Annotated in this window: 34 protein-coding genes, 1 rRNA gene and 1 other RNA gene; 26 read left to right on the plus strand and 10 right to left on the minus strand. The window is 38.8% G+C overall.

Features of this window, described 5'->3' with window-relative positions:
• Nucleotides 1-44: 44 nt before the first annotated feature.
• From AC0KSB_RS08585 to AC0KSB_RS08600, 4 genes are all read right to left on the minus strand, one after another.
• Nucleotides 45-1,493 (minus strand): phospholipase D-like domain-containing protein, encoded by a 1,449-nt coding sequence (locus AC0KSB_RS08585; protein ID WP_472308279.1) that lies wholly within the window; start codon nucleotides 1,491-1,493, stop codon nucleotides 45-47.
• Between the two features lie 5 nt (nucleotides 1,494-1,498).
• Nucleotides 1,499-2,653: an ROK family transcriptional regulator gene (locus tag AC0KSB_RS08590; RefSeq protein ID WP_472308281.1), complete on the minus strand. Its 1,155-nt coding sequence runs from the start codon at nucleotides 2,651-2,653 to the stop codon at nucleotides 1,499-1,501.
• A 118-nt stretch (nucleotides 2,654-2,771) separates the two neighbouring features.
• Nucleotides 2,772-3,812, minus strand: a complete 1,041-nt coding sequence (locus AC0KSB_RS08595) for a lipoate--protein ligase (protein ID WP_472308283.1) — start codon at nucleotides 3,810-3,812, stop codon at nucleotides 2,772-2,774.
• Nucleotides 3,813-3,837: 25 nt separating this feature from the next.
• Entirely contained in the window at nucleotides 3,838-4,596 is a 759-nt protein-coding gene (locus AC0KSB_RS08600; RefSeq protein WP_472308285.1) for a DeoR/GlpR family DNA-binding transcription regulator, read from the minus strand.
• Between the two features lie 450 nt (nucleotides 4,597-5,046).
• On the opposite strand from AC0KSB_RS08600, the gene AC0KSB_RS08605 reads away from it, so the two are divergent.
• The 12 genes from AC0KSB_RS08605 (at nucleotide 5,047) to AC0KSB_RS08660 (ending at nucleotide 18,964) form a co-directional block, all read left to right on the plus strand.
• Nucleotides 5,047-6,312 (plus strand): zinc-binding dehydrogenase, encoded by a 1,266-nt coding sequence (locus AC0KSB_RS08605; RefSeq protein ID WP_472308287.1) that lies wholly within the window; start codon nucleotides 5,047-5,049, stop codon nucleotides 6,310-6,312.
• 95 nt (nucleotides 6,313-6,407) lie between these two features.
• The gene (locus AC0KSB_RS08610) at nucleotides 6,408-7,520 is read left to right on the plus strand and encodes an SDR family NAD(P)-dependent oxidoreductase (RefSeq protein ID WP_472308289.1); all 1,113 of its coding nucleotides are present in this window, start codon (nucleotides 6,408-6,410) and stop codon (nucleotides 7,518-7,520) included.
• A gap of 19 nt (nucleotides 7,521-7,539) precedes the next feature.
• Nucleotides 7,540-8,916 (plus strand): dihydrolipoamide acetyltransferase family protein, encoded by a 1,377-nt coding sequence (locus AC0KSB_RS08615; RefSeq protein WP_472308291.1) that lies wholly within the window; start codon nucleotides 7,540-7,542, stop codon nucleotides 8,914-8,916.
• Nucleotides 8,917-8,931: 15 nt separating this feature from the next.
• Complete coding sequence (lpdA, locus tag AC0KSB_RS08620) at nucleotides 8,932-10,299, plus strand: dihydrolipoyl dehydrogenase (protein ID WP_472308293.1); 1,368 nt, start codon at nucleotides 8,932-8,934, stop codon at nucleotides 10,297-10,299.
• 20 nt (nucleotides 10,300-10,319) lie between these two features.
• Nucleotides 10,320-12,797 (plus strand): alpha-ketoacid dehydrogenase subunit alpha/beta, encoded by a 2,478-nt coding sequence (locus tag AC0KSB_RS08625; protein ID WP_472308295.1) that lies wholly within the window; start codon nucleotides 10,320-10,322, stop codon nucleotides 12,795-12,797.
• A 20-nt stretch (nucleotides 12,798-12,817) separates the two neighbouring features.
• Nucleotides 12,818-14,134: a PHP domain-containing protein gene (locus AC0KSB_RS08630; protein ID WP_472308297.1), complete on the plus strand. Its 1,317-nt coding sequence runs from the start codon at nucleotides 12,818-12,820 to the stop codon at nucleotides 14,132-14,134.
• 2 nt (nucleotides 14,135-14,136) lie between these two features.
• Nucleotides 14,137-15,249 carry a class II aldolase/adducin family protein gene (locus AC0KSB_RS08635; RefSeq protein WP_472308299.1) on the plus strand — a complete coding sequence of 371 codons (1,113 nt, stop codon included), beginning with the start codon at nucleotides 14,137-14,139 and terminating at the stop codon, nucleotides 15,247-15,249.
• A gap of 28 nt (nucleotides 15,250-15,277) precedes the next feature.
• On the plus strand, nucleotides 15,278-16,750 hold the full coding sequence (locus AC0KSB_RS08640; protein ID WP_472308301.1) for a rhamnulokinase: 1,473 nt from the start codon (nucleotides 15,278-15,280) through the stop codon (nucleotides 16,748-16,750).
• Between the two features lie 303 nt (nucleotides 16,751-17,053).
• On the plus strand, nucleotides 17,054-17,323 hold the full coding sequence (locus AC0KSB_RS08645) for a hypothetical protein (protein ID WP_472308303.1): 270 nt from the start codon (nucleotides 17,054-17,056) through the stop codon (nucleotides 17,321-17,323).
• A gap of 10 nt (nucleotides 17,324-17,333) precedes the next feature.
• The gene (gene mazG / locus AC0KSB_RS08650; protein ID WP_472308305.1) at nucleotides 17,334-18,230 is read left to right on the plus strand and encodes a nucleoside triphosphate pyrophosphohydrolase; all 897 of its coding nucleotides are present in this window, start codon (nucleotides 17,334-17,336) and stop codon (nucleotides 18,228-18,230) included.
• Nucleotides 18,217-18,459 carry an RNA-binding S4 domain-containing protein gene (locus tag AC0KSB_RS08655; RefSeq protein WP_472308307.1) on the plus strand — a complete coding sequence of 81 codons (243 nt, stop codon included), beginning with the start codon at nucleotides 18,217-18,219 and terminating at the stop codon, nucleotides 18,457-18,459. Before mazG ends, AC0KSB_RS08655 begins: the two co-directional genes overlap by 14 nt.
• Nucleotides 18,460-18,643: 184 nt before the next feature.
• Nucleotides 18,644-18,964, plus strand: a complete 321-nt coding sequence (locus tag AC0KSB_RS08660) for an FtsB family cell division protein (protein ID WP_472308309.1) — start codon at nucleotides 18,644-18,646, stop codon at nucleotides 18,962-18,964.
• A gap of 45 nt (nucleotides 18,965-19,009) precedes the next feature.
• Here the strand turns inward: AC0KSB_RS08660 and recR are convergent, their stop codons facing one another.
• The 5 genes from recR to AC0KSB_RS08685 form a co-directional block, all read right to left on the minus strand.
• Entirely contained in the window at nucleotides 19,010-19,612 is a 603-nt protein-coding gene (gene recR / locus AC0KSB_RS08665) for a recombination mediator RecR (protein ID WP_472308311.1), read from the minus strand.
• A gap of 5 nt (nucleotides 19,613-19,617) precedes the next feature.
• Nucleotides 19,618-19,980, minus strand: coding sequence for a YbaB/EbfC family nucleoid-associated protein (locus AC0KSB_RS08670; protein ID WP_472308313.1), 363 nt, complete (start codon nucleotides 19,978-19,980; stop codon nucleotides 19,618-19,620).
• A 4-nt stretch (nucleotides 19,981-19,984) separates the two neighbouring features.
• Nucleotides 19,985-21,664, minus strand: coding sequence for a DNA polymerase III subunit gamma/tau (gene dnaX / locus AC0KSB_RS08675; RefSeq protein WP_472308315.1), 1,680 nt, complete (start codon nucleotides 21,662-21,664; stop codon nucleotides 19,985-19,987).
• A 30-nt stretch (nucleotides 21,665-21,694) separates the two neighbouring features.
• Nucleotides 21,695-21,869: signal recognition particle sRNA large type (gene ffs, locus AC0KSB_RS08680), an RNA gene on the minus strand.
• A gap of 38 nt (nucleotides 21,870-21,907) precedes the next feature.
• Nucleotides 21,908-23,575, minus strand: coding sequence for a formate--tetrahydrofolate ligase (locus AC0KSB_RS08685; protein WP_472308317.1), 1,668 nt, complete (start codon nucleotides 23,573-23,575; stop codon nucleotides 21,908-21,910).
• A gap of 306 nt (nucleotides 23,576-23,881) precedes the next feature.
• On the opposite strand from AC0KSB_RS08685, the gene AC0KSB_RS08690 reads away from it, so the two are divergent.
• The 12 genes from AC0KSB_RS08690 (at nucleotide 23,882) to gyrA (ending at nucleotide 36,600) form a co-directional block, all read left to right on the plus strand.
• A complete protein-coding gene (locus AC0KSB_RS08690) occupies nucleotides 23,882-24,157 on the plus strand; it encodes a Veg family protein (protein WP_472308319.1) in 276 nt (91 codons plus the stop codon).
• Nucleotides 24,158-24,339: 182 nt separating this feature from the next.
• Nucleotides 24,340-25,263: a 4-(cytidine 5'-diphospho)-2-C-methyl-D-erythritol kinase gene (locus AC0KSB_RS08695; protein ID WP_472308321.1), complete on the plus strand. Its 924-nt coding sequence runs from the start codon at nucleotides 24,340-24,342 to the stop codon at nucleotides 25,261-25,263.
• Entirely contained in the window at nucleotides 25,254-26,708 is a 1,455-nt protein-coding gene (locus tag AC0KSB_RS08700; RefSeq protein ID WP_472308323.1) for a CapA family protein, read from the plus strand. Before AC0KSB_RS08695 ends, AC0KSB_RS08700 begins: the two co-directional genes overlap by 10 nt.
• A 163-nt stretch (nucleotides 26,709-26,871) precedes the next feature.
• The gene (rpmH, locus tag AC0KSB_RS08705; RefSeq protein ID WP_472308325.1) at nucleotides 26,872-27,006 is read left to right on the plus strand and encodes a 50S ribosomal protein L34; all 135 of its coding nucleotides are present in this window, start codon (nucleotides 26,872-26,874) and stop codon (nucleotides 27,004-27,006) included.
• 86 nt (nucleotides 27,007-27,092) lie between these two features.
• Nucleotides 27,093-27,446: a ribonuclease P protein component gene (rnpA, locus tag AC0KSB_RS08710; protein ID WP_472308327.1), complete on the plus strand. Its 354-nt coding sequence runs from the start codon at nucleotides 27,093-27,095 to the stop codon at nucleotides 27,444-27,446.
• Nucleotides 27,443-27,679 (plus strand): membrane protein insertion efficiency factor YidD, encoded by a 237-nt coding sequence (gene yidD, locus AC0KSB_RS08715; RefSeq protein ID WP_472308329.1) that lies wholly within the window; start codon nucleotides 27,443-27,445, stop codon nucleotides 27,677-27,679. The genes rnpA and yidD overlap by 4 nt, the downstream gene beginning before the upstream one ends.
• A 14-nt stretch (nucleotides 27,680-27,693) precedes the next feature.
• On the plus strand, nucleotides 27,694-28,746 hold the full coding sequence (locus AC0KSB_RS08720) for a YidC/Oxa1 family membrane protein insertase (RefSeq protein WP_472308331.1): 1,053 nt from the start codon (nucleotides 27,694-27,696) through the stop codon (nucleotides 28,744-28,746).
• Between the two features lie 44 nt (nucleotides 28,747-28,790).
• Nucleotides 28,791-29,558, plus strand: a complete 768-nt coding sequence (jag, locus tag AC0KSB_RS08725) for an RNA-binding cell elongation regulator Jag/EloR (RefSeq protein WP_472308333.1) — start codon at nucleotides 28,791-28,793, stop codon at nucleotides 29,556-29,558.
• 104 nt (nucleotides 29,559-29,662) lie between these two features.
• Nucleotides 29,663-31,114 (plus strand): tRNA uridine-5-carboxymethylaminomethyl(34) synthesis GTPase MnmE, encoded by a 1,452-nt coding sequence (mnmE, locus tag AC0KSB_RS08730; RefSeq protein WP_472308335.1) that lies wholly within the window; start codon nucleotides 29,663-29,665, stop codon nucleotides 31,112-31,114.
• A gap of 36 nt (nucleotides 31,115-31,150) precedes the next feature.
• Entirely contained in the window at nucleotides 31,151-33,085 is a 1,935-nt protein-coding gene (gene mnmG / locus AC0KSB_RS08735) for a tRNA uridine-5-carboxymethylaminomethyl(34) synthesis enzyme MnmG (protein ID WP_472308337.1), read from the plus strand.
• 27 nt (nucleotides 33,086-33,112) lie between these two features.
• Complete coding sequence (rsmG, locus tag AC0KSB_RS08740; RefSeq protein ID WP_472308339.1) at nucleotides 33,113-33,889, plus strand: 16S rRNA (guanine(527)-N(7))-methyltransferase RsmG; 777 nt, start codon at nucleotides 33,113-33,115, stop codon at nucleotides 33,887-33,889.
• A 74-nt stretch (nucleotides 33,890-33,963) separates the two neighbouring features.
• Nucleotides 33,964-36,600, plus strand: a complete 2,637-nt coding sequence (gene gyrA / locus AC0KSB_RS08745) for a DNA gyrase subunit A (RefSeq protein ID WP_472308341.1) — start codon at nucleotides 33,964-33,966, stop codon at nucleotides 36,598-36,600.
• A gap of 83 nt (nucleotides 36,601-36,683) precedes the next feature.
• Here gyrA and AC0KSB_RS08750 read toward each other — a convergent pair whose 3' ends face one another.
• The gene (locus AC0KSB_RS08750; protein WP_472308343.1) at nucleotides 36,684-37,646 is read right to left on the minus strand and encodes an L-lactate dehydrogenase; all 963 of its coding nucleotides are present in this window, start codon (nucleotides 37,644-37,646) and stop codon (nucleotides 36,684-36,686) included.
• A gap of 224 nt (nucleotides 37,647-37,870) precedes the next feature.
• Here AC0KSB_RS08750 and AC0KSB_RS08755 point away from each other — a divergent pair, with 224 nt between their 5' ends.
• Both AC0KSB_RS08755 and AC0KSB_RS08760 read left to right on the plus strand, forming a co-directional pair.
• Complete coding sequence (locus tag AC0KSB_RS08755; protein ID WP_472308345.1) at nucleotides 37,871-39,043, plus strand: iron-containing alcohol dehydrogenase; 1,173 nt, start codon at nucleotides 37,871-37,873, stop codon at nucleotides 39,041-39,043.
• A 324-nt stretch (nucleotides 39,044-39,367) separates the two neighbouring features.
• Nucleotides 39,368-40,815, plus strand: a 16S ribosomal RNA gene (locus tag AC0KSB_RS08760); the annotation flags it as partial.

The raw sequence follows: 40,815 nt of genomic DNA on the forward strand, positions 1-40,815 counted from the left end.
TACAAAATGTAACTATTATTTAATACAGAAATATATTATGTTTTCTAAATTAAAAATCTAAATGGTTGTAGTATCCACGACAAGATCACCATAAGAATTCTTTTATACCATTTGGGGTTAACTGGTTTAACATCTGAATTTTTTTCGTATTCATCTGCAGAGATAGCCCTTAAGGATTGTTCTTTGAAATAATTAAAATTATAATTTAATTCTTCATTTAACTCTTTGCTTTTAATAATAAGCATTGTTTCTGTATCTATGTACTTGCTTCTGCGGTCAAAATTAAATGATCCTATTATTGATATTTCAGAGTCAATGCTTATAGATTTGGCATGGACTGAATTTTCGCCTTTGAACTCGTATAAGTCTACTCCTGTATTCAAAATATTTTTCTTGTTCAGACGATAATCTGACAATGCGACTAGATTATCGCCTACAGCTTTTGAATTTAATAATAGTTCTACCTGATCTGTTGTCTGACATATTTCTGTTATATCATCATACATAGCTTTATTGAAAACAGCATAAGGTGACTGAATAACGACCTTTGATTCTGCCGATTTCATTAATTCTATCATCTGAAACCAGACCAGAGGTTCTTTTCCTTTAGTGTGAATTGGATTATTAATCAAATGTATTTGGTCAACAGGGACAAGTATATCTGAATACTCTATTTCAATATTTAAAGGTGATTCTGGATTGGATTGCATACTTTTATAATGGTCTGAAAGATCAAATTTCTTTGTTTCAACACGATTGTTTTTTAATCGTGGTTCGCTTCCATACATTGTTCTGTTTACATCTAAAGACCACAAGGAATCGAAATATTCTATGATTTCATATATGGAAGAAGGCAAATCGGCTTTTTCTAATTTGTTGTTGTATACCAAAACTTCTCTATCATAACTCATTTTATCAGGCTCATAGTCACCGAGAAAATAATCATAATTGTTTCTTCCGCCGATTAAATATGCGTTGTCATCTACAATTAATATTTTGTCATGCATTCTCCCGTGCAGACGCCAAGGTCTTGATATAGATGGTAGTTGATAAAACTTGAATTCTATATTGGGGTGATTTCCGGCGGCATAGAACAAAGATTTTCTTGACATATGCATGCTTCCGGCCAAACCGTCAACTAAAATTTCTACCTGAACTCCTCGATCGGCAGCTGCTATAAGGCATGCAATTACATCTTGACTGCTGTTATCGTTTCTCATATCAAAAGTTGATAAACGAATCTGGTTTTCTGCTTGTTCAATCATCTGCAGTCTTATACTCAGAGCATCCATTCCGTCTTCTATGATAGCAGCATAATCTGATACTGTAAGTTCTGAATTGAGAATGTCTGGCAGAACAAATTCCTGCTTAAAATCAGCACTGACTTGCTGTTCAATTATAAAAGGTGCTGAAGAACCGATAATAAAATATATTATAATTAAAAGAGAAATATTACGGATTTTAAATTTTCGGTTTTTTCTTTGACTTTCCATAACCACTAATTGATTCTATTAATAAAATTGCCTATCTGCTGATATGCGGCGCCTAAAGCTGACGCTTCATAGTGATGATTACATGTTTTAATATAATTACCGTCAGGCTCAAAAGTGTTCAACTCTGCAGCTTTAGATCTTAGATCATCTATATATGGTTCCATAAAACCGCCTACATATCCACCAATTATAATATTGCTGTCGAATATCATTCTCAGACTATTTACCTGAATTGCAAGATAATATAAGTACTCGTCCCATATTTTTTGCAGGTTGTTGTCACCTTTGCTTAATTTCAGAAAAAATATATCCAGTTTACCATCAGTATGTTCGGAGAGAATAGTTGCATTGCAATATGCGTCAAAACAGCCTTTTTTACCGCAGTAGCAAAGTTTTCCTTCAGGAACAATAGTATTGTGACCAAACTCTGCACTTCTCCAGTTATCACCGATGAAAAGTTGCTTAAGAACATAATCTTCTTTGCCATAAAACTGCTCGTTTCCCAATATAGCTCCACCGACACCATTACTTAAAGAAAGATAAATTCTGCCCTTTACAGGATTTTTGCCACTTATTTCGGCAACCATAGCTGCATTTGCATCGTTTAGGAAAAAACAGTCATATGGGATTTCCTTTGTAATAAAATTAAAAGGTACATCAAATATTCTTAATACGTGAGAATGAGATATTTTACGATTTCTATAATCCATAATACCTGGAATTGATATTCCTACACCAAGTACTTTTTCCTTTTCTACGGAGCTTCTTTTTATTGCCTGCTCAATAAATTCGAAAATCTGTCTGTAGTATACTGTCTTGTTTTGAAAATCTATCTTAAACTTCTCACTTGATACCATTTCTCCTTTGAGGTTTGCAATGACAATACTGATATTACGCTTTCCTATTTCCAAACCTATACCAAAATAAGCATTTGCCACAACATCTAGTGACCTTGCTTTTCTGCCTCCTTTGGAAGCTATTGTGCCTGTTTCTGTAATCAACCCGGAAGCTATCAGCTCTTTAACGTTTTGCAGCACGGTGGGGCCGCTTATGCGCAAAGCATTAGCAATTTCAGGCATAGAAACGTTATCATGATTTTTAATGTAATTAAAAGTATTAATTTTATTTATTCTTTTTACCTGAATATTGCTTGTTATCATAATATTTACACCTGCAGAAATTTATTTGTATACTCATACTCTTGGTAGTTTAACATAACTGCAGTAAAGTGTGAATATTCTGTCTAAATAGTATTTTATAGCTTTCGTTGTGTATTTTTTACCAGCCTTGTTTTTTTATCCAGTCTGAAATATCTTGAATTATTCGTTCTTTTTCTGTTACGAAACTTTGGCTGAAATCGTCTGATTTTAATAACCTGGCTATTATATCTGAAGAGTGAAATTTACAACCTTCCAGAAGGATCGCTATATCTTTTAAAAGATCGCTTTCCAAAGCATCTGAATAAATTCGAGATTTCTTTATGAAACCATCGCTAATAACAAATCCTAGACGTATCATGCCCCAGTCAAATCTTGTTTCAATTTCAATATCGAAATTTATAGTTTCACCATATCTCCAATCCCATGAGGAAAAAGTTTTTTCTATCGTAGAGAAACTTTGATCAACATTGAACTCGTGATCTGTTAAATATTTATAACTATATTCATTTTCCCGATTTTCATTCAACTGTTCAACATAAAGATGAAAAGAATCAATCATTGATTCCTCAAGATCCTTTACAGTTATGTCCGGCGCAATAGATTTTAGATTAGTTATTCTTGATCTAACAGATTTTACTCCTTTGGCCGCTAGTTTAGCTGGCGATACAGTTAAATATCTGCCGACTCTTTCATATTCTGAATGAACCAGTAATGTTCCATGATGCAGTCCGAAACCTTTATCAATTCTGAATGCGTTGCCGGAAAATTTTAAGCCATTAGTTAGCAGGTCATTTCTTCCAGAGCGTTCTGCCTGAATTCCTGTTTTCTGAACTGCTTTTAAAACGAGGTGGAAAGTGTTGTCGAGATTAAAAAGTTTTTCGGGTAGGATGATAGAAAAATTCAAATTACCAAGATCGTGGAAAACTGCGCCGCCTCCGGTGGTTCTGCGGGCAAGTCGTCCGCCTTCCTCTTCCAGTAATGCAGTTTTGCATTCTGCCCAGGCGTTTTGATTGCGTCCTATTACTACAGTATTTTGATTTTGCCAGAGATATAATGCTACCGAATCATTATCGGGCATATTATGCATCAAATACTCTTCCAGAGCCAGATTATGCCAGGGGTTATGACTGGAAGATTTAATAATCAGTGCCTGGGACATTAAAATTACCTCGTATATTTTATTCTCATAGAAGGACAACGCGTGCTTGCCTGATTGCCTTTAAATAATCTTCCGGTAGCTGATCATCCGTAATCAAGGTCTGAATTTGATTTAATCTTGCAAAAGTATAAGGCATTCCGGTATTTACCTTACTTGAATCCATCATCAATATTACTTGCTGTGCTTTGCGAATAATAAGCCTTTTCAGCTCGGCTTCGTAATAATCGCCACAAGTGAACCCGTTTTGCAAGGAGAAGGCGCTTGCTGCCATAAAAGCTATATCTATATTTATAGATTTGACATATTCTGTAGCGTTGAAACCCGATAAGGTCAAGGTATCTCTATTCAACTGCCCGCCGGTAAGGTTCACTTTTACATTAGAATTTTTAATTAACTCGAGTGCGATATTAGGTGCCGGTGTCAGCACAAATAGATTCTGATCACTGATTTTCTGCGCAAGAGACATGCAGGTCGTTCCGGAGTCTATATAAATAGATCTTCCGGAAGAAATAAGTTGAGCTGCCTTCTCGGCGATTCTCATTTTGGCGGGGGTATTGGATGCTTGCCTTTGAGTATATACTGCCTCTTTTAACATAGACAGATGCGCAATAGACTTAGCTCCACCACGTATTCTGATAATGCGACCCTGTCTTTCAAGTGCTTCCAGATCACGCCTCAAAGTCATGCTCGAAACATCAGAATACTCTTTTTCCAGTTCAGATAGTTTTACTTCGCCTCGCATTTGAATGATCTCATTAATGGCTTCGCGTCGCTCTTTTGGCATTTGAAACCTCCAAAAATTACATGAAAATCTAGTGTGTTATGTTTAGTTAAACAAATCATAACACAGGCTGTTAATTATTACAATAATCAAGATTTCAAGCTGGGGAAAATATTTATAAAAAACAAGAATTAAAATATGTTTCTCTTAAAATCCCTTTGTTTCAGTGTTTTCAAGCTTTCTGGTTTTGGATAAAAAATTTAAATCGCTTTTTTGTTTTGATGTTAATAAATGTTAAAAGATGATAAAAGTGTGAAAAATATTAACTGTTAGGTGTTAACATTTAACAAATATGTGTTATAATCTAACATAGACATTTAAGCTATGTGAAATTAAACTGCTTTTTTAGATAACGAGCTAATTGTAGTATCTATCTAAGAGGTTTAGTAACTTGGTCAATAATAACTGAAAAGAACAAAATACATTGGTTTCTGTAAAAGGAGGATTTACTTAATGAAAACTAAAGCTGTAAGACTTTATGGGAAAAGCGATCTTAGACTGGAGGAATTTGAACTTCCGCAAATAGGTGAAGGAGAGATTCTGGCCAAAATTGTTTCTGACAGCATATGCATGTCTTCTTATAAAGCTGCAATACAAGGTTCTGATCATAAACGTGTCCCAGAAGATATTAATGAAAATCCAATAATTATAGGACATGAATTTTGTGGAGAAATAGTTGAAGTTGGGAGTAAGTGGGCAGGGCAGTTTAAGGCTGGTGATAGATTTGCGATACAGCCGGCAATCAATGATCCTAAAAATGTTTATGCCGCTCCCGGCTATACTTTCCGCCATATTGGCGGTGCTTCTCAGTACATCGTCATTCCTGAGATCGTAATGGAAAGAAACTGTCTTTTGCATTATGAAGGAGATGCTTTCTACTTTGGTTCTTTGGGTGAACCTGTATCTTGTATTGTAGGTGGTTTCCATGTTAATTATCACACTACAGCTGGTAGTTATGAGCATAAAATGGGTATAGTAGAAGGCGGCAAAATGGCTTTGCTGGCAGGTGTTGGACCAATGGGTCTTGGTGCAATTGACTATGCTATTCATGGACCGCGCCGTCCTGGTCTTCTTGTTGTCACAGATATAGATGAGGCTCGTCTGGCAAGAGCTGCTTCCATATATACTGTTGAAGAAGCCAAGAAAAATGGTGTTGAACTAATTTACGTTAATACATCCAAGATGCAGGATGTTCCTGCAGAATTATTAAAATTATCAGAAGGGGATGGATATAATGATGTTTATGTTTATGCCCCTGTTGCAGCAGTTGTAGAGCAGGCTGATAAAATACTGGCATACGATGGTTGTCTGAATTTCTTTGCCGGACCTACAAATACAGAATTTGCTGCTAGTTTTAATTTTTATAATGTTCATTATAATGCTACACATGTTGCCGGAAATAGCGGTGGTAATACCGATGACCTGATAGAATCTTTGGATCTGATGGCCAAAGGAAAACTCGATCCTTCAGCTATGATAACTCATGTTGGTGGACTTGATAGTGTTGTTGATACTACACTTAACCTTCCTAAAATACCGGGTGGTAAAAAACTTATTTATACGCATGTAAGTATGCCTCTTACAGCTTTAGATGATTTCCGCAAGCTTGGAGAAAAAGACCAGATGTTTGCTAAACTTGCCGATATTGTTGAGTCTAATAATGGACTTTGGTGTATGGAAGCTGAAAAATATCTTTTAGAAAATGCTGACTGCATCTGATTTAAGCGGCCGGATCGGACAAATCTGCCGATCCGGTTTTTGTAATTTGCTGTAAACGTTGTTGGTAAAATTCAATTAATGAAAGGATATACAAAATGTCAAATTGGATCGAGCAAATGGAAAGTAAGAAGCATGTGGCTGCGGCAATTGCACCTGCTTTACGGTCGCTTTTCAAAGAAAATGGAAAATTGCAGCTTGTTTCTTATTCAGAGACAAAAATCAGTGATGATGCTTTGAGTTTCAATGCGGATGAATATGATGATTTAGAATCTTTGTATGCTGGTTTTCAGAAAATGGCTTTGGAAAACAAGTCCGCTAAGTCAATAATGATTGAAGGTATCGGGCAATTCTCTTTCAATGAACCCGGCACAAATGCTGAACAAAACCGTCTTAAAGGGAAAATTGCATTAGTTACGGGCGGTGCCCAGGGTTTCGGTGAAGGTATCGCACGTGAACTTGCAGCTGCTGGTGCACATGTTGTCATTGCTGATTTAAACAATGAATTGGCCGGCCAGGTCGCTGGTTCTCTTTGTTCTGAATATGGTGCAAACGCAGGTAAAGCTTTTCCTGTAAATGTTGGTGATGAGAGTTCCGTTAAAGATTTGATGGAGAATATTGCTTTGGCATATGGTGGGCTGGATATTCTTGTAAGTAATGCAGGTGTGCTTAAAGCAGGTGGTTTGGAAGATATGACGCTCAACGCATTTGAATTTGTTACAAGAATAAATTACACGGCTTTCTTTTTGGTGGCTAAATACGGATCAAGACCAATGAAGATTCAGACAAGATTTGACAAAGCCTACTATGGCGATATTGTTCAAATCAATTCCAAATCAGGATTAGAAGGCTCAAACAAGAATTTTGCTTATGCAGGCGGTAAATTTGGCGGTATAGGACTTGTTCAGAGTTTTGCTAAGGAATTGGTCGAAGATAATATCAAGGTAAATGCAATCTGTCCTGGTAATTATTATGAAGGTCCACTTTGGAGTGATCCTGAAAAGGGACTTTTTACTCAGTATTTAAATGCTGGCAAAGTTCCTGGAGCTAAAACAGTAGAAGATGTTTATGAATTCTATGTTTCAAAGGTTCCTATGCGTCGTGGCTGTTCTCCATTGGATGTAACAAAAGCCATTATGTATTGTGTAGAACAACAATATGAAACCGGACAGGCAATTCCTGTCACCGGTGGACAGAATATGCTTAAATAATTAGGAGGTAAGAGAGAATATGGCTACTGCTGTAATTATGCCTCGTCAGGGGCAATCTGTTGAAAGCTGCATAATTGGTAAATGGCATAAACAAAAAGGAGATGTTGTCAAAAACGGCGACATGCTTTTTACCTATGAGACGGATAAAGCAACTTTTGACGAAACTGCAAAAGTTGATGGAGTTTTGTTGGAGTGTTTTTTTGAAGAGGGCGATGATGTTCCTTGCTTAATGAATGTCTGTGTTATTGGTGAAGAGGGAGAAGATTTTTCTGAATTTGACCCGCGTGGGGAAAATGAAGAAGAAAATGAAGAATCTGTATCAAATGAAGTTTCTGCAAAAGAAGAAGAAAAAGACGTTATCCAGACTAGCGAAAACACGATTTCTTCTGTTGCAGGTGACTTGCCAGAAGCAATCAGTCCCAGAGCAAAAAAACTGGCTGAAAAAGCAGGTGCCGATCTGAGGTTTGCTCAGCCAACGGGGCCGAAAAACCGGGTTATAGAAAGAGATGTTCAGAAATTGATAGATGAAGGCAGGCTTGTAACGCAAGCTGCCGGTTATGCGCATGGTACTGATATTGTAGGAACAGGTATAGGCGGAAGAGTATCTGTAAGTGATACGAAAAATATCGTTGCAGCAACTTCGGCTTCTGGTGGAAAAGTTGTTGATGCAGGTCCTGAGAGTTATGTAGAAAAGCATAGCAATATTCGTAAAGTTATTGCACGTTCAATGCATGCTTCACTTGCTCAAATGGCACAGCTTACCCTTAACACAAGCTTTGATGCCAGCGACATTTTATCTTTGCGCAAGCGTCTAAAAGCCGCGGGTGAAAAGGGTCTGAATACAGAAAATGGATTTGCTCTTGCAGAAAAAGTGCCTACTCTAAACGATATTATCCTTTATGCGGCGGCTAATACTTTATCAAGACATCCAGAATGCAATGCTCATTACGATGATGAAAAAATGACATTTTTCAACAGAGTGCATATGGGTGTTGCTGTTGATACTCCGCGTGGTTTAATGGTTCCTACCATTTTTAATTCAGATCTGATGAGCCTTTCAGAACTATCTGCTTCTGTGAAATCATCTGTTGCAGCATGTCAGGAGGGCACAATCAATCCAGATGTTCTCAAGGGTGGTACTTTTACTGTAACTAATTTGGGAACACTTGGTATAGAATCATTTACGCCTGTTATAAATCCACCGCAAACATGTATTCTTGGTGTAAATACAATTACGACAAAAGTGCGTGAAGTTAATGGTGAGATAAAAACCTATCCATCAATGGCACTGTCTCTTACTTTTGATCACAGAGCGCTTGACGGTGCTCCGGCAGCCAGATTCCTGAAAGATCTTAAAACAGTTCTTGAGAATTTTTCTCTGTTGCTGATGCATTAAAAAGGGAGGACAGTAATGTTTGATTTAATAGTAATAGGTGGAGGTCCAGGCGGTTATCTTGCTGCAGAACGGGCAGGTGAAGCAGGCCTATCTACTCTTCTCATAGAAAAAAATAAGCTGGGAGGGGTTTGCCTTAATGAAGGCTGTATACCTTCCAAGACTCTTTTGAACAGTGCCAAAGTATATGATCATGCAAAAAATGGTGAAAAATATGGTGTTACGTCAAGTGATGCTAAAATTGATCAGGCAGTAGTTGTTGCTCGTAAAAATAAGGTTGTGAAAAATCTTGTTGCCGGTATCAATGCTCAGTTAAAGAGTAAAAAGGTTACTATAAAGCAGGGCTTTGGCAAGATTGAAGGACGTTCCGCGGATGGAATAATAACGGTTTCTGTTGAAAATGAAAAATTTGAAGGGAAACGTTTATTGATTGCAACCGGTTCGGAAGCCGTGGTGCCGCCTATTCCCGGTGTACGTGAAGGTATGCAGGATGGTTCTGTTGTTACTAATCGTGAGATTCTAGATCTGGAAATAATTCCTGATACCATGGTTGTTGTAGGTGGTGGAGTTATAGGTCTGGAAATGGCAAATTATTTTAGCACGGTGGGTACAAAAGTTACTGTAGTTGAGATGCTTGACCATATTGCCGGTGCGGCAGATAGAGAAATAGCCTCTGTTTTGCAAAAAAGCTTTGAGAAAAAAGGCATTGTTTTCCATCTTGGCTGTCAGGTTACGGAAGTAAACGGCGGCAAAGTTAGCTTTAAAGATCAGTCGGGCAAGATAAATACGACAGATTCACAGGTTACCTTGATGAGCGTCGGCAGAAGAGCGGTTACTCAGAACTTTGGACTTGAGAATATAAATGTTCTGGTAGAACGAGGACGTATAGTTACTGATTCACAAGGACGTACAAATGTACCTGGTGTATATGCCGTTGGTGATGTTAATGGTGTCTGGATGCTTGCACATGCTGCCTATCGTGAAGCAGAAGTTGCAATAAACACCATTGTAGGTAAAAAGGATAACATGCGTTATCAGGCTATGCCTTCCGTTATCTACACCAATCCAGAAATGGCTTTTGTTGGTGAAACTGAAGAAACCTGCAAAGAAAAAGGGATTGAATACAAAAAAGTATCATTGCCGATGAATTATAGTGGCCGTTATATGGCTGAAAATGACTCAGGCGACGGTTTGATCAAATTGCTAATTGATCCTGCCGATAAAAGATTGATAGGTTGTCATATGATTGGCAGTTATGCATCAGAAATTATTCTTGCTGCAGGAATGCTGGTTGAAACAGAAATGACAGTTGATCATATAAAAGAACTGATTTTCCCTCACCCGACTGTGGGCGAGATAATACGTGAAGCGATATTTCATAGCTAATATAAAGCGGAGGTAAAAAAATGGCCAAACAACTACCTGTAAACCCTAAAGAAGTAAGAGCTGCAAGCTGGATCGAATTCGAGAAAATTCCGGTGAATCAGTATCAGAAAAAACCAAGTGAAGAAACTAAAAAATTCAGTAAAGATGAAATGCTGAAAATATATCGTGATATGCGCATGATTCGTGAGTTCGAAAATATGCTGTATTCGATAAAAACAACAAACAGCTATAATGGACTTGACTACAACAATCCCGGTCCGGCTCATCTTTCTATGGGTCAGGAAGCCGCTGCTGTAGGTCAGGCTTATCATCTGAATAAAAATGACTTTATTTTCGGTTCTCATAGAAGTCATGGAGATATTTTGGCAAAAAGTCTTTCGGCGATAGAAAAGCTAACAGATCAGGAATTACTGGAAATTATGGAAGGTTTTCTTGATGGCGCGATCTGGAAAATAATCGAAAAAGATAATGTAGGCAAAGATCGTACTGTTAAGGAAATGGCAATAGATTTTCTTATTTATGGAACTCTAGCTGAAGTATTTGCCAAAAATACCGGTTTTCATAAAGGTCTCGGCGGATCTATGCACGCCTTTTTCCTTCCTTTTGGTGTATATCCTAACAATGCTATTGTCGGTGGTTCAGCCGATATTTCTGTTGGTTCTGCACTTTACAAAAAAATTAACAGTAAACCAGGAATTGTTATCTGTAATATAGGTGATGGATCTATGGGCTGTGGTCCTGTCTGGGAAGGCTTAATGATGTCGGCTATGGATCAGTTCAGAACTCTCTGGGAAGGTGATATGAAAGGCGGATTGCCGCTTATATTTAATATCATGAATAACCAGTATGCTATGGGCGGACAAACTCGTGGTGAAACAATGGGATATGACTTTGTTGCCAGGATAGGCGCAGGTGTTAATCCTGAACAGATGCATGCAGAGCGTATAGATGGTTATAATCCTTTGGCTGTAATAGATGCCATGGAAAGAAAAATGGAGATCATTAAAGAAAAACGCGGCCCGGTTCTGCTTGACACTGTTACATACCGTTATGCAGGTCATTCTCCTTCAGATGCAGATTCTTACCGTACAGTTGAGGAGAAAGAGGCTTGGGAAAGAGAAGATTCTATCCAGTCCTTCCGTTCTGATCTTGTTTTGGCAGGTGTTATCAGTGAGTCTGAATTTGAAGCTGTTGATGAATTTGTTATAAAAACTGTGACTTCAGCAGTTCGTTTGGCAATAGATCCAGAAATTTCTCCTCGTATGGATCTTAATAAAAATCCAGATGAGATTGAAAAGATAATGTTCTCTAATCAGAAAGTTGCCAAAATGGAAGATCGCCCTGCTGATATGCTGCAAAAACGTGAAGACAATGCACGTGTGAAGCAGATTGCCCGTAAGATCAGATTTGCCTACGATGAAAAAGGTAAACCTGTTTCAAAAAATAAGGCTTATCAGTTGCGTGATGGTTTGTTCGAAGCTATTTTGGATAAATTCTATGAAGATCCTACATTGGTTGCCTATGGTGAAGAAAATCGTGACTGGGGCGGAGCTTTTGCCGTATATCGTGGTTTAACAGAAGCTGTACCTTATCACAGACTGTTTAATTCTCCTATTTCAGAAGCTGCAATTGTCGGATCTGCCGTAGGCTATGCTATGAGTGGTGGACGTGCTTTGGTAGAACTTATGTACTGTGACTTCTTAGGTCGAGCAGGTGATGAAGTTTTCAATCAGCTTCCTAAATGGCAGGCAATGTCAGCCGGTATTTTGAAAATGCCTGTTGTCGTTCGTGTCTCTGTTGGTTCTAAGTATGGTGCGCAGCATTCGCAGGACTGGACTTCGCTTTGTGCACAGATTCCTGGTTTGAAAGTAGTATTCCCTGTCACTCCTTATGATTCAAAGGGTCTTATGGCTGCTGCTCTTAATGGTACTGATCCTGTACTCTTCTTTGAAAGTCAGAGAATATATGATATTGCAGAACAATTCCATGAAGGCGGAGTTCCTGAGGAAAGTTATGAAATCGAAATTGGTGAGCCAGATATCAAGAAAAAAGGTTCAGATTTGACAATTTTAACGATAGGCGCTACTTTGTACCGTGCTCTTGATGCGGCCAAAATATTCGAAGAGAAGTATGGTATAAGTGTAGAAGTTATAGACGCTCGTTCGATGGTTCCTTTTAATTATGAAATGGTAATCGAATCAGTAAAGAAAACAGGAAAAATTATTGTAGCAGGCGATGCTTGTGATCGTGGCTCTTATCTGAGTGATCTGGCTCGCAATATAAATGACCTGTGCTTTGATGATCTTGATGCACCGGCAGTAGTTCTCGGTTCACGCAACTGGATAACACCGGCATATGAACTTGAAGAACACTTCTTCCCACAGGCTGACTGGTTCATTGATATTTTCCATGAAAAAATTCAGCCGCTCAATGATTATGTTGCAAAGCAAAGCTTTACTGATGTTGAAACAATCCGCCGTAACCGACTTGGAGTATAAGAATACAAAGAGGTGCATAAATGAGTCAGGATAAAAAAAACAAGTTGATTGAACAACTGAACGCTCCGTTAGAGCAAGATAGACTAAAGGCTTTACAGGATCTGCGTGATCTTGTGATTTCCGGTGAAATATCTGCTCCTGAGAGTGGGCGTGATGTAAATAATCATATTCATACTACATATTCTTTCTCGCCATATTCACCATCAAAAGCTGTGTGGAGAGCCTGGGAATCCGGGCTCTCCACTGCTGGCATCATGGATCATGACGCCATAGCGGGTGCGAGAGAATTCATAGCGGCAGGAAGAATAATGAACCTGCCAACTACAATTGGCGCAGAATGCAGAGCATCTTTTGCCAAAACTGATTTTGCCGGTAAAAGAATAAATAATCCAGATCAGAATTCAGTAGCATACGTTGCTTTGCATGGTGTTCCGCACAGTCAAATAGATGAATTGGAACGTTTCTTTTTGCCAATAAGAAAAGCTCGCAGTATCAGAAACAGAAAAATGACAGCTAAATTAAACGAATTGCTGGCTCCTGCGGAATTGATTTTGGATTATGACCGGGATATAAAAACCTTATCTTTATATCCTGCCGGAGGAGAAGTGACGGAGAGGCATCTTCTTTATGCAGTTGCACTCAAATTGCTTGATCGCTTTGGAGCAAATATTGAGCTTATAGATTTTCTGAAGTCCAAACTAAATATCCCTGTTTCTGAAAAAGCGGCAGCTCAATTGTCAGATGATTCTAATCCCCATATTGCGTATGATTTGCTGGGATTGTTGAAAAGTGATCTTGTGGAGAAGTTTTATATATCCGCAGATGAAGAGGAGTGTCCACCGATTGCAGCGGTTGCTCATTTTGCGTCAAAGCATGGCATTGTGTTGGCATATCCTTATCTTGGAGATGTAACAAGCTCAGTTACAGGCGATAAAAAAGCTCAGACTTTTGAAGATAATTATCTTGAGGAATTATTTGAATCATTAAAATCACTTGGATTCAAAGCTGTGACTTATATGCCTTCAAGAAATACAAGAGAACAGTTAATACGATTAAAAAATCTATGTGAAAAACATGAATTCTTCCAAATCAGCGGTGAGGATATTAATCAGCCAAGGCAGGGCTTCATTTGTGAAGCAATGCGTGATCCTTTCTTTTCTAATCTTTATGATGCTGCTTGGGCTCTGATAGGGCATGAACTTACAGCAACCGACAGTCTAGATCAGGGAATGTTTTCTGAGCAGACTTTAAGCAAGATGAACAGTCTTGATGAAAGAATAGTCTTTTATCGTGATCAGGCTCTTGAACGTCATAATATTAAACAGATGGAGGTGTGATAATGAATCAATCGTATTTTGAAAAACACAAGACAAGACTGGCCGATTTTGCCAGGATGTCGCAGCAGGCAGGTGCAAGATCAGATTATGTTCAAGGTGGCGGTGGTAATACGTCATGCAAGCTAGATGATAAATTAATGGCTATAAAAGCCTCAGGTTATAGATTAGATCAAATCACGCAAGACAAAGCATATGCAGTTTTAGACTACTCTTTGTTGCGTGAGTTTTATGGCAAAACTAATCCTTCAGATCTTGAAGATGTTGAGAAATCTGGTTCAGCCAAGGCCAAAGAAGCTCTTGTGCAAATAGAAGAACTTGATGTTTTAAGACCATCGGTTGAGGCTGGCTTTCATTCTATGCTTGATATCTTTGTGCTGCACTCTCATTCTGTTTATGCCAATCTTATAACCTGTAGCGTGCAAGGCAGAGAAATTGCCGAAAAAATAATGTCTTCTTTGGGAATGCCCTATGCATATGTTCCTTATATTAATCCCGGAGCACAGCTTACTTTTGAAATTGCAGGTGCAAGAGAAACTGTAAAATCCAAGTCCGGAGTTTATCCGCAAATAATATTTATGGAAAATCATGGTTTGATAGCAACTGCAGATGATGTTGATGACTGTCTTAATATTCATGAAAAAGTTAACCAGGCAATAATTGAATATTTTGAGCTTAATGCTAAATCTTGGCCTGATATAAAACTTGATAAAATCAATGATACAATGTTTATATCAAAGACTGCATGGTTGTCAGATCGTCTTTTGAAAATGACTTGGACAGCAGATTTGTTTGCCGGTCAGGCTCTTTATCCTGATCAGTTGGTTTTTCTAGCAGGTCAAGTAAAAGAGATAGCAGCCGGTAGTGCAAAGCAGTGGCTGGATGGTGAGAAAGCTGATGAACAAAAGTGTCTGATTTTCAGAGAAACTGGTGAAGTTATATATCAGTGTAAGGAAAAAGAAGCCTTGACTATTGATCAGACTTTAACAGCAATTCTCTTCATATACGAAAATGTAGAAGCAAAAAGTTATGATGTTCAGGTAATGAATGAAGCAGGAAAAGATTTTATAAGTAACTGGGAAAGCGAAAAATACCGTAAGTCTGTTGCAGAAGAATGATTAATCAATAATTGCAGGAGGAAAGATCATGTCAGAAAAAAAACAACTACTGGCTTTTGATTTTGGTGCATCTAGTGGGCGTGCAATGCTTGGTATCTATGACGGCAGTAAAATCGAATTACAGGAAATTCACAGATTTTCAAATGATCCGGTTATGGTGAATGGAACACTATACTGGGATGTTTTGAGACTTTTTCATGAAATTAAGCAGGGTCTTATAAAAGCTAAAAATTTTGGCAAAATAGATAGTCTGGGTATTGATACATGGGGTGTTGATTTTGGTCTGATAGATAAATATGGTCAATTACTGGCTAACCCTGTGCACTATCGTGATAGCAGAACTCAGGAAATGATGGAGGAAGTCTTCAAGATTATTCCTAAAGATGTTTTATATAAACGCACAGGAATACAGTTTATTTTCTTTAATTCATTGTTTCAGTTTATGGCTTTAAAACAAAAGCGTCCTGATTTGCTTGAACAGGCAGAATGTGCATTGTTTATGCCTGATTTGTTTTTGTATCTTCTCACTGGGCGTAAAAATGCTGAATATACTATGGCATCTACTACACAAATGCTTGATCCTGTAAAAGGTGATTGGGCCTTTGATCTGATTGAAAAACTAGGTATTCCCAGCCGGTTATTCTGTCCGATACAAGATGCGGGGACTCCAGCCCTTCCTTTATCTCAGGAATTGTGTGATGAGCTTAAAATAGATCCTATACAGACTATTGCAGTAACGTCACATGATACAGCTTCGGCTGTTGTATCTGTTCCTGCAACGGAAAAAGATTTTGTCTATATTAGCAGTGGCACATGGTCTTTGATGGGCATAGAAAGTGATAATCCACTCATAAATGATCTGTCTTTTAAATATAATTTTACAAATGAAGGCGGATATGGCAGAAAAACAAGATTCTTGAAAAATATAATGGGTCTTTGGCTAATTCAAGAGTCAAGACGTCAGTGGATAAGAGAAGGTGAAGAGGTCAGTTATGCGGATATGGAAAGAGAAGCACTTACCTGCAAGCCTTTCCGGTGCTTTATAGATCCGGATGATCTTAGTCTGTCAACTCCGGGAGACATGCCTTCAAGAATAAGGAAATTATGCGAAAAAACAGGTCAGTATGTACCTCAGACCAGAGGAGAGGTTGTTCGTTGTATCTATGAGAGTCTTGCTCTTAAGTATCGTGTAACTAAAGAGCAGATAGAAGAGGTTTCACAGCGTGAATACCCTGTATTGCATGTAGTAGGTGGAGGAACAAAAGATGGTTTATTATCACAGTTTACTTCCAATGCAACCAATAGTAAGGTTATAGCAGGTCCGATTGAAGCTACAGCATTAGGCAATATGGCAGTACAGCTGATGGGGCAAGGCCAGATAAAATCTCTGGAAGAAGCTAGAAAAGTAATAGCAGCATCTTTTGATCTAAAAATTTATGAACCAGAAGACACCGAGGTTTGGGAAGTGGCTTTGAATCGTTACCGCAAATTGTATTTGTGAATTGATTAGATATAGTATAAAAAAAGAAGCTGCTGCATTGATGAAATTAACTGTCATTAATGCACGGCTTCTTTTTAGGTTCATTTAAATTTTCGAGAGGGCATTTTTGATATAATCTATGTGGAAGTTGATTAATAGAAAATGCCAGCGGGGGGGACCGCTGACATTAAAGGAGGGGGTTAATATGAAGGGTTGCTTTATTAAGCATCCTCATACTAACGTTGAATTGTAGAGGCATCATGGTATAATCGTGAATAAAATGTTAAGCAATTATATTTGTTTTTTTACATGTCAGGAGTATGTATGAAATTAGAGGGTCGTGTTTTCAAAGGGCATTTGCTATTAAAGATAGATACTGCAAGCCGTAATGACAGGGATAAATCAACATCTGCGCAACTTGAAGCTTGTCTTGTAGACCTTTGTCATCAAATGGAAATACCAATACCTTTGTGGCTTAAAAAAAACACAAAGGAATTTGCCAGGTTTCACCAAACTATTTTTTTTGATGGGCAGTTTACAGAAACAATAGATTTTGATAGATTCCAGATAAAATGGCTGGAAGATGATGAGTAGGAGTGAGTAAATGACAGATAATCCCAATAATTACGAAAAGAAAAATAAGGCTTCAGATTTTGAATTGAAGGATTCATATAGTTTGTCGGAACTGCTCGATCTGATGGCTTTTTTAAGAAGTGAGGATGGCTGTCCTTGGGATCGGGAACAAAACCATGACAGTATTAAAAAGAATATGCTTGAAGAAGCATATGAAGCAATTGACGCAATAGATAGCCAGCAGCCGGATAGAATATGTGATGAGCTAGGAGATGTATTGATGCAGGTTGTTTTCCATGCTCAGATGGCCTCTGAAAAAGGAACTTTTACTTTTTCAGATGTTGTTTCAGGAATTTGCAAAAAACTTATTTCAAGACATACACATATTTTTGGCGCTGATTTAGGAAATTCTCCAGAAGAGGTTTTAAATTTGTGGGAAGAAAACAAAAAGAAAGAGAAGGGACTTGGCAGTCATAGTCAGATAATAAATGATGTTCCTAAATCACTTCCTGCATTGCAGCGTAGTTATAAAGTTCAGCAAAAAGCAGCAAAAGCTGGTTTTGACTGGGATAATATTAATGGGCCGATTGAAAAGATACATGAAGAGCTTTCTGAAATTGAAGATGCCATAAAAATAACCAGACAACAAATTGAACATGATACTATTTCTGAACAAGAAGCAGGGAAAATTATTTCTGAAGAAGTAGGTGATTTGCTGTTTTCGATCGTAAATTATGCCAGACATTTGAATGTTCAACCAGAAATTGCCCTTGCTCAAAGCACCGAAAAATTTATTTCCCGTTTTATGGATGTCGAAAAAAAAGCCTTGAGAAAAGGGCTCAAGCTTGAAAAAATGTCTTTACAGGAATTGGATATGCTTTGGGAACAGGTTAAACAAGAGAAAGGTAATAGAAATGAGATTAGATAAATTTCTTAAAGTATCAAGAATTATTAAGCGCAGAACTATGGCTAATGAGGTCTGTTCTGCCGGTAGAGTTTTGCTTAATGACAAACCTGCTAAACCAGGATCTGAGGTGCGGCCGGGAGACATTATAGAAATTGCTTTTGGTAATGGTAATACAAAAATAAAAGTTACTCAAATAAAAGAAACTGTTAGAAAAGAAGAAGCAGCAGATTTATATGAAATGGTCGAATAATTTATATAAGCAGAAAATATGTTCTTACAAAGATGTAACATGTTGATTAAAAAGGTTATGAAATTGCTCTATCTCCGATTTAACCATTGCTGTTTTGTGATGAAAAGTTTAGAATTATAACTGGTAACATAAGAAACAGTCGGGCTTTATCTTTTATATATTAACGACTGGGGATGGATGTAGTATGTCTGATCAAAAGAAAATAAAAAAAACTTCCAGCTCGCCACAGAGAAAGTCTGTTTTTATCAGAATTATTATCGGACTGGTGGTTGTTCTGGCTGTTGCTTCCGGCATAGCATTCTATTTTGAGCAGGAAGAGCAGTTAAGGAGAATTGAAGAGAATAAATATGCTTTACAAAAGCAATTGGATCAGGCCTATATAATAAATGGCGAATTAAAAGCCTTGCGCGATATAGTTGATACTGATGAATATGTTGAAAAGATAGCCAGAGATCATCTTGGTATGATTAAACCCAATGAAATAGTTTTTGAAGACCAGCAATAGCTAGACTGCTTTTTGTTACTTAAAGGAAAAGCAGTTTTTTGTTACTTATATTTCGCGCCTTCCTTCAAGAGCTCTGGCAAGCGTTACTTCGTCGGCATACTCAAGATCTCCACCCATTGGAAGTCCGTGTGCGATCCTTGTTATTTTTATGCCTGTTTTTTTCAGTAAGCGAGCTATATATAGTGCTGTAGCTTCACCTTCGACGGTGGGATTAGTCGCTAGAATTAATTCATCAATCTCAGGCTCATTTTGCAATCGCTGAACAAGTTCACGTAAACGAATCTGCTCAGGACCAACATGCTGCATTGGAGATATAACTCCGTGCAATACGTGATATTTACCCTTGTATTCATGCATTCTCTCTAGTGCAGAAACATCTCTTGGGTTTTCCACAACACAAATTTGATTGCTGTTTCTTGATTTAGAACAACAAATCTCGCAAGGATCCTGATCTGTTAAATTGCAACAGACAGAGCACAATCTTGTACTCTGTCTGGCTTCTGTTATTGCTTTGGCCAATTCGCTGGCCTGGTTTTCAGGCTGAGCAAGAATATGAAAAGCCAGTCTCTGAGCGCTTTTCTGACCAATTCCTGGAAGCTTTCCCAGTTCTTTGATTAGTCTGGCAATGCTGGGAGAATATCTAGCCATAATAATTAGAATCCGAAGGGCAGATTTTTACCGCCTGCAACCTGACTCATTCTAGCTTCTGATTTTTCTTCCAAATTGCGATAGGCCTCGTTAACTGCTACAATTATCAGATCTTGAAGCATTTCTATATCCTCAGGATCTACTACTGCTTTATCAATGATAAGCTCTTTCACTTGTTTGTCACCAGAAACAACAACCTTTACAGCATTTCCGCCTGCTGTTGCCTCTGCTGACATTTCAGCTATTTCTTCCTGGGCTTTTTCCATATCTCTTTGCATTTTTTGCACTTGCTGCATCAATTGATTAGGGTTACCACCTGGGAATCCTCCGCCACCTCCGGGGAAACCGCCTCTGCGTCCTTTTGCCATAAGTTTATTCCTCCATTTTTATTGGTATACCAAACTGTTCTGCTGTTTCTCTTGCTTTTCTTATCCAGGGCTCTTCTGCATTTACACAGCCCTCATTAGATGCTTTTTCAGGATCTTCCTCAGATCTGATTTTTAATTTCATTTCTGTTCCGCTGATATCCCTAATTGCTTTTGATAAAATTTTCTGTGATTGGTCTTTGCTGAATTCTTTATAATGAGCAGTATCATTTTTGCCAAATATAACCTGAAACTCATTCTGACATAAGCGGACAGAAGCTGCCTTGCCAAATAAATACATTACCATTTGTCCTTGAAGCTGTACATGATCAAGGACTTTATTCCAAAATTCTTTGAGATCAAATTCGCTTTGTACAACCGGTGGTTCTTCCATAATTAAGTCAGGTATATCTTCCTGAGGAGGTTGCATATCCTGTTGAACAACCGGTGGTTCTTCCATAATTAAGTCAGGTATATCTTCCTGAGGAGATTGTACCTTCTCAGGAACAACTGGAATTGATTTTGGTTGAGTAGTAATTCCTGTTTTTTCTGTACTGCTCTGGTAGGATTCACATTTAGTCGAAACATTATCATTACTGATAAACTCCGACATAATTCTAATTAGCCCGACTTCTAGGAATGTGCGAGGATCACTGCTCCAACGTAGGTCAGACATAAGTTCAGACAAAGCCTGAATTAATTTGATGATTGTTTGATGGCTGATCTGTTTGGAGAGGGAAATCATGTCTTCTATGACAGAATCTGTTGTCTGTATAAGCTTTTGAGGTTCTCTGGAAATCTGACATATCAAAAGATTTCGGTAATATTGTGCTAAATCAGTAATAAATCTTGATAAATCCCGACCTGACATTACAAGTTCATTTATGCTTGTTATAACAATATCTACTTTTCCTTTTAAAATTGCTGTAGCTATTTCAGTCATGAAGCTATCTTGAGTTATGCCTGCCAGCAGCATTACATCGTCTCTTTCGATTCTGCCGGCGATGCTTGCTCTTGCTTGATCAAGAAGGCTGATGGCATCTCTCATTGCGCCGTCGGCAAATGTAGCGATGGCCTCTAAAGCCTGATCAGACAAATCTATATCATCTGCCTTAGCAATTTCTTTAAGTCTGACTGCTATACTATCCAAAGGTATTCGCCTGAATTCATAGCGCTGACACCTTGACAAAATAGTTGCAGGCAAACGATGAGGCTCAGTAGTGGCCAGAATAAATACGGCATGTGCCGGTGGTTCCTCCAAAGTTTTTAGCAAAGCGTTGAATGCACCCGTTGACAGCATATGCACCTCGTCAACGATATAGACTTTGTATTTTGCCAGTGAAGGCATGAATACAACTTCATCACAGATTCTTCTAATATTATCAACACTATTATTAGAAGCTGCGTCCATTTCTACGACATCCATAAGCGAGCCGTCCAGAATACCTCGGCAGACCTGACAGCTATTGCAAGGATTACCGTCTATTGGATCCAGACAATTAATTGCTCTGGAAAATATTTTTGCCAAAGTTGTCTTGCCGGTACCGCGCGTGCCGCTGAAAAGGTATGCGTGTCCGATTTTCCCTTTTATAACTGCCTGCCTTAAGGCATATACAGCCTGTTTTTGTTCGACAACTTCATCAAAAGTTTTAGGTCTCCACTCCCGATACAGGGCAAGATAAGACATATTGCACCTCTCAAAGACGCTTTGATTACAATACAAAGCCGCCATGCCTGACCTGCAACCGATGCAGGCTACCCTGCGGCACATACGGTTGACCGCTTACCGCTGCTTCCTTCCGGACCTGACGGGGTTCACGGGCCGCATCGCACAGGACCAGCGATCGGCTGCAGATCAGACACGGCGGTGACTGTTCGCCGAACTATTATAACATAGTTGATTGATGTATGCTACAGTTTGAATGTCTAATTAAAATAATCCAATGATTTCGCCATTAGAGACATCTATTTGCTCCGCTGCTGGTTTTTTGGGTAAACCTGGCATTGTCATTATATTACCTGTAATTGCAACAATAAAACCTGCACCTGCCGATAAACGCAGTTCTCTAACTGTTATGTCAAAGTTTTCTGGTCTCCCCAGAAGATTGGGCTGGTCAGAAAGACTATATTGTGTTTTGGCCATACATATCGGCAAAGAAGCATACCCTGACTTTTCAATTGCTGCAATATCTTTTTCGGCGGCCGTTGTGAAAACTGCTTTATCAGCTCCATATATTTCTTTTGCAATAGTATTTATTTTTTCTTTAATACTCAAATTAAGATCGTATAGAGGTTTGAATTCCGACGGCTCTTCTTCTAAAGTTGATAATACTGCTTGAGCCAGCTCGATACCTCCCTCACCACCTTTGGCAAAAACTTCTGACAAAGTGAGTTTAATTCCTCTTTGAGAACAGGCCTTTCTCACCAATTTGATTTCGCCATTTGTGTCGGAATCGAATCTGTTAAGGGCTACAACACAAGGCAAACCAAACTTTTGAATGTTCTCCATATGTTTTTCCAAATTTACAAGTCCTTTTTCTAAGGCCTGAAGATTCTCAGCAGCTAACTCGGATTTGGCTACACCACCATTATATTTCAGTGCTCTTATTGTAGCTACCAACACTACCAGATCAGGATTTAAATTGCCTGAACGGCACTTTATATCAAAAAATTTCTCTGCTCCCAAATCTGCCCCGAACCCTGCTTCTGTAACTACTATATCGGCTAATTTAAGTCCCAGACGGGTAGCCTGAATACTGTTGCAACCATGAGCAATATTAGCAAAAGGCCCCCCATGCATTAAAGCAGGTGTGTTTTCAAGAGTTTGAACGAGATTGGGCTTAATAGCATCTTTTAGCAAGGCTGTCATCGCTCCGGCTGCTTTTAAATCGGCTGCTGTAACAGGCTCGTCATTGAATGTATAGGCGACAATGATTTTTTCAATTCTTTTACGTAGATCTTCAAGATTATCCGCCAGACATAAAATCGCCATTATTTCGGAGGCAACAGTTATTTGAAAACTATCTTGTCTGGGGATGCCATTTAGCGGGCCTCCCATGCCTATCATGATATTTCTCAACGCACGATCGTTCATATCAAGGCTTCTTTTCCAAAGGATTTTGCGTGGATCTATCTGCAAAAGATTCCCTTGCTGCAAGTGATTGTCGAGCATAGCGGCAAGAAGATTGTTGGCAGCTGTAATGGCATGAAGATCTCCGGTAAAATGAAGATTGATATCCTCCATTGGCAAAACCTGAGAAAAACCGCCGCCAGCAGCGCCCCCTTTGATACCAAAAACAGGGCCTAGTGATGGTTCTCTTAATGCGATAATCGCTTTTTTTCCTATTTTTGATAATGCCTGTCCCAGCCCAACTGTAGTTGTTGTTTTGCCTTCTCCGGCCGGTGTAGGGTTAATTGCTGTAACAAGTACCAACTTGCCGTCTTTATTATTCTTCAACCTTGTTAGCACGTCATCGCTTATTTTTGCCTTATAATGACCATATGATTCAAGCTCAGAGTCACTTATTCCTAATTCTGCTGCAATCGAATTGATTGGCTTCATTTTTGCTTTTTTTGCAATTTCAATATCTGATAACATTTGGATCCTCCTATTGTTATGTAACTTTTTTATAGAGTATTAATTAACGGTAAAAGCTACAGTTTCTGACGCTATTTAAATTTGATACCATATTTTCAGAATTTTAACAATCATTTCTTCAAAAGTTACAATTAAACTACTTGGTAATATACAATATTTTGCGTATCATGATATGGCATACCACAACTTATAGTATATAAAGATTAAAACAATTTGACTTTAGTTTGTGAAAGTGTTAAAATCTCGACAGTGGGGGGCATGATTTTTTTGATATGAAGGAAATCAGCAACCGGAGGTGCAAGCAAAATGATAGTTAAATCAGATCTGGATACTTGTCGCAAGGATATGCAGACCAAAATAGGAAAACGTATCAGATTAAGGTCAAATGGCGGACGTAAGCGGACAATAGTTCAGGAGGGGATACTGGACAGTTGTTATTCAAATGTTTTTACTGTTCGTTGCTCAAAATTAAATAAATATCAGGAGCTCGTTTCATATAGTTATGTTGATATCCTGACCAGAGTTGTAGAAATTGCCATTGAGACAGAAAATGAATTTTGCAAATGTGAAGTAGCGAATTAATTATTTATATATAAATTGATTTTCTGCTATATGCAAAGTGGTTTTGCTAGTTTGGACAAAGAGATTTTTTGAATTTAGCCTGATTCGATGTTGAATCAGGCTTTTCATTTTAAAGGAAAATTCAAAAACAATGATATATAATACAAAGGGATAGAACATATTTCTAAAGTCTGGAGATGAACATGCAAGCATTAACAATTGAGGCATGTGCCAAGATTAACCTTTATCTTAAAATAACAGGGCGAAGGCCAGATGGATATCATCTGCTTGAGTCCTTGATGCAATCTGTCACTTTATCAGATATTGTAGACGTTTCAATAGATAAAAGTTCAAGCGGTATTTTTCTGGAAGCTGATCAGAAAAACATTCCACTTGATCAAAAAAACACCTGCTTTAGAGCTGCGGAAAAATGGCTTGAAGCCAGTGGTGAAAAAATGCTTGTTCGTATTAAGCTTCAAAAAAGAATTCCGTCCGAAGCTGGTTTGGGTGGTGCAAGTGCAGATGCTGCTGCTGTTCTTAAAGCTCTTAATCAAATGAGCGACAATCCTTTATCTGCAATTCAATTAAATAATATAGCTGCTGAAACGGGTGCTGATGTTCCGTTTTGTCTTAACGGAGGTCTGGCTTTTTGTGAAGGAATTGGAGAAAAAATAACCGCTCTGGAACCTTTAGAACAAAAACCTTTAATAATTATAAAACCTTCATTTGGGTTATCTACTCCAGCTGTTTTTTCATATATTGATGCTAATAAATCTTGTTTGAACGAAAGAAAAAATATCAGTGGCAATATGAAAACGATTGCTACTGCAAAGCAAAAAAAATGGTCTGATTTATCAAACTATGCCAGAAATGAAATGCAGTTTGCAGCAACTCAAATGAAGCCTGAATTAGAGTATTATATAAGATTGCTGGAGAGTGAAGATTCATTGCTTGCGTTGATGAGTGGATCAGGGACAAGCATTTTTGCCATATACCAAAGCGAGGAAGCAAGAGATAAAATGCACGAAAGACTTTGTTGCCAAATAAAGCCAGGTGACAATATTTATAAAGCTTTGACCAGCAATTATGGTCTTAATGTGATAGGGAGAAGAGCGAGATGTCTTTGAAAAAAAGCCGAAAATCAAAAATTCATGGTGATAATCATATTTATGATGGCAAGCAGAATTATAGAAAACATAAAAAGAAAAATGGCAAAAAAATTGCTGCGGCAATAACATGTGTACTTGTTATTTTTACTCTTGTTTTGGCTTTCAGCCCTGCAGCCAGAAGCTTTCTGATAAATGGTGCGAATTTTTCCCATGTTTTAGGTGGAGAAAAAACAGCGTCTGATCAAACTCAAAATATAAATGCCTCTGAAACTACTTTAGGGGATCATAAAGACCAGCAAAGTACGGTTAAGCAAGAAACAGAGCCGTCTGAAACTGTTTTAGAGGAAGCAGAAATTGAGATTGTTGCAGTTGGTGACGTGCTTTTACATATGCCGGTCATCGAAGGGGTAAAAAGAGTTGTAGATGGTGAAACAGAGTATAATTTTGATCCTGTATTCAAATATGTAAAAAATATTATAGATTCTGCTGATTATTCTATTCTTAATTTTGAGGGGACTCTTGGGGGTGAACCTTATTCTGGATATCCTATGTTTTCTGCCCCGGATGATATTGTTCCTTCATTGATTAGAACAGGATTTGATCTTGCAAGCACAGTTAACAACCATAGTATAGATAGAGGTCTTGCCGGTCTGATTAGAACGGCAGAGGTATTTCGGGAAAATGGGTTACCCAATATAGGTACCAAAGCAAATTCCTCTGACAAAAGTTATCGTGTAGAAAATGTTAATGGCATAACGATCGGGTTTTCTTCTTTTTCATTTGAAACAATCGGTACGGAAACCAATAGAGCTCTTAATGGGATAACAATGCCGGTGGAAGCAGAAGATCTGATAGATTCTTTTAATCCTTACAGGGCTGAGCTGTTTGAAGCTGATGTTCAAAATATCTTAGATAGAGTCGAGCTTATGAGAGAAGAGGGCGCAGAGTTTATTTGCCTGATAATGCATTGGGGAGATGAGTATGCTATACATAGCAATTCTTATCAGCAATTTATGGCACAGACTTTTGCGGATGCCGAAGTTGATCTCATTATAGGTCATCACCCCCATGTGGTTCAGGAAGTTGATTTTGTTAAATCAAGCAAATCTGATCATGAAATGCTGGTTTATTATTCGCTTGGTAATTTTATAAGCAATCAGTACTTTGATACAGGTAATGCATCAGGAAGAGGTCAGGATGGTCTTATGGCAAGGGTGATAATAAACAAATCTGGAAATGAAATAAAAATTACCAGAGCAGAATATATCCCGATTCATGTTGTAAGAGTTCAGGAAGAAGGCATTCCCTCACATAGAGTTGTTGCGGTTGTAGATGCACTGGAAGATCCAGCTTCGTTTGATACTACTTCCGATTTGATGCAGGCATCACTGGACAGAACCGAAGCTGTAATGGCCGCAAACGGACAAAGTGGGAGAATTGATTTACACCTCTCGGGAAGCTAGACTTAAAAATAAAAGTAGTCTAAAAAAATAAAAGTATGCCCGGGTTTAAATGTAAATCTAAATATGGCTTTCAAGTATGGTTTTCAAGGTTGACATTATGTATTGATGGCTTGTATAATGCTTAAGCTATTGTATAAACAAACTCGTGGAGGTGAACATACAAATGAAAATGACATTTCAGCCTAAAAAAAGGCACAGAGCCAAAGAACATGGCTTCAGAAAAAGAATGAAAACAGCTTCGGGTCGTGAAGTTCTGCGTAAGCGTAGACTTAAAGGGAGAAAGAGATTATCTGCCTGAGACCGCAACTTTGTGGTCTTTCTTCTTACTCGGCCATAAATCCGGCTTTAAGGCATGGTCCGGCAAAAAATTTAAAAGGATAGCTTATGAAGCAGGAGAGCAAACTAAGATATAATTATGAATTCTCCCGTGTATATAAAAAAGGTCGTCATGTATCGGGAAGGGTTTTGGTTTTGCATTATCTTAAAAGGCCAAACCGTGGCCTTCGTGTAGGGGTCACGGTTGCTCGTCGTTTAAAAGGAGCTGTCAGGCGTAACCGCTATAAGAGGTTAATCAGAGAAAGTCTAAGACTTATTAAGGCTGATTTAAAACCAGGTTATGATATAATCATAGTCGGTCGTATGGCTGAGGATCTGCCTGATTATTTTACGGTTAATCGTGAAATGATGCATCTGTTCAAACGTGCCGGTTTATGGCAAGATAGATGTGATGCACCATGATCAGGCAAAAAATTAAAGCTTTTATTGTAAGAATAATGATAGTGTCGATCAGGTTCTATCAGAAATATATATCCAGGCATCTGGGAAGTCAGTGTAAATATATGCCAACTTGTTCCCAGTATGCTATTGATGCGATCAATCGCTACGGTCCGGTTAAAGGCTCAGGATTAGCTATATGGCGAATACTGCGTTGTAATCCTTTTTCCAAAGGCGGTTATGATCCTGTCAAGTGAAAGGAGATCGTTTAATGGATCTTGCCATAGTTTCTTTAGGTTTGATGGACCCGCTTTATACTGCTTTTGGTTGGGTCATGCGTGTTTTGTACGATGTAATAGGCAATTACGGCTTAGTAATAGTTGTTTTCACAATAATATTAAGAGGTTTGATGATTCCCTTGGGAATTAATCAGCAAAAAAACACTTTAAAGCAGCAGGCTCTTGCAGGGGAAATTGCTGAAATAAAGCGTCTTTATCCCGATGATAAGGCTAAACAGAGTGAACTTCAGATGGAACTTTACAAACATCATGGAGCTTCTCCTATGGCTGGTTGCCTGCCCTCGATTTTGCAGCTGATTATTATCTGGCCTATTTTTAGAATAATCCAGGCACCTCTTAGGCATATAATGCATGTATCTACGGAAAATCTGGAGAAAATAGGTCAATACCTTCATCAGACCTTAGATTCTGCAGGAAACCCCCTTATATCGCAAAGTGCTGCTGATGCTGCGGCAACAATGAACATCCCAATTCTCAACGCACTTGATTCAAGTGCTTCGTCTTTAGCCCATATAGTAAATGAAGGCTGGCTTAATCTTAATCAGTTGATAAACGTCGATTTTTTAGGTATGAATCTGGGATTAACACCTACATATCGCCCTGCTTTGCTATTTGGAGATAACAGATGGACGTATCTGCCTCTGCTTCTGATACCTGTTCTCGTTTTAGGTACAACATTGATTCAAATGAGAGTTTCAAGGATGACCATGCTTAATCGCAAGCAGAAAGCTATCGATAAAGAACGTGACAAAAAGAATCCTGCAAGAGCAGGGCAGTCTCCTCAGGATAGCACAGAGTCAATGATGAAAAGCATGAACATAATAATGCCTATATTTATGCTTTGGACTACTTTTACTTTCCCCGCAGCAATGGGTCTTTACTGGATAGTTGGCAATATGATGATGATACTTCAGTCTGTTATCATCTATTTCCTGTTTACAAAAAAATTGGAGAAACAAAATAAAGATCAGAGTGATGAGAACTTGGCTCCAAAGAAAAATATTGAAGTTGAAGTTTCACACTGATCTGTAGAGATAAAACCGGATTATTGGATATCAGGAGGTATACGATGTCTGAATCAATAGAAAAAACAGCTAAGACTGTTCAACAGGCAATTAATGATGCACTTGAAAGTCTGGGTGTAAGTGAAGATGAAGTGGTTATAGAGGTTTTGGATGAAGGTGAAAGTGGAGGCTTGCTAGGAATAGGCCGCCGTCCGGCCAGAGTCCGTGTTTCGCTTGCTGATCAGGAAGAATTGACTTTTCCTGAAGATGATTTTGAACAAGAGGAACAGGGTGAACCTCTTGATTCAGAGAGTTTAAGCAATGATGACGAAGAACCTGTTTATTATGGTGATGATGAATTTACAGATGAGCCTGAATCTTTAGCTGAATCGGAAACAATGGATTATATTGCAGACATTCTGAAGGGCATAGGTATTCATGGGCGTATAAGTTCTTATTATCAGGATGACAATCTTCATATAGATGTAAGCGGAAAAGATTGTGGTGCTGCTATAGGAAGACATGGTGAGACACTTGATGCTATACAGTATTTATCTTCTTTAGTTGCCAATAAACATTCAGAAGATCACTTGAGGGTAGTTGTTGATATTGGTGGATACCGCAAAAGAAGAGAACAGACTTTAATTGGTATAGCTGAAAGAACTGCCAGCAAGGTAAGTCGCAGCGGCCGTCAATATAAACTTGATCCTATGAAGCCATCTGAGCGTAGAATAATTCATTCTGCTTTGCAGTCTTTTCCTGGCATAACAACTTTTAGTGAAGGCGTTGATCCTGACAGATATGTTGTAATTGCTCCTGATCAGCAGGATTGATCATATATTATTCAGTATGGCCCTGCCAGTTCAAAATATAATCATCAGCGGCCATAGGGCGGAGACCCTGTGGCTGTTTTTGTTGAAAAACGGAGAGAGGAAATATGATAAATCAATTTACAGATGATGTGGCCGATAAGCTCTCTGAAACTATTGCCGCTATAGCAACGCCTCCAGGTCAGAGTGGAATAGCTGTAATAAGAATTTCGGGACCGGCTTCTGATTATATCGGCGATACAATGTTTGAACCTGCAGGGAAAAATCCGAAAAAATATAGTCAGATGTCAGGCTATACCTGTGCTGCAGGTTATTGGCTTTCTTATCAAAAGCCTGAGGATGGTTTTTCTAAAAGCAGAAAAATTGATCAGGTTGTTGTGACAAAATTTTCAGCTCCACGTTCTTATACAGGTGAAGATATTTTAGAAATATCATGTCATGGCGGAACGGCTATTAAAGAAGAAATACTTTCGAATATTTTGTCTTCAGGTGTTAAAGCAGCTGGTCCAGGTGAATTTACTAAAAGAGCTTTTCTTAATGGAAAGCTTGATTTGGCACAGGCAGAAGCTGTAATGGATATTATTTCTTCAGAAGCAAGATTACAAGCAAAAGCTGCTCTTAATCAGTTACAAGGGCAGGTTTCAGAGCAAATAAAAAAATCAAAAGATAGAATTTATGAGTTGTTGGCCAGGACGGAGTTGATACTGGAATTTCCAGAGCATGAAGAGACCCCGGAAAATATAAATGATCTTAAAAAGCAGATTGTTTTGGTAAAGCAAACAATACAGCATCTTACAGATTCCTATAGTCAAGGAAGACTTTTGAGTGAAGGCATGACTGTTGTTATAGCAGGAAAACCAAATGCAGGTAAATCCTCTATGATGAATCAACTTGCCGGATTCGAGCGAACTATAGTAACAGATATACCAGGTACAACACGTGATACAATTAGAGAAACGATTGATCTGGATGGATTGCCTGTGCATTTGATTGATACCGCAGGTATAAGAGAATCAGCGGATCCTGTTGAAAAGCTTGGAATTAACAGAGCAAAACAAGCAATGGAAAAAGCTGATCTGCTAATTTGGCTTGTTTCTCCTCCTATATCAAGCTTGGCAAATGAAATTACAGATATAAGTAATGCATTGAAAAATGATGTACCGTTGATGATTGTTTGTGGTAAAGAAGATTTAAACGAAAACCAGGAAATAAAGGCCAGATTGGTTTCGGAATTTCCCAGTCAGCAAATTATTTCTTTTTCTGCCATTACAGGAGAAGGATTGAAGGAAATTCGTGCTTTAATACATAAAATTTATAATGATCATGGACAATCTTCGAATGAATCTGTTTTGATAACCAATATACGCCATAAAGAAGCGGCAGCAAACGCCGTAAAAATGTTAAGTGAGGCAGAAACTGCTTTAAATAATAACTTGACGCTTGATTTAATTGCAATGCTTTTAAGATCATCGGCAGAAGCATTGTCCGAAATTACTGGTGATTGTGTATCTGAAGAAATAGTCCAAGCTATTTTTTCCCGGTTTTGTGTTGGAAAATAGTCTTATGGAATCAGCGTTGAGGGCATGGAGAGATATATGTTAACGATAAAGAAGGCGCTTGAGAAAAAAGGAGCATGGCTTCAACCGGAATGCGAGATAGTAGTTATTGGGGCAGGTCATGCCGGTTGTGAAGCGGCACTGGCCTCTGCCAGATTAGGCAAAAAAACAGTTCTTTATACAATGAATCTGGATAGTCTTGCTAATATGCCATGTAATCCTAATATAGGAGGAACAGCCAAGGGTCAGTTAGTAAGAGAAATAGATGCTCTGGGTGGAGAAATGGGACGGGTTGCTGATCAGACGATGCTTCAATTCAGGATGCTGAATGCGTCAAGAGGTCCGGCAGTTTTATCACCAAGGGCACAAATAGATCGCAGAGCATATTCTGATTTCATGAAAAGTGTTATTGAAAAACAGCCTAATCTCGAGCTTTTTCAAGGTGAAATTGTTGAAATTCTGACAAATTACAATGAAAATAACAAGAAAAAATATATTGAAGGTGTTATGACTAAAAGTTATGCCATAAGACCTTGCAAAGCTGTTATATTAGCGACAGGAACTTATTTGAATAGTAAGATAATAATGGGTGAATGCCAGTATGAAGGCGGGCCGGATGGTCTATTTGCTGCTACTGGGTTAACGGACAATCTTCGCCGGTTGAATTTACCGATAGTGAGGTTTAAAACAGGTACTCCCGTGAGAGTAAACAGCAGATCAATATCTTTTTCGGATTTGGAATTACAGCCAGGAGATCAAAGTATCACTTCATTTTCTTTTGAAAATGAGAATAAAAGTGTATTAGATGCAGCTGATCAGATTCCCTGTTGGTTAACCTGGACAAGTGAAAATACTAAACAAATAGTAAATGAAAACATAGCAAGATCGCCTTTGTTTAGCGGAGTCATTGAAGGTGTGGGTCCAAGGTATTGTCCGTCGATTGAAGATAAATTTGTTAAATTTCCTGATAAGCAGAGACATCAAATTTTTATTGAACCCACTGGTAGGAATTCTTGCGAAATGTATATTCAGGGTTTTTCCAGCAGTATGCCGGAAGAAGTTCAGCAGCAGATGGTAAAATCTGTACCCGGACTTGAGAAAGCTCAAATAATGAGAAGTGCGTATGCGATAGAATATGATTGTATAGATCCGACATGTTTACATCTCTCTCTTGAGACACATGAAGTAGATAATCTTTTTTGTGCAGGACAAATAAATGGTTCGTCCGGTTATGAAGAGGCTGCAGCACAAGGGATAATTGCAGGAATAAATGCTGCTCATAAGCTTTCGGATAAACAACCAGTTCTGATTGATCGATCGCAGGCATACATCGGTGTCCTGATAGATGATCTTGTAACTAAAGGAACTTCGGAGCCCTACAGGATGATGACATCCAGAGCAGAATACAGGCTGCTTCTTCGTCAGGATAATGCAGATTCAAGATTGACTCCTCTTGGATATAAATTGGGATTGATCAGTGAGATAAGATGGAAGCAATATTTAGAAAAGCAAAAACAAATTGCTTCAGAAATTGCCCGCTTAAAAAGCGAAAGAGTCAGACCTTGCTTAGAGATAGAAGCTGTTTTGAAAAAATATAATAGCACCATGATAAAAAGTGGAACTTTGCTGGCTGACTTGCTTAAACGGCCGGAATTAAATTATAAAGCGTTGGAAACTATTGATCAACAAAGACCTGACTTGCCGGAAGCAGTTTGTTTTGCTGTAGAGGTAGAAGTAAAATATGAAGGATATATTAGTCTTGAGGCAAGTAGAATTGAAAAATTCAAGAAAATGGAAAGTAAAATGCTGCCAGAAAATCTCGACTATTTTCAAATTAAGGGATTGAGAATTGAAGCACAGCAAAAGCTCAATAAAATTAAACCTGTTTCAATAGGACAGGCAGGCAGAATTTCAGGGGTATCGCCTGCTGATATATCTGTACTTCTGGTGTATCTGGAAAATTACAAAAAATAATCAATGAGATAAATCAAGGAGAGACAAATGTCTGACCAAAAAAAATCAGATTTAGCTAAATTTGACAAAGAATCATATAGAGAATCCCTAAGGCAGGCACAAGAAAAAGCCGGCATTATTCTTAGTGCGGATCAGGAAGAAAAATCATTGCGGTATGTGGAATTACTGATTGAATGGAATACAAAAATAAATCTTACAGCACTTACCGCTCCAGACGATGTTGCAATCCGGCATTTTCTTGATTGCTGGACTCTTTTGCCTTTTATAGACAATTTTGTTAAAAGTTCCGGGAAAAAGAATATTTCGCTTATAGATGTGGGAACAGGGGCCGGATTTCCAGGTCTGCCGATAAAAATTTTAAGACCTGATATTGAAATCACTTTATTAGACTCGCTAAACAAAAGAATAAAATTTCTAAATGACGTTATTGGAGAGCTAGCTCTTAAAAACATTTCTTGTAAACATGGACGAGCAGAAGACGCTGCTAAAAGTAAAGTGTTACGTGAAAAATACGATCTAGTGACTGCAAGAGCAGTTGCACCATTACCGGTATTATGCGAATACTGTTTGCCCTTTGTTAAACCGGGAGGCTATTTTATAGCAATGAAGGGAGATTTAGATGAAAGCAAAGAGCTTAGTCTGAAAGCCATAGGAATTTTGGGTGGAACACTTGAGAAGCAAGATAGATTTACTTTGTCGGGAACCGATATGAAAAGAACACTGTTATATATTAAAAAAACTAATAAAACACCCATGCAGTATCCAAGAAAACCTGGACGTCCTCAGGAAGAACCTTTGTTTTGAACAAGCCTTTTGCAGGGATTTATGCTATAATAGAAGAGATGATCTGAACGGTAATGACAGGAGGAAATACTTGAATGGCTGATGAGCTTGACAAGAATCAGGACCTTAAAAATTTAGATAAAAAGGAACTGCAGAAAATAAAAGAAGCTGCTGTTGATGCAGCTTTCCAAAATCCAGCAAATACTATTATTCCAGTTGATTTAGAAGATGAAATGAAAAAATCATTCATTGATTATGCAATGAGTGTTATTTCTGATAGAGCGCTGCCTGATGTCCGGGATGGACTTAAACCAGTGCACCGTAGAATTCTATATTCAATGTATACACAGGGGTTTACCCCGGATAAGCCTTATCGTAAATGTGCTACTACTGTTGGTGATGTTCTTGGACGTTTCCATCCACATGGAGATGCTGCTGTTTACGACTCAATGGTAAGAATGGCTCAAGACTTTTCAATGCGCCACATGCTTGTCGACGGTCACGGCAATTTCGGTTCTCGTGATGGTGACTCTCCGGCTGCATACCGTTATACGGAAGCTCGACTTTCCAAAATATCTATGGAAATGATGAGCGATATAAATAAGGATACTGTAGATTATCGGCCAAACTTTGATGAACACGTTATGGAACCTGTTGTTCTGCCTGCCAGATTTCCAAGTCTGCTTGTAAACGGATCAATAGGAATAGCTGTTGGTATGGCAACCAGCATACCGCCCCATAATCTTGCAGAAGTAATAGATGGAGTCATGATGCTCATTGATCAACCTGATGCAACGGTTGATGATTTGATGACCGTAATAAAAGGTCCTGACTTTCCTACAGGTGCTACTATTTTAGGTACTTCGGGAATAAAGTCTGCATATAGAACAGGTCGGGGCAGGATAGTTGTCCGAGCCAGAACAGAAATAGAAGATATGAAAAACAACAGGCAGCGCATAGTTGTTAATGATTTGCCCTATATGGTAAATAAAGCGCGTCTGATTGAACGAATGGCTGATCTCGTTAAAGACAAAAAAATTGAAGGAATCTCTGATTTAAGAGACGAGTCAGATAGAAATGATGCTGTTCGTATAGTAATTGAACTGAAGAGGGATGCTAATGCAAATGTTGTATTAAATCAGTTATATAAACATACTCAACTGCAAGACTCTTTTAATGCTAATATGCTTGCTCTCGTTCAGGATAATGAGGGTAAGTATGAGCCGCGTGTGATCAATTTAACGGATGCTCTTAAACACTATATTGATCATCAGAAAGACGTAGTAAGTCGCCGTACAAAATTTGAACTTGAAAAGGCGGAAGCTCGTCGGCACATAGTAGAAGGTCTACGCAAAGCTATAGATCATATAGATGAAGTAATTAGTATAATTCGTTCTTCGCGAAATGAAGATGAAGCAAAAAAACGATTAATTGAGCGTTTTGATTTCAGTGATAAACAGGCACAACATATAGTTGATATGAGACTTGGACGATTAACAGGTCTTGAACAGGAAAAACTTCAAAATGAGTTTAATGATTTATGCGAAAAAATAGATTGGTTTATTAGAGTCTTATCTGAAGAACCTCTTTTGCTGGGAATTATTAAAGAAGAGCTGGCTCAGGTAAAAAATAAATATGGTGATGAGAGAAGAAGTTCAATTGAAATAGGTGGCGACGATGATATAGATGATGAATCACTGATTCAAGAAGCATCAATAATGGTCACACTTACACATTTTGGTTATGTTAAAAGAATGTCTATGGATAATTGCAGTACACAACACCGAGGCGGTCGAGGTGTGACTGGTATGCAGACAAGAGAGGAAGATTTTGTTGAACGAATGATATCTACCTCTACACATGCAACACTGCTGTTTTTTACCAGTTTCGGAAAAGTTTTCCGTCTGAAAGGTTATCAGATACCAGAGGCTGGCAGGCAGGCAAAAGGAACGGCCATTGTAAACCTGCTCCATCTTGATGCAGGGGAAAAAATAAGAGCAATTATTCCTATTCAGTCATTTGATCAAGGCGGATGCCTTATGATGGCAACTCTTCGTGGTGTTGTTAAAAAGACTGAGTTGATTGATTACAGTAACATTAACCGTAATGGTCTTATTGCTATAAGCTTGCGCGAAGATGATGAATTGATTGGTGTTCAGCTTACAAATGAGCAAGATGATATTGTTCTGGTAACTAAAAATGGCTTGTCAATAAGATTTAAGGATTCTGATGTAAGAGCAACAGGCCGTAACACACAAGGTGTTCGTGGAATAATGCTTGTTGACGAAGATCAGGTTATAGGTATGGCGCCAACTTCCCCAGATAGAAATTTGTTGGTAGTATCGGAAAAAGGTTTTGGTAAAAGAACTGAACTAGATGAATACAGAGTTCAATCACGTGGTGGTAAAGGCCTGATTACTTATAAACCTTCGGAAAAAACAGGTAAACTTGTTGGCATTGCTTTAGTCAGTGATGAGAATGATATTGTTCTGATTAATGATCTAGGCGTAATGATCAGAATGTCTGCTTTTGAAATTCCGATCTTATCAAGGGTTACTCAAGGAGTTACTCTGATGAGAGTTCGTGATGGTAAAGTTGTAGATCTTGCTTGCATTGACAGAGAAGCTTGCGAAGAAGAATCAGAAGAAGACACATCTAATCCTGTAGGTATAGATCAATCCAGTGAAGATAATGTAAATTCGGAACAGACTGTTACGCAGGAGCAGGAATAAAATAAAATTTCCATAAAAAAGGGGCTGTCTGCAGACAGCCCTTTTTGTTTTAAGGTAATTACTAATCTTCATTTATAAAATTTTCAAATATCTATGACCTGCTCGAGAACTTTCTTCACCTGTTCAGCTGAATGGCGCAAAAAACGTAATTCCTGTTCGTCCAGTTCAAGTTCAAGAATTCTTTCCACTCCATCAGCACCGACAATTGAGGGTACGTTTACAACAACGTCACTAATTCCGTATTCTCCACTTAGAACAGTTCCGACTGTACGAATTGTGCTTGTTCCTTTTAGTATTGATTCAACAATTGTATTGACAGCTATGGCTATTGCATAATATGTTGCGCCTTTGCGCTTGATAATCTCTGCACCAGCTTTTTTTGTTGCCTCAATAATTTGAATACGGTCAGCATCGTCAAATTCTATACCAGAGGTTTTGCAGTAATCATCAATAGATAAACCTGCAATGTTGGTAGCACTCCAGGCTGGTAATTGAGAATCACCATGTTCTCCGATAATATACCCGTGGACATTTTTCACGTCTATATCTAATCTTTCGCTCAATAAATATCTGAAACGGGCACTGTCAAGAACTGTACCTGAACCTATAACCCTGCCTTTGGGAAGTCCTGACCACTTTGAAACCATGTATGTCATGACGTCAACAGGATTAGAAACAACTAAGATTACACCACCATTGTAATACTTCATGATGTTTTCTGTAATTTCTTTGCCTAAAGCAACGTTTTTACGTGCGAGATCCAGTCGTGTTTCTCCTGGCTTTCTGGGCATACCTGCCGTCATTACTATTACATCACAATCTGCGCAATCACTATAGTCACCAGGTCTTACAGACATTTGTCCAAGAAAAGGTAAACCATGATTAATATCCATTGTTTCACCTTCTGCTTTATCCTGGTTGATATCGATCAGGATAAGCTCGCTGCAAAGTTGCTTTATAGACATTGCAAAAGCAATGGAAGCACCAACAGAGCCCGATCCTACAACTGCAACTTTAGAGCCGCAAATTCTATTTCTGGAATTCATAAATTTTCCCCCCATTATAATTTAGATGAATGATCAACGTTATTTTAGCGGTTAATTGGCTACTATACAAGAAAATTCAAAGCATTTTCTGTCTTTCTGGAAAATAAACAAATCCTACAAGCGTTATGGCTTGTTAAATAAACAGAATAGTCATAATATATATATATGCCTATATGAAAGCATATACTAATATGTATATTAATTTGTTTAGCAGGAGGAATAATATGCTTAATTTTGAATTTTGGAGTCCGACATGTTTTGTCTTTGGAAAAGATACTGAAATGGAAACAGGCAAATATGTCAAACGTTTTAAGGGGTCAAAGGTTTTACTTCATTTTGGCGGTGGATCAGTTGTCAAAAGTGGTCTTTTGGATAGAGTAAAGAAATCTCTTGATGATGAAAAAATATCATGGGTAGAGCTTGGAGGTGTTAAACCTAATCCAAGAAGCGGTCTTGTTTATGAAGCAATAGAATTATGTAGAAAAGAAAAAGTCGATTTTATTTTAGCTGTTGGAGGAGGTAGTGCCATTGACTCTGCAAAAGCTGTGGCCATGGGAGTTAATTATGATGGCGACTTTTGGGATTTTTATGCTCAAAAAGCAGATCCGCAAAATACATTGCCGGTAGCAACTGTTCTTACAATACCAGCTGCTGGAAGTGAAGGTTCGGAATCAAGTGTCATAACTCAGGAAGAAGGCATGCTTAAGCGTGGTCGAAGCGATCAATCTATCAGACCGGTATTTTCTATAATGAATCCTGAACTGACATTCACTTTGCCACCTTATCAAACTGCTTGTGGCTGTGCAGATATGATGGCACATATTTTTGAACGTTATCTAAGCAATACACCAGATGTTGAATTTACCGATCGTTTATGTGAATCTGTATTACAGACTCTTATCCGTGATATTCCTATAGTTATGGCTGACCCCAATAACTATGGAGCAAGAGCAAATATTATGTGGGCAGGGACAGTGGCTCATAATAATGCCTGTGGTGTAGGTCGAGAACAGGATTGGTCAAGTCATGATATTGAACATGAATTATCTGCCTTGTATGATGTTGCCCATGGTGCAGGCTTGGCAGTAGTTTTCCCGGCATTTATGAAATATACATTAAAACATGATGTTATGAGATATGCGCAATTGGCAGTAAGAGTCTGGAATTGTGAAATGGATTATCAAAATCCGGAGAAAACAGCTCTTGAAGGTATTGAAAAGCTTGAGCGCTTCTGGTCATCAATAGGATTGCCTATTAGATTTGACGAGCTAGGGGCGAAAGAAGAGGATATATCAAAGATGGCTGCTAAAGTGGGTCTCAAAGAAGGACAGCGTCTTGGTTCATTCCAACCTTTGACGACAGAAGATATAGAAAACATCTATAGACTTTGTCTGTAATTGATATCTAGCTTACTTATTAAATAAAATTAGCAGGTCTTATACTTTATATTATTTAAAGTATAAGGTCTGTTTTTTGTTTATTACAGCGTAAAAGGGTCTCTTACGGCTTAGAAAGCGAAGAATGAGAGAACTGAAAAAACACTGAAAATAGGTGTTGACAAAAGGAAAGTACGATGTTAATATAGTCGAGCACCTCACGAGAGCGTGAGGGGAGGAACCTTGAAAATTGAACAGTGTAAAAGACAAAAGACGAGCCAAAAATCAATTCTAACAAAGAGTTGAGCAAGTAAACAAAGAGCCAAAAGGTTCTCGGATAATAATTTATTTGAGAGTTTGATCCTGGCTCAGGATGAACGCTGGCGGCGTGCCTAACACATGCAAGTCGAGCGGGGTTTAATAAGGAAGTCTTAGGACGGAAAGATTAAACCTAGCGGCGGACGGGTGAGTAACACGTGAGCAACCTGCCTTTAGCTGGGGAATAACACTGGGAAACCAGTGCTAATACCGCATAACATCTACTCTAGGCATCTGGAGTAGATCAAAGGAGAAATCCGGCAAAAGATGGGCTCGCGTCCGATTAGATAGTTGGTAGGGTAAAGGCCTACCAAGTCAACGATCGGTAGCCGGACTGAGAGGTTGAACGGCCACATTGGGACTGAGACACGGCCCAGACTCCTACGGGAGGCAGCAGTGGGGAATATTGGGCAATGGGGGAAACCCTGACCCAGCAACGCCGCGTGAAGGAAGAAGGTCTTCGGATTGTAAACTTCTTTGATCAGGGACGAAGAAATGACTGTACCTGAAGAACAAGTCACGGCTAACTACGTGCCAGCAGCCGCGGTAATACGTAGGTGGCAAGCGTTATCCGGATTTACTGGGTGTAAAGGGCGTGTAGGCGGGTCTGTAAGTCAGATGTGAAATCTCCGGGCTTAACTCGGAAGGGTCATCTGAAACTACGGATCTTGAGTACTGGAGAGGATAGTGGAATTCCTAGTGTAGCGGTAAAATGCGTAGATATTAGGAGGAACACCAGTGGCGAAGGCGGCTATCTGGACAGTAACTGACGCTGAGGCGCGAAAGCGTGGGGAGCAAACAGGATTAGATACCCTGGTAGTCCACGCCGTAAACGATGAATACTAGGTGTAGGGGGTATCGACTCCCTCTGTGCCGCAGCTAACGCAATAAGTATTCCACCTGGGGAGTACGACCGCAAGGTTGAAACTCAAAGGAATTGACGGGGGCCCGCACAAGCAGTGGAGTATGTGGTTTAATTCGACGCAACGCGAAGAACCTTACCAGGGCTTGACATCCTCTGAACGCTATAGAGATATAGATTTCCCTTCGGGGACAGAGAGACAGGTGGTGCATGGTTGTCGTCAGCTCGTGTCGTGAGATGTTGGGTTAAGTCCCGCAACGAGCGCAACCCCTATTGTCAGTTGCCATCAGGTTAAGCTGGGCACTCTGGCGAGACTGCCGTTGACAAAACGGAGGAAGGTGGGGACGACGTCAAATCATCATGCCCCTTATGTCCTGGGCTACACACGTACTACAATGGCAACAACAGAGGGCAGCCAGGTCGCGAGGCCGAGCGAATCCCAAAATGTTGTCCCAGTTCAGATTGCAGGCTGCAACTCGCCTGCATGAAGTCGGAATTGCTAGTAATGGCAGGTCAGCATACTGCCGTGAATACGTTCCCGGGCCTTGTACACACCGCCCGTCACACCATGAGAGTTTGTAACACCCGAAGTCAGTAGTTTAACCGTAAGGAG

It is taken from the genome of Ercella succinigenes, from assembly GCF_900002895.1.

What these genes read in the sequence shown, in the direction of transcription:
- AC0KSB_RS08585 (WP_472308279.1), bottom strand. Translation starts at nt 1,493, where the DNA reads ATGGAAAGTCAAAGAAAAAACCGAAAATTTAAAATCCGTAATATTTCT.
- AC0KSB_RS08590 (WP_472308281.1), bottom strand. Translation starts at nt 2,653, where the DNA reads ATGATAACAAGCAATATTCAGGTAAAAAGAATAAATAAAATTAATACT.
- AC0KSB_RS08595 (WP_472308283.1), bottom strand. Translation starts at nt 3,812, where the DNA reads ATGTCCCAGGCACTGATTATTAAATCTTCCAGTCATAACCCCTGGCAT.
- AC0KSB_RS08600 (WP_472308285.1), bottom strand. Translation starts at nt 4,596, where the DNA reads ATGCCAAAAGAGCGACGCGAAGCCATTAATGAGATCATTCAAATGCGA.
- AC0KSB_RS08605 (WP_472308287.1), top strand. Translation starts at nt 5,047, where the DNA reads ATGAAAACTAAAGCTGTAAGACTTTATGGGAAAAGCGATCTTAGACTG.
- AC0KSB_RS08610 (WP_472308289.1), top strand. Translation starts at nt 6,408, where the DNA reads ATGTCAAATTGGATCGAGCAAATGGAAAGTAAGAAGCATGTGGCTGCG.
- AC0KSB_RS08615 (WP_472308291.1), top strand. Translation starts at nt 7,540, where the DNA reads ATGGCTACTGCTGTAATTATGCCTCGTCAGGGGCAATCTGTTGAAAGC.
- lpdA (WP_472308293.1), top strand. Translation starts at nt 8,932, where the DNA reads ATGTTTGATTTAATAGTAATAGGTGGAGGTCCAGGCGGTTATCTTGCT.
- AC0KSB_RS08625 (WP_472308295.1), top strand. Translation starts at nt 10,320, where the DNA reads ATGGCCAAACAACTACCTGTAAACCCTAAAGAAGTAAGAGCTGCAAGC.
- AC0KSB_RS08630 (WP_472308297.1), top strand. Translation starts at nt 12,818, where the DNA reads ATGAGTCAGGATAAAAAAAACAAGTTGATTGAACAACTGAACGCTCCG.
- AC0KSB_RS08635 (WP_472308299.1), top strand. Translation starts at nt 14,137, where the DNA reads ATGAATCAATCGTATTTTGAAAAACACAAGACAAGACTGGCCGATTTT.
- AC0KSB_RS08640 (WP_472308301.1), top strand. Translation starts at nt 15,278, where the DNA reads ATGTCAGAAAAAAAACAACTACTGGCTTTTGATTTTGGTGCATCTAGT.
- AC0KSB_RS08645 (WP_472308303.1), top strand. Translation starts at nt 17,054, where the DNA reads ATGAAATTAGAGGGTCGTGTTTTCAAAGGGCATTTGCTATTAAAGATA.
- mazG (WP_472308305.1), top strand. Translation starts at nt 17,334, where the DNA reads ATGACAGATAATCCCAATAATTACGAAAAGAAAAATAAGGCTTCAGAT.
- AC0KSB_RS08655 (WP_472308307.1), top strand. Translation starts at nt 18,217, where the DNA reads ATGAGATTAGATAAATTTCTTAAAGTATCAAGAATTATTAAGCGCAGA.
- AC0KSB_RS08660 (WP_472308309.1), top strand. Translation starts at nt 18,644, where the DNA reads ATGTCTGATCAAAAGAAAATAAAAAAAACTTCCAGCTCGCCACAGAGA.
- recR (WP_472308311.1), bottom strand. Translation starts at nt 19,612, where the DNA reads ATGGCTAGATATTCTCCCAGCATTGCCAGACTAATCAAAGAACTGGGA.
- AC0KSB_RS08670 (WP_472308313.1), bottom strand. Translation starts at nt 19,980, where the DNA reads ATGGCAAAAGGACGCAGAGGCGGTTTCCCCGGAGGTGGCGGAGGATTC.
- dnaX (WP_472308315.1), bottom strand. Translation starts at nt 21,664, where the DNA reads ATGTCTTATCTTGCCCTGTATCGGGAGTGGAGACCTAAAACTTTTGAT.
- AC0KSB_RS08685 (WP_472308317.1), bottom strand. Translation starts at nt 23,575, where the DNA reads ATGTTATCAGATATTGAAATTGCAAAAAAAGCAAAAATGAAGCCAATC.
- AC0KSB_RS08690 (WP_472308319.1), top strand. Translation starts at nt 23,882, where the DNA reads ATGATAGTTAAATCAGATCTGGATACTTGTCGCAAGGATATGCAGACC.
- AC0KSB_RS08695 (WP_472308321.1), top strand. Translation starts at nt 24,340, where the DNA reads ATGCAAGCATTAACAATTGAGGCATGTGCCAAGATTAACCTTTATCTT.
- AC0KSB_RS08700 (WP_472308323.1), top strand. Translation starts at nt 25,254, where the DNA reads ATGTCTTTGAAAAAAAGCCGAAAATCAAAAATTCATGGTGATAATCAT.
- rpmH (WP_472308325.1), top strand. Translation starts at nt 26,872, where the DNA reads ATGAAAATGACATTTCAGCCTAAAAAAAGGCACAGAGCCAAAGAACAT.
- rnpA (WP_472308327.1), top strand. Translation starts at nt 27,093, where the DNA reads ATGAAGCAGGAGAGCAAACTAAGATATAATTATGAATTCTCCCGTGTA.
- yidD (WP_472308329.1), top strand. Translation starts at nt 27,443, where the DNA reads ATGATCAGGCAAAAAATTAAAGCTTTTATTGTAAGAATAATGATAGTG.
- AC0KSB_RS08720 (WP_472308331.1), top strand. Translation starts at nt 27,694, where the DNA reads ATGGATCTTGCCATAGTTTCTTTAGGTTTGATGGACCCGCTTTATACT.
- jag (WP_472308333.1), top strand. Translation starts at nt 28,791, where the DNA reads ATGTCTGAATCAATAGAAAAAACAGCTAAGACTGTTCAACAGGCAATT.
- mnmE (WP_472308335.1), top strand. Translation starts at nt 29,663, where the DNA reads ATGATAAATCAATTTACAGATGATGTGGCCGATAAGCTCTCTGAAACT.
- mnmG (WP_472308337.1), top strand. Translation starts at nt 31,151, where the DNA reads ATGTTAACGATAAAGAAGGCGCTTGAGAAAAAAGGAGCATGGCTTCAA.
- rsmG (WP_472308339.1), top strand. Translation starts at nt 33,113, where the DNA reads ATGTCTGACCAAAAAAAATCAGATTTAGCTAAATTTGACAAAGAATCA.
- gyrA (WP_472308341.1), top strand. Translation starts at nt 33,964, where the DNA reads ATGGCTGATGAGCTTGACAAGAATCAGGACCTTAAAAATTTAGATAAA.
- AC0KSB_RS08750 (WP_472308343.1), bottom strand. Translation starts at nt 37,646, where the DNA reads ATGAATTCCAGAAATAGAATTTGCGGCTCTAAAGTTGCAGTTGTAGGA.
- AC0KSB_RS08755 (WP_472308345.1), top strand. Translation starts at nt 37,871, where the DNA reads ATGCTTAATTTTGAATTTTGGAGTCCGACATGTTTTGTCTTTGGAAAA.